The sequence below is a fragment of the Cupriavidus sp. FW305-3-2-15-C-LB2 genome, assembly GCF_058787575.1.
In genome coordinates this window covers 1,873-57,997 of sequence record NZ_JBYSZW010000032.1, presented here as the reverse complement: position 1 = coordinate 57,997, position 56,125 = coordinate 1,873, and the positions used below count along the sequence as shown (strand labels likewise).

52 protein-coding genes (1 of these 52 cut by a window edge) are annotated in these 56,125 nt (G+C 68.9%); 41 read left to right on the top strand and 11 right to left on the bottom strand.

Annotated features, from left to right (window positions below; translation table 11 throughout):
• Both AC3WRR_RS21970 and AC3WRR_RS21965 read left to right on the top strand, forming a co-directional pair.
• Positions 1-1,678 carry the 3' portion of a sensor histidine kinase gene (locus tag AC3WRR_RS21970; RefSeq protein ID WP_011616707.1) on the top strand. 269 nt of this gene lie to the left of the window's left edge, so the window shows 1,678 of its 1,947 coding nt (coding positions 270-1,947); its start codon lies beyond the left edge, outside the window; the stop codon is at positions 1,676-1,678.
• A gap of 175 nt (positions 1,679-1,853) precedes the next feature.
• On the top strand, positions 1,854-2,435 hold the full coding sequence (locus tag AC3WRR_RS21965; protein ID WP_010814013.1) for a cysteine hydrolase family protein: 582 nt from the start codon (positions 1,854-1,856) through the stop codon (positions 2,433-2,435).
• Positions 2,436-2,471: 36 nt separating this feature from the next.
• Here AC3WRR_RS21965 and AC3WRR_RS21960 read toward each other — a convergent pair whose 3' ends face one another.
• The 4 genes from AC3WRR_RS21960 to cysD form a co-directional block, all read right to left on the bottom strand.
• Positions 2,472-2,912, bottom strand: coding sequence for a nuclear transport factor 2 family protein (locus tag AC3WRR_RS21960; RefSeq protein ID WP_011616708.1), 441 nt, complete (start codon positions 2,910-2,912; stop codon positions 2,472-2,474).
• A gap of 78 nt (positions 2,913-2,990) precedes the next feature.
• Complete coding sequence (locus AC3WRR_RS21955; RefSeq protein ID WP_011616709.1) at positions 2,991-4,130, bottom strand: helix-turn-helix transcriptional regulator; 1,140 nt, start codon at positions 4,128-4,130, stop codon at positions 2,991-2,993.
• Positions 4,131-4,455: 325 nt separating this feature from the next.
• Entirely contained in the window at positions 4,456-6,390 is a 1,935-nt protein-coding gene (gene cysN / locus AC3WRR_RS21950; protein WP_492298150.1) for a sulfate adenylyltransferase subunit CysN, read from the bottom strand.
• Positions 6,390-7,286 carry a sulfate adenylyltransferase subunit CysD gene (gene cysD / locus AC3WRR_RS21945; RefSeq protein WP_010814009.1) on the bottom strand — a complete coding sequence of 299 codons (897 nt, stop codon included), beginning with the start codon at positions 7,284-7,286 and terminating at the stop codon, positions 6,390-6,392. Before cysD ends, cysN begins: the two co-directional genes overlap by 1 nt.
• Positions 7,287-7,498: 212 nt before the next feature.
• On the opposite strand from cysD, the gene AC3WRR_RS21940 reads away from it, so the two are divergent.
• From AC3WRR_RS21940 to AC3WRR_RS21925, 4 genes are read left to right on the top strand one after another with little or no spacing between them, the layout of a single operon-like run.
• Positions 7,499-8,617, top strand: coding sequence for a DUF1214 domain-containing protein (locus tag AC3WRR_RS21940; RefSeq protein WP_492298148.1), 1,119 nt, complete (start codon positions 7,499-7,501; stop codon positions 8,615-8,617).
• Positions 8,614-9,807: a sulfotransferase family protein gene (locus tag AC3WRR_RS21935; protein ID WP_492298146.1), complete on the top strand. Its 1,194-nt coding sequence runs from the start codon at positions 8,614-8,616 to the stop codon at positions 9,805-9,807. The genes AC3WRR_RS21940 and AC3WRR_RS21935 overlap by 4 nt, the downstream gene beginning before the upstream one ends.
• Before the next feature lie 33 nt (positions 9,808-9,840).
• A complete protein-coding gene (locus AC3WRR_RS21930) occupies positions 9,841-10,632 on the top strand; it encodes an SDR family oxidoreductase (RefSeq protein ID WP_439669741.1) in 792 nt (263 codons plus the stop codon).
• Between the two features lie 15 nt (positions 10,633-10,647).
• The gene (locus tag AC3WRR_RS21925; RefSeq protein ID WP_011616713.1) at positions 10,648-11,613 is read left to right on the top strand and encodes a hypothetical protein; all 966 of its coding nucleotides are present in this window, start codon (positions 10,648-10,650) and stop codon (positions 11,611-11,613) included.
• A 4-nt stretch (positions 11,614-11,617) separates the two neighbouring features.
• On the opposite strand, the gene AC3WRR_RS21920 is transcribed toward AC3WRR_RS21925, so the two are convergent.
• From AC3WRR_RS21920 to AC3WRR_RS21910, 3 genes are read right to left on the bottom strand one after another with little or no spacing between them, the layout of a single operon-like run.
• Positions 11,618-12,715 carry a 3,4-dihydroxy-2-butanone-4-phosphate synthase gene (locus tag AC3WRR_RS21920; RefSeq protein WP_492298143.1) on the bottom strand — a complete coding sequence of 366 codons (1,098 nt, stop codon included), beginning with the start codon at positions 12,713-12,715 and terminating at the stop codon, positions 11,618-11,620.
• A complete protein-coding gene (gene lipP1 / locus AC3WRR_RS21915) occupies positions 12,712-13,668 on the bottom strand; it encodes a LipP1 family hormone-sensitive lipase (RefSeq protein WP_492298141.1) in 957 nt (318 codons plus the stop codon). Before lipP1 ends, AC3WRR_RS21920 begins: the two co-directional genes overlap by 4 nt.
• 33 nt (positions 13,669-13,701) lie before the next feature.
• On the bottom strand, positions 13,702-14,511 hold the full coding sequence (locus AC3WRR_RS21910) for an SDR family NAD(P)-dependent oxidoreductase (RefSeq protein WP_492298165.1): 810 nt from the start codon (positions 14,509-14,511) through the stop codon (positions 13,702-13,704).
• Between the two features lie 402 nt (positions 14,512-14,913).
• On the opposite strand from AC3WRR_RS21910, the gene AC3WRR_RS21905 reads away from it, so the two are divergent.
• Entirely contained in the window at positions 14,914-16,098 is a 1,185-nt protein-coding gene (locus tag AC3WRR_RS21905) for a helix-turn-helix transcriptional regulator (protein WP_058697821.1), read from the top strand.
• Positions 16,099-16,113: 15 nt separating this feature from the next.
• Here the strand turns inward: AC3WRR_RS21905 and AC3WRR_RS21900 are convergent, their stop codons facing one another.
• Positions 16,114-16,458, bottom strand: a complete 345-nt coding sequence (locus tag AC3WRR_RS21900; protein WP_010814000.1) for a VOC family protein — start codon at positions 16,456-16,458, stop codon at positions 16,114-16,116.
• 211 nt (positions 16,459-16,669) lie between these two features.
• Between AC3WRR_RS21900 and AC3WRR_RS21895 the strand changes: the two genes are divergently transcribed.
• From AC3WRR_RS21895 to AC3WRR_RS21855, 9 genes are all read left to right on the top strand, one after another.
• Entirely contained in the window at positions 16,670-17,821 is a 1,152-nt protein-coding gene (locus AC3WRR_RS21895) for an LLM class flavin-dependent oxidoreductase (RefSeq protein WP_010813999.1), read from the top strand.
• Positions 17,822-18,014: 193 nt separating this feature from the next.
• Entirely contained in the window at positions 18,015-19,208 is a 1,194-nt protein-coding gene (locus AC3WRR_RS21890) for an acyl-CoA dehydrogenase family protein (RefSeq protein ID WP_010813998.1), read from the top strand.
• A gap of 25 nt (positions 19,209-19,233) precedes the next feature.
• Positions 19,234-20,988, top strand: a complete 1,755-nt coding sequence (locus AC3WRR_RS21885) for an FAD-dependent oxidoreductase (RefSeq protein ID WP_037025771.1) — start codon at positions 19,234-19,236, stop codon at positions 20,986-20,988.
• Positions 20,985-21,509: a flavin reductase family protein gene (locus AC3WRR_RS21880; protein WP_010813996.1), complete on the top strand. Its 525-nt coding sequence runs from the start codon at positions 20,985-20,987 to the stop codon at positions 21,507-21,509. Before AC3WRR_RS21885 ends, AC3WRR_RS21880 begins: the two co-directional genes overlap by 4 nt.
• 19 nt (positions 21,510-21,528) lie before the next feature.
• The gene (locus AC3WRR_RS21875; protein ID WP_492293950.1) at positions 21,529-23,235 is read left to right on the top strand and encodes an FAD-binding protein; all 1,707 of its coding nucleotides are present in this window, start codon (positions 21,529-21,531) and stop codon (positions 23,233-23,235) included.
• Positions 23,219-23,983: an SDR family oxidoreductase gene (locus tag AC3WRR_RS21870; protein ID WP_010813994.1), complete on the top strand. Its 765-nt coding sequence runs from the start codon at positions 23,219-23,221 to the stop codon at positions 23,981-23,983. Before AC3WRR_RS21875 ends, AC3WRR_RS21870 begins: the two co-directional genes overlap by 17 nt.
• A 28-nt stretch (positions 23,984-24,011) precedes the next feature.
• Complete coding sequence (locus AC3WRR_RS21865; protein WP_492298139.1) at positions 24,012-25,079, top strand: 2Fe-2S iron-sulfur cluster-binding protein; 1,068 nt, start codon at positions 24,012-24,014, stop codon at positions 25,077-25,079.
• A 1-nt stretch (position 25,080) separates the two neighbouring features.
• Entirely contained in the window at positions 25,081-26,721 is a 1,641-nt protein-coding gene (locus tag AC3WRR_RS21860) for a FadD3 family acyl-CoA ligase (protein ID WP_492298137.1), read from the top strand.
• Positions 26,721-27,185, top strand: coding sequence for a nuclear transport factor 2 family protein (locus AC3WRR_RS21855; protein ID WP_010813991.1), 465 nt, complete (start codon positions 26,721-26,723; stop codon positions 27,183-27,185). Before AC3WRR_RS21860 ends, AC3WRR_RS21855 begins: the two co-directional genes overlap by 1 nt.
• Before the next feature lie 96 nt (positions 27,186-27,281).
• On the opposite strand, the gene AC3WRR_RS21850 is transcribed toward AC3WRR_RS21855, so the two are convergent.
• A complete protein-coding gene (locus AC3WRR_RS21850; RefSeq protein ID WP_439669748.1) occupies positions 27,282-28,148 on the bottom strand; it encodes an SDR family NAD(P)-dependent oxidoreductase in 867 nt (288 codons plus the stop codon).
• Positions 28,149-28,353: 205 nt separating this feature from the next.
• Here AC3WRR_RS21850 and AC3WRR_RS21845 point away from each other — a divergent pair, with 205 nt between their 5' ends.
• Genes AC3WRR_RS21845 through AC3WRR_RS21835 form a run of 3 tightly spaced genes read left to right on the top strand, consistent with a single transcriptional unit; the run spans position 28,354 to position 30,411 of the window.
• Entirely contained in the window at positions 28,354-28,773 is a 420-nt protein-coding gene (locus tag AC3WRR_RS21845; protein WP_058697823.1) for a nuclear transport factor 2 family protein, read from the top strand.
• Complete coding sequence (locus AC3WRR_RS21840; RefSeq protein ID WP_011616725.1) at positions 28,770-29,627, top strand: SDR family NAD(P)-dependent oxidoreductase; 858 nt, start codon at positions 28,770-28,772, stop codon at positions 29,625-29,627. Before AC3WRR_RS21845 ends, AC3WRR_RS21840 begins: the two co-directional genes overlap by 4 nt.
• A gap of 25 nt (positions 29,628-29,652) precedes the next feature.
• On the top strand, positions 29,653-30,411 hold the full coding sequence (locus AC3WRR_RS21835; RefSeq protein ID WP_011616726.1) for an SDR family oxidoreductase: 759 nt from the start codon (positions 29,653-29,655) through the stop codon (positions 30,409-30,411).
• 45 nt (positions 30,412-30,456) lie between these two features.
• Here the strand turns inward: AC3WRR_RS21835 and AC3WRR_RS21830 are convergent, their stop codons facing one another.
• Both AC3WRR_RS21830 and AC3WRR_RS21825 read right to left on the bottom strand, forming a co-directional pair.
• A complete protein-coding gene (locus tag AC3WRR_RS21830) occupies positions 30,457-31,356 on the bottom strand; it encodes an NAD-dependent epimerase/dehydratase family protein (protein WP_011616727.1) in 900 nt (299 codons plus the stop codon).
• Between the two features lie 43 nt (positions 31,357-31,399).
• Entirely contained in the window at positions 31,400-32,230 is an 831-nt protein-coding gene (locus tag AC3WRR_RS21825; RefSeq protein WP_492298133.1) for an SDR family NAD(P)-dependent oxidoreductase, read from the bottom strand.
• 232 nt (positions 32,231-32,462) lie between these two features.
• On the opposite strand from AC3WRR_RS21825, the gene AC3WRR_RS21820 reads away from it, so the two are divergent.
• From AC3WRR_RS21820 to AC3WRR_RS21715, 22 genes are all read left to right on the top strand, one after another.
• Entirely contained in the window at positions 32,463-33,650 is a 1,188-nt protein-coding gene (locus AC3WRR_RS21820) for a helix-turn-helix transcriptional regulator (RefSeq protein WP_010813984.1), read from the top strand.
• A gap of 256 nt (positions 33,651-33,906) precedes the next feature.
• Complete coding sequence (locus tag AC3WRR_RS21815) at positions 33,907-34,623, top strand: EthD domain-containing protein (RefSeq protein WP_010813983.1); 717 nt, start codon at positions 33,907-33,909, stop codon at positions 34,621-34,623.
• 105 nt (positions 34,624-34,728) lie between these two features.
• On the top strand, positions 34,729-35,625 hold the full coding sequence (locus AC3WRR_RS21810; RefSeq protein WP_492298130.1) for a VOC family protein: 897 nt from the start codon (positions 34,729-34,731) through the stop codon (positions 35,623-35,625).
• A gap of 7 nt (positions 35,626-35,632) precedes the next feature.
• The gene (locus AC3WRR_RS21805; RefSeq protein ID WP_492298128.1) at positions 35,633-36,523 is read left to right on the top strand and encodes a CoA transferase subunit A; all 891 of its coding nucleotides are present in this window, start codon (positions 35,633-35,635) and stop codon (positions 36,521-36,523) included.
• A 23-nt stretch (positions 36,524-36,546) separates the two neighbouring features.
• The gene (locus AC3WRR_RS21800) at positions 36,547-37,347 is read left to right on the top strand and encodes a CoA-transferase subunit beta (protein WP_492298127.1); all 801 of its coding nucleotides are present in this window, start codon (positions 36,547-36,549) and stop codon (positions 37,345-37,347) included.
• A gap of 7 nt (positions 37,348-37,354) precedes the next feature.
• Complete coding sequence (locus AC3WRR_RS21795; RefSeq protein ID WP_010813979.1) at positions 37,355-38,242, top strand: enoyl-CoA hydratase; 888 nt, start codon at positions 37,355-37,357, stop codon at positions 38,240-38,242.
• A complete protein-coding gene (locus AC3WRR_RS21790; RefSeq protein WP_492293960.1) occupies positions 38,239-39,321 on the top strand; it encodes an NAD(P)H-dependent flavin oxidoreductase in 1,083 nt (360 codons plus the stop codon). Before AC3WRR_RS21795 ends, AC3WRR_RS21790 begins: the two co-directional genes overlap by 4 nt.
• A 19-nt stretch (positions 39,322-39,340) precedes the next feature.
• Positions 39,341-40,132 carry an enoyl-CoA hydratase family protein gene (locus tag AC3WRR_RS21785; protein ID WP_010813977.1) on the top strand — a complete coding sequence of 264 codons (792 nt, stop codon included), beginning with the start codon at positions 39,341-39,343 and terminating at the stop codon, positions 40,130-40,132.
• A complete protein-coding gene (locus AC3WRR_RS21780) occupies positions 40,122-41,288 on the top strand; it encodes an acyl-CoA dehydrogenase family protein (RefSeq protein ID WP_010813976.1) in 1,167 nt (388 codons plus the stop codon). The genes AC3WRR_RS21785 and AC3WRR_RS21780 overlap by 11 nt, the downstream gene beginning before the upstream one ends.
• Before the next feature lie 20 nt (positions 41,289-41,308).
• On the top strand, positions 41,309-42,376 hold the full coding sequence (locus AC3WRR_RS21775) for an acyl-CoA dehydrogenase family protein (RefSeq protein ID WP_492298125.1): 1,068 nt from the start codon (positions 41,309-41,311) through the stop codon (positions 42,374-42,376).
• A gap of 20 nt (positions 42,377-42,396) precedes the next feature.
• On the top strand, positions 42,397-43,548 hold the full coding sequence (locus AC3WRR_RS21770; RefSeq protein WP_011616736.1) for an acetyl-CoA C-acetyltransferase: 1,152 nt from the start codon (positions 42,397-42,399) through the stop codon (positions 43,546-43,548).
• A gap of 10 nt (positions 43,549-43,558) precedes the next feature.
• Positions 43,559-44,443, top strand: a complete 885-nt coding sequence (locus AC3WRR_RS21765; RefSeq protein WP_058697827.1) for an SDR family oxidoreductase — start codon at positions 43,559-43,561, stop codon at positions 44,441-44,443.
• A gap of 11 nt (positions 44,444-44,454) precedes the next feature.
• A complete protein-coding gene (locus tag AC3WRR_RS21760) occupies positions 44,455-45,618 on the top strand; it encodes an acyl-CoA dehydrogenase family protein (protein ID WP_492298123.1) in 1,164 nt (387 codons plus the stop codon).
• Complete coding sequence (locus AC3WRR_RS21755) at positions 45,615-46,817, top strand: acyl-CoA dehydrogenase family protein (RefSeq protein ID WP_010813971.1); 1,203 nt, start codon at positions 45,615-45,617, stop codon at positions 46,815-46,817. Before AC3WRR_RS21760 ends, AC3WRR_RS21755 begins: the two co-directional genes overlap by 4 nt.
• Positions 46,814-47,617, top strand: coding sequence for an SDR family oxidoreductase (locus tag AC3WRR_RS21750; protein WP_010813970.1), 804 nt, complete (start codon positions 46,814-46,816; stop codon positions 47,615-47,617). The genes AC3WRR_RS21755 and AC3WRR_RS21750 overlap by 4 nt, the downstream gene beginning before the upstream one ends.
• Positions 47,618-47,657: 40 nt before the next feature.
• Positions 47,658-48,113, top strand: a complete 456-nt coding sequence (locus AC3WRR_RS21745) for a MaoC family dehydratase (protein ID WP_454750736.1) — start codon at positions 47,658-47,660, stop codon at positions 48,111-48,113.
• 13 nt (positions 48,114-48,126) lie between these two features.
• Complete coding sequence (locus tag AC3WRR_RS21740) at positions 48,127-49,329, top strand: acetyl-CoA C-acyltransferase (protein ID WP_492298121.1); 1,203 nt, start codon at positions 48,127-48,129, stop codon at positions 49,327-49,329.
• A 70-nt stretch (positions 49,330-49,399) separates the two neighbouring features.
• Complete coding sequence (locus tag AC3WRR_RS21735; RefSeq protein WP_492298119.1) at positions 49,400-50,365, top strand: WD40/YVTN/BNR-like repeat-containing protein; 966 nt, start codon at positions 49,400-49,402, stop codon at positions 50,363-50,365.
• Between the two features lie 28 nt (positions 50,366-50,393).
• Positions 50,394-52,835: an efflux RND transporter permease subunit gene (locus AC3WRR_RS21730; protein WP_492298117.1), complete on the top strand. Its 2,442-nt coding sequence runs from the start codon at positions 50,394-50,396 to the stop codon at positions 52,833-52,835.
• A 71-nt stretch (positions 52,836-52,906) separates the two neighbouring features.
• The gene (locus AC3WRR_RS21725; RefSeq protein WP_492298163.1) at positions 52,907-54,100 is read left to right on the top strand and encodes an NADH:flavin oxidoreductase; all 1,194 of its coding nucleotides are present in this window, start codon (positions 52,907-52,909) and stop codon (positions 54,098-54,100) included.
• 75 nt (positions 54,101-54,175) lie between these two features.
• Positions 54,176-55,276, top strand: coding sequence for a 3-ketosteroid-9-alpha-monooxygenase, oxygenase component (locus AC3WRR_RS21720; protein ID WP_058697835.1), 1,101 nt, complete (start codon positions 54,176-54,178; stop codon positions 55,274-55,276).
• 26 nt (positions 55,277-55,302) lie between these two features.
• Complete coding sequence (locus AC3WRR_RS21715; RefSeq protein WP_439672494.1) at positions 55,303-56,094, top strand: SDR family oxidoreductase; 792 nt, start codon at positions 55,303-55,305, stop codon at positions 56,092-56,094.
• The last annotated feature ends 31 nt before the right edge of the window (positions 56,095-56,125 follow it).

Here is a 56,125-nt window from a genome sequence, read left to right as displayed (position 1 = left end):
TCTCAACGGCAGCTTGCTGATGCGTGACGCGAGCCTCGTCGAACCGCTCACGCGAGCCTGGAATACTCCCCGTTATCAGTTGATATCTCCGCCGTTGCTGCGGGAGGGCACCAACACGCTGCTGATTCGCGTCTCGGGGCTGTCGGCATACCAACCCGGCCTTGGACCAGTATCGGTCGCCGACCCGGACCGCCTGCGGGCCGCTTACGAACAGGCCTACCGGCTGCGTCATGACCTGCAGTTGGTCAGCCTTGCAATCACCGTCGCGCTAGGTTGCTTCTTCTTTTCGCTCTGGGTGATGCGCCGGCAAGAAGTGACCTACGGATGGTTCAGCCTGATGTCGCTGGCCTGGTGGTGGGTGGCGCTGAATCAGGTGGCGACGAGCACCTGGCCGTTTGCCAGTACCGATGCCTGGGGGCGCGCAAATATCATCGCGCTGCTCATCTACAGTGCTGCCTTCACGATGTCCATGGTGCGCTTCTGCGAACGGCGCCTGCCGCGCATCGAAGCGGTGCTCTGGACGCTGGTAGTGTTGGGCGCCGCCGTCATGCTCGGGGCGCCGCACGGTTACCTGACCGACGTGCGCAACACGCTGACGGTGGGACTGGCGTGCAATTTCTTCGCGACGTGCCTCGTATTTCTCTGCTTTGCCGGGCGCAGTGGTCGCACCGACCATCGCATCCTCTCGTTTTGCATTGCAATTTTCCTTGTCGCCGCGGTACACGACCTGCTGAGCTTTCTTGGCATCCTCAAGGACAACCTCTACTACGCGGCCCTCACTTCGCAGTTCCAGATGATCGCCATGGCGCTGGTGCTGGCCTGGCGCTTCGTCGCCAACCTGCGCCGCATTGAACGATTCAATGACGAACTGCACTGCAAGATCGACGCGGCCAAGGCGGAGCTCGCAGCCAACCTGGATCGCCAGCGCGAGTTCGAAGTCGCCAATGCGCGGCTCAGTGAACGGCTCAATCTCGCACACGACCTGCACGACGGGCTCGGCGGCACGCTCGTCAGCGGAATTGCGACACTGGAGCGCATCCCTCACGACATCCCGCCAGGCCAGGTCCTGTCGATCCTCAAGGAGCTGCGCGACGACCTGCGCATCATCATCGATACCACCTCCAGCCAGCAGTTTGGCGAGCACGCGCTGGCAGGTCAGATCGTGCCGCTGCGGCACCGTCTTACGCGGCTGTTCGAGAGCCACGACATCGAGTGCCGGTGGCAGCTCACTGGCCTCGATCAATGCTATCTGCCGACTTCGCAAATTCTTGATGTCATGAGGACCTTGCAAGAGGCGCTGACCAATGTGCTGAAGCACAGCAAGGCGAGTCGCGCGGACGTCGTCCTGCGCAATGATGCCCGGGGGCTGGAGCTGGTTGTCAGCGACAACGGAATGGGCTTCGAACCCGCCGCCATCGAACGGCATCCGGGCACCGGCATGCGCAGCATGCGCGCGCGTACCCGGCGTCTTGGCGGGACGCTCAGCGTGCGATCCACAGGGGAGGGGACAATGCTGACCGTGCGTATCCCAATCGCGGCCGACACCCTTGGATCACCACTTGACCTGCAGCCCGGCCGATCCAGTGATCGAGTTCCTGACCCTGGCATTACCCCCCGTGGCCCAAAGCCTGCCGGCTTCGCCATAGAGACTGATCCTCCGGTTCAGGGCCAAGGTTAGGCCGCCGGCGAGACGAACATAGTCAATGTTGAACGGGCTGCGGATGCATTCGAACCCTCGAAGCCGGGTGCAGGTCGTTCGCTGACGATCCCACGGCCAACTTCCGTAGACGACCCAGAACGGCCAACCGATTGGTCGTGGTAGAGTCGACCATCATTTCTTATCGTGTAGCCTTATGTCGCCACCCGTTGAGATTCCGGCAATTGTTCCCGCGCAAACCGCGCTGGTGGTCATGCATTATCAGACCGACATCCTGGCGCTATTTCCCTCGGTCGCGCCCACTCTGCTCTCCAACACGCGCAAGCTGTGTGACGCCGCGCGGGCCAGGGGCGTCAGCGTTTATTTTGCCAAGATCCACTTTGCTCCAGGCTATCCGGAAGTCAGTCCGTTGAACCGGAACGGGCAGGGAATCAAGCAGCTTGGTCTTTTCGTCGACGACCAGATCTCGCCGGAACTCGGCCAGCAGGCCACCGAGCCGCTGATCATCGCGCATCGCGCCAGCGTGTTCTTTGGTACTGACCTGCAGGTACGGCTTTCCGCGCAGGGTATCGATACCCTGCTCATGGTGGGCATTGCTTCGACCGGTGTGGTGCTGTCGTCGGTCGCCTATGCGAGCGATGCGGACTTCCGGCTATTCACGGTCAAGGATTGCTGCTACGACCCGGATCAGGTCGTGCACGACCATCTCTTTTCAACGGCGTTCGATTCGCGCACAACGGTGCTTTCGCTCGCTGATGCCTTGCGCTTGCTTGCCTAGCATTTCGACCTGCCAGGAGTGCCGCCGCGCCATCTCTCAGGCAGACGGGAAGAGCAGATGATCGGTCAGGTTGCCCTTCAGATCGAGCATCGAATAATTCCGGCGGCTGAAGCGCCAGCGTCCGTCGACCTTTTCGAAGGCGTCATGATAGCGACCGGCCGCAATCACCTGCAGCGCGATTCGGTCGGATGCCTGAAGGACCGTGTAGTACGATCTGACGGTAGCTGTCAGCTTGCCCGAAGCAATCTCAATGATCGGATTGCTGATGACATGCCGGGTTCTGGGCGTTCCATCCGCATGCAATTTCACATAGGCTTGCCAGAGCTTGAGCATGGCCTCGGAACCTCGCAGCACTGCATCTCCGGTGTCGATCTCTGCATGCTCGAACAGTGCGGCGACCCCAGGCAGATCGCCGGCGTCCATGCGCTCGGCATAGATGTAGAGGAGATTGGCAAGCTGCACGGCATCCTCGGTCATCGACTCGTCTCCGGTGGTTTGCGAGGATTAAAGCAGTCCGGCGCTACTCCGGCATCGTCCGCTTGGAGTACGAAGCCCTTACCCCATCCCCACCACACTGGACAGCAACATCTTCACCAGCAGCGCCTGCCGCGTCGCCCCGGTCTTGGCAAAGATGCCCCGCAGGTGCGCCCGTGCCGTGTTCTTCTTGATGCCGAGCCGCATCGCGGCTTCGTCCAGCGTCAGCCCGTCGACCATCAGCAAAGCCAGTTCGATCTCGGTCGGGGTCAGGTGGAACAGCTTGCGCAGGTTGGCGTGGGTGTTGCGCGGCGATCCCGCCGGGTCGCGGATGAACACCGCCACCGCGGGTCGGCGCGACTTGTCTTCGCTGCGATAGCTGAGCGGGATCGGCCGCACCAGCACGCTCAGGGGCGTGGGCGCGGCGGGCCGGCTCAGCGTGGTGACTTCGCTGCGCGGTGCGGCCAGCGCGTGGGCCTGGGCCGCGCCTTCCAGGATCTTGCGGAACCTGCGGTTTTCCACCGGGCAGTGCGCGTGCAGCGCGCCGTCTGACAGGTAGAGGCCGTCGCGCGCCTGCAGCAGGCGGCCGGCGACGTCGTTGGTCCGGATGGTCCTGCCGTGTTCGTCCAGGATCACCGTGCCGACCTGCAGCCGGTCGACGGCATCCGCGTACAGGGACCGTTCGGATGCAAGCACGTCGAGCGCGGCATGCAGGTCCACTGCGCGCTTCAGGTGCGGCAGCAGGCCGTGCAGCAGTGCCTTGTCGGCCTCGCCGAAGTCCTGTCCCGCGTGGACGCGGCTGATGAACAGCGCGCATTCCACGCCGTCGGGCGTGACCAGGTTGGCCGCCAGGATATAGCGCAGGCCCAGCGGTTGAAGGTATTGCGTGTAGAAGGGGTGTGCCAGCCAGCCGGCTTCGCCGAACAGTTCGTCGGCGCTGAAGAGCCGGTCCGGGTGCAGGTCCAGGAAGGGGCACAGCGCGTAGTACTGCTCGCTGTACGAGGGCTCGCCCGGCAGGTGCGGGCCGTAGTCGGAGGCATTGACGATCAGGCCCGGCCGGTCGGTGGCAGGGTGGCGCAGCACCAGCGTGACGAAGGCGGCGCCCAGGCGCTGGCGCACGCTTTCCAGGAAGCCGGCCCAGGGCATGGCTTCGGTCGGGCCCTGGTAGAGCTGGGCGAGCAGGGCGCTCAGCTCGGCGGCGGGCAGGGGGGCTGGCAGCATGATGGCGGTCCGTCGGGTCGTGGCAACAGTCAAAAGCGCGAATCTCGCCCCTGATTGCTGACAAAACCCGCATGCCGCGGGTTTGCTCCCCTCTCCCGCTTGCGGGAGAGGGGCCGGGGGAGAGGGCAGGCATTGGCAGTATCGACAGCCTGCACTTCGTCGACACACCGGCCCTCTCCCCAACCCTCTCCCGCAAGCGGGAGAGGGAGCACACAACTGGTCATTCAGACTCAATGGCACTTGGCAAGCTTGTCAGCACTCCGAGACGCAAATCCCGCCGTTCCCATCGTACCGACCCCGTCCGTCGCCTCATCGTCCGTTCGGCCTAGGGCTTCTCCCGCAGCCACGCCACGATCCGCTCCGCCGCCTGCTCCGCGGTGTCGGCGGTAGTGTCGATGCGGATCTCGGGCCGCTCGGGCGGCTGGTACGGCGAATCGATGCCGGTGAAGTTCTTCAGCTCGCCGCGCCGCGCCTTGCGGTACAGGCCCTTGGGGTCGCGTTGCTCGGCCACCGCCAGCGGCGTGTCAATGAAGACTTCGACGAAATCGCCGTCGCCGGCGAGCGCGCGGGCCATCTCGCGTTCCGAGCGGAACGGCGAGATAAAGGACACCAGCACGATCAGGCCCGCATCGAGCATCAGCCTTGCCACTTCCGCCACGCGCCGGATGTTCTCGACGCGGTCGGCCTCGGCGAAGCCCAGGTCCTTGTTCAGGCCGTGGCGCACGTTGTCGCCGTCGAGCAGGTAGGTGTGGTGGCCCAGCGCGTGCAGGCGCTTTTCCACCAGGTTGGCGATGGTGGACTTGCCCGCGCCGGAGAGCCCGGTGAACCAGACGATGCGCGGCGACTGGTGCTTGAGCGCGGCATGGGCGCGGCGGTCCACGTCGATGGCCTGCCAGTGCACGTTCTGCGCCCGGCGCAGCGCAAAGTGCAGCATGCCGGCGCCGACCGTGTTGTTGCTGAGACGGTCGATGATGATGAAGCCGCCCAGCTCGCGGTTGCGCGCGTAGGGATCGAAGGCCACCGGCTGGTCCAGGTGCAGGTTGCACACGCCGATCTCGTTCAGCTCCAGCGTGCGCGCGGCCAGGTGTTCGAGCGTGTTGACATTGACCTTGTACTTGGGCTGCGCCACGGTCACGCCCACGGTGCGCGTGCCGAGCTTGAGCAGGTAGGGGCGCCCGGGCAGCATGGCGTCCTCGTTCATCCACACCAGCGTGGCCTCGAACTGGTCGGCCACTGCCGGCGGGTCTTGCGGGCAGGCCAGCACGTCGCCGCGGCTGATGTCGATCTCGTCCTCCAGCGTCAGCGTCACCGCCTGGCCGCGCATGGCGTGCTCGCACGCGCCGGCGGCGCCGACGATGCCGGCCACGCGGCTCTCGCGGCCCGAGGGCAGCGCGCGCACGCGGTCGCCACGGCGGATCTCGCCGGCGCTGACGGTGCCGGCAAAGCCGCGGAAGTCCAGGTTGGGCCGGTTGACCCACTGCACCGGCAACCGGAACGGTTCGCCTTGCACGGGCGCGTTGTCGATCGGCACGTTCTCCAGGTGGGCCATCAGCGTCGGGCCGTGGTACCACGGGGTATTGGCGCTGGGCTCGGTGATGTTGTCGCCGCGCAGGGCCGACATCGGAATGCAGGTGATATCGGTCAGGCCGATCTGCCGGGCGAACTCCCGGTACTCGTTCTCGATGCGCGTATGGACCTCGCGCGAGTAGTCGACCATGTCCAGCTTGTTGACGGCCAGCACCACACGGCGAATGCCAAGCGTGGCCACCAGGTAGCTGTGGCGGCGCGTCTGGGTCTGCACGCCGCGGCGCGCATCCACCAGCAGGATGGCCAGGTCGGCGGTGGAGGCCCCGGTGACCATGTTGCGCGTGTACTGTTCGTGCCCGGGCGTGTCGGCGACGATGAACTTGCGCTTGTCGGTGGCGAAGAAGCGGTAGGCCACGTCGATGGTGATGCCTTGTTCGCGCTCCGCGGCCAGGCCGTCCACCAGCAGCGCGAAGTCGAGGTTCTCGCCCTGCGTGCCCATTTTCTTCGAGTCGGCCTCCAGCTGGGCGAGCTGGTCTTCGAACAGCATCTTGGATTCATACAGCAGCCGGCCGATCAGCGTGCTCTTGCCGTCGTCGACGCTGCCGCAGGTGATAAAGCGCAGCAGGCTCTTGTTTTGCTGGGCGCGCAGGTAGTGGGCGATCTCGCCCGAGGTGCCGGTGGCTTGCGCGGCGTCCTGCGCAAGCGCGGGCGCGGTGTCGATCAGGGTTTCCATCAGAAGTATCCCTCCTGCTTCTTTTTTTCCATCGATCCGGCCGAGTCGCTGTCGATCAGCCGTCCCTGGCGCTCCGAGGTGGTTGCCAGCAGCATTTCCTGGATGATGCCGCCGAGGGTGTCGGCCTCGCTCTCGATCGCGCCGGTGAGCGGGTAGCAGCCCAGCGTGCGGAAGCGCACCTTGCGCAGCTGCGGCGTTTCTCCGGGGCGCAGCGGCAGGCGCTCGTCGTCGACCATGATCAGCGTGCCGTCGCGTTCCACCACCGGGCGCTCCTTGGCGTAGTAGAGCGGCACGATGGGGATGTCGTTCAGGTAGATGTATTGCCAGATGTCCAGCTCGGTCCAGTTGGACAGCGGGAACACGCGCAGGCTTTCGCCCTTGCGCTTGCGGGTGTTGTACTGGCGCCAGAGCTCGGGGCGCTGCATCTTCGGGTCCCAGCGGTGCTGGGCGGTGCGTACCGAGAACACGCGCTCCTTGGCGCGGGACTTTTCCTCGTCGCGGCGCGCGCCGCCGAAGGCGGCGTCAAAGCCGTAGTGGTCCAGCGCCTGCTTCAGGCCCTGGGTCTTCCACACGTCGGTATGGACGGCGGAGCCGTGCTCGTGCGGGCTGATATTGCGCGCCAGCCCTTCAGGGTTGACATGCACGCGCAGGTCCAGGCCAAGCCGCGCGGCGGTCTGGTCGCGGAACGCGATCATCTCGCCGAACTTCCATGTGGTATCGACATGCAGCAGCGGGAACGGCGGCCGCGCGGGATGGAAGGCCTTCATGGCAAGGTGCAGCATCACGGCGCTGTCCTTGCCGATGGAATAGAGCATGACGGGGTTTTCGCATTCCGCCACCACCTCCCGCATGATGTGGATGCTCTCCGCCTCCAGTTGCTCCAGGTGGGTCAACATCGGGATCTCCTCTTGGTTTGCCGGCGCCGTGCAGGGATGTCGCGGCGGTCTGGCATGGGCACAAGGTAGCGAGCCGGGGCCCTTCGCCACTTCGTCCGGGCGGACTAAGAAATCGCGGGACGCGGCGCGCATTTCCTAGTCCACCCGGACGAGGCTGGGGCGGCCCCGCGCTCGGTATCGTTGCTTCGCTGACGAACCACGGGAGCAGGCAGATGGCGAACTCCGCCGAAGAACAATTGCTGAGCGGCCAGACCTGGGCCGAGTTTTGCGAGGTGCTCAAGCGCAGCGGGCAGCAGATCCTGCGCCCGGAGGCCCCCTCGGACGCGCTCACGCGCGCCGAGGGCTTCCGCTACCTGAGCCGCCTGCTGCGCATTGCGCTGGAGATGCATGTGGAATTTGCCGATCCGGCGTTTCCCGGCTTCTTCTCGCCGTCGCACGAAACCGCCAAGATCGGCGCGGACAATCCGGACAACCTGTACCGATACGCACGCCTGGACGGCAGTGCCGAGTACCGCATCCGCGGCCGGCGCGGCACGGTGGCGTACCTGAGTTTCGGCACGCAGAAGGGCGGCTATGAAACCGACGGGCGCATGGTCCAGACCGGCTTTCTCGACAGCAACAAGCTGGCAGTGGCGGCCGATGGCAGTTTCGAGATCGCCCTCAGCGCGCGCCAGCACGAAGGCAACTGGGTGCGCATGGAGCCGGGCACCAACGCGCTGGTGGTGCGGCAGACCTTTATGGACCGCAAGGCCGAGACCCCGGCCGAACTGCACATCGAGCGCCTCAATGGCAGCGACAAGCCGCCAGTGCTCGACGCTGAACGCCTGCATGGCGGCCTGCTGCGCGCCGCTGGCTTTGTCGAGGGGACCGCGCGCATCTTCGCCGACTGGGCCCAGGGCTATGGCGGCCATGTCAATACGCTGCCGCCCGCCGACCAGGCCGTATGCCAGGCGGCCGGCGGCGATCCCAACATCTTCTACTACCACTCCTGCTGGGCGCTGGCGGACGACGAGGCGCTGGTGGTCGAGGTGGACCGGGTGCCGGCCTGCGATTTCTGGAATTTCCAGATCAACAACTACTGGATGGAGTCGCTCGACTACCGCTACCACGACATCTGCCTGAACAAGCACAGTGCCCGGCTGGATGCCAACGGCGGCGTCACCGTCGTCCTCAGCGCGCGCGATCCGGGCCTGCCCAACTGGCTGGAAGCCGCGGGCCACCGCAACGGCACCATGTGCTGGCGCTGGGTGGGGGCGGCGCAGCCGGTGCATCCGCGCACGCGCGTGGTCAAGCTTGAATCGCTCAGGAATGAATGCAGGGAGAACGCATGAACACCATCGCATCCGACCACACCGCAGTGCTTGACGTGGAGCGACTGCTGGCACAGGCCAGCGCACAGGCCGGCGGACTGACTGACTTTGGCCCGGGCGATTACCGCGAGGCGCTGGCGGTGCTGTCCGACTCGCTTGCGCGCGAAGCCGGGCTGTCGCCGCAGGGCGCGCAGATGCTGCAAGGCAAGCTGCAGGCGCAACTGGTGAACCGGCTGGTGATCCAGGACTACTGCCGGCGCCATCCCGAAATCCTGGAAGAGCGCGTCGACGATCCGCTGGTGATCGTCGGCCTGCCGCGCACCGGCACCACGCTGCTGCAGCGCATGCTGGCCACGGACGCGCGCTTCCACTCGGCGGCGTGGTGGGAAACGCGCTACCCGGCGCCGCTGCCCGGCGAGGACGTGCGCGATGCCGGCCGGCGCATCGGGCTGGCGCGCGAGGAGGTGGCGCAGATGATCCGCTTTATCCCGGACATCCTCGCCATCCATCCGCTCGACGCGATGGCGGCCGATGAGGAATTCATGCTGATGGAGCATTCCTTCCTGTGCGCGATGGATTCCTACGCCAACGTGCCGTCCTATACCGACTGGCTGGCGCGCCAGGACCACACCCAGGTCTATGCCTACCTGAAGACCATGCTGCAGTTCCTGCAGTGGCAGAAGCGGCAGCGCGGCGAGCCGCCGGCGCAGCGGTGGGTGCTGAAGACGCCGCAGCACCTGCATACGCTGGAAATCCTGTTCCGGGTCTTCCCCGGCGCGCAGGTCGTGCTGACCCATCGCGACCCCGCCCAGACCATTCCGTCGATGGCCAGCATGGCGCATACGCTGTGGAAGCTGTACGCCGACGCGCCCGATGCCGCCACGGTGGGGCGGCAGTGGAGCGGGCAGATGCAGCGCGCCACCGCCCATGCCATGACGGTGCGCGACGGGCTGCCTGCCGATTGCTTCCTCGACGTGCGTTTCGAGGATACCGTGCGCGATCCCTTCGGCGTGGCGCAGGCGGTCTACCGCTTTGCCGGCATGCCGCTGACCGAGTCCGCGCGCGCCGGCATGTGGGTATGGATGGAGGGCAACCCGCGCAACCAGCGCGCGGCGCACGCCTATACGCTGGAGCAGTTCGGACTGAGCCAGGAACAACTGGAACGCGATTTCGCCGGCTACCGCGCACGGCACATCCTGAAGCAAAACTAAGACAGCGCACTGCGCATCACAGGAGACAACACCATGCTGTTGAAAGACAAGGTCGTCATCGTGTCGGGAATCGGTCCCGGGCTGGGCGTCAAGCTGGCCGTTGAGGCGGCGCGCGAAGGCGCCCGCGCCGTTGCCATCGCCGCGCGCACCGCGGCGAAGCTGGACGACGCCCAAGCCCGCATCGATGCACTAGGCGCCGACTGCGAAGTGCTCAAGGTGGTGACCGACATCACCGACCGGGCCCAGTCCCGGCACCTGGCCGGCGAGACCATGCGCCGCTTCGGCCGCATCGATGCGCTGGTCAACAGCGCCTTCCAGCATGGCAACTTCCCCGAGCCGGTGGAAGCGGCCGACCTGGATGTCTGGCGCCAGGTGTTCGACACTAACGTGTTCGGCACCATGACGCTGACGCAGGAAGTGGCGGCGCTGATGAAGCCGCAGGGCGGCGGCGCCATTGTCATGATCAACACCCAGGCCACGCGCAAGCCGATGCCCGGCGAATCCGGCTACGCGGCGTCCAAGGGCGCGCTGGCGGTGGCGGTCAAGTACCTGGCGCGCGAACTGGGCCCGCATGGCATCCGCGCCAACAGCATCTTCATGGGCTGGATGTGGGGCGAGCCGGTGCAGGGCTATGTGCGCCACGCCGCGGCCGAGCAGGGCGTGAGCGAGGACACCGTGATCGCGCCGGTGACCGCGCAGATTGCGCTGGGCCGCATGCCGACCGACGACGACTGCGCGCGCGCTGCGCTGTTTCTCGTGTCAGACTACGCCAGGGCCATCACCGGCGCTTCGCTCGATGCCAACGGCGGCGATTTCATGCCCTGAGTCCTGACCACACCAATGACACGCTACTTTGCCTTCAACGGCGACGCCGACGGCCTGTGCGCCCTGCAGCAGCTGCGCCTGGCGCAGCCCGGCGACGCCACGCTGGTCACCGGCGTCAAGCGCGATATCCGGCTGCTCGAGCGCATCGACGCCGGGCCCGGCGATACCGTGACCGCGCTGGACATCTCGCTGGAGCAGAACCGCGATGGCCTGATGCGGCTGCTCGGCGCCGGTGCGCGGGTGGACTACTTCGACCACCACCATGCCGGCGAACTGCCCGGGCATGCCGGCCTGTGCGCGCATATCGACGAGGGGCCGGAGGTCTGCACCAGCCTCCTGGTCGACCGCCACCTGGACGGCTGCCACCGGCGCTGGGCGATCACCGCCGCGTTCGGCGACAACCTGGGCAGCGTGGCGCGCGCGCTGGCGGCGCAGGCCGGGCTGGGCGAGCGCGAAACCGCGGTGCTGGAACAGCTGGGCACGTGCCTGAACTACAACGCCTATGGCGAGTGCGTGGCGGACCTGCATTTCGATCCCGCCGAGCTGGCGCGGCACATGCTGCCGTTTGCCGACCCGCTGGCGTTCGCCGCGCAATGCGGGGCCTATGCGGTGCTGTGCGACGGCTATGCGGACGACATGGCCCGCGCGCGCTGCCTGGCGCCCGCGCACGAAGTGCCCGGCGCCGCGCTGCTGGTGCTGCCTGACGCGCCGTGGGCCCGGCGCGCGATCGGCGTGCTGGCCAATGAACTGGTGCGCGGGCGGCCCGGCGACGCCATCGGCCTGCTCTCGCCGAAGTCCGGCGGCGGCTTTGCCGTCAGCGTGCGGGTGCCCGCCCACAGTCCCACCGGGGCGGCCGATTTCTGCCGCGGCTTCGAGACCGGCGGCGGCCGGCGCCTGGCAGGCGGCATCAACCACCTGCCGGACGCCGAAGTGGAGCGCTTCACGCGCTGCTTTGCAGATTGCTTCGGTCCCCGTTCCTGATAATTCAGCACGGCGGCACGAACTCGGTGACCTCCAGGTCGAAGCCGGTGACGGCGCGATACGGCACCGGGTGGCTGAGCAGGCGCAGCCTGTGCGCCCCCACATCGCGCAGGATCTGCGCCCCGACCCCCAGCGCGCGTTGCGCGAAGGCCGGCGCCGGCGTGGCGGCGGCCGGCGCTGCCAGCCGCTCCAGCCGCTGCTGCGGCGATTCGCGCTCATCCAGCAGCACCACCACCCCACAACCTTCGGCGCCGATGCGGGCGAGCGAGCGCTCCAGGTTCCAGGCGGGCAGGGCCGGCGCGCCGAAGCCGAGCACGTCGCGCTGCATTTCCACTGCCTGCACGCGCGTCAGCACCGGGCGCTGCGGGTCGGGCTGACCCAGCACCAGCGCCAGATGGAGCGCATCGACCGGCGCGTCATGGTAGGCGTGCACGGTGAAGCATCCATAGGGCGTAGCCAGTTCCGTCGAATGCGTGCGGCACAGTGCGCTTTCGGTCAGCAGCCGGTGGTGGATCAGCCCGCTGATCGAAACCGCCGGCAGGCCGTGGTGCCGCGCGAAGGCCAGCAGGGCGGGGCCGCGCAGCAGGTCGCCGTCGTCATCGAGCAGCATCGCGTAGGCGCCGGCGGCCACGCGCCCGGCCAGCGCCGGCAGGTCGGAGCAGGCCTCGGCAAAGCCCGCGCGGCGCAGCACGCCGTCGGGCTGGGCCACCACCGGGAAGATGTGGCCGGGCTGGACCAGGTCATGCGGCTGCGCGCGCGCTGCCGCCGCCACGCGCAGCGTGAGCGCGCGGTCGGCGGCGGAGATGCCGGTGCTGACGCCGCTGGCCGCTTCGATCGACACCGTGTAGCGCTCGCGCTGGCGGTGGTTCGCGGCCATCGGCGGCAGCTGCAGCAGCGCGCGGCGCGCCTCGGTGATTGCCATGCAGACCAGGCCGCGCGCCTCGGCGGCCATGAAGTTGACATCGGCCTCGCTGGCGCGCTCGGCGGCAACCAGGACGCAGCCGGTGGCCTCGTCGGTCTCGTCCTCGATCACCAGCACACGCTGGCCCGCGGCCAGTGCCGCGAGCACGTCGGCCATCGGCGGCAGTGTGGTGGCGCTCATGCTGCCTCCTGCCGGCTGGTACTGCCGAAGGCCTGGCGCAGCGATGCCGCGGCCGCATCCAGTGCATCGCTGGCGGCATCGATCATCCCCTGCATGCTGATAAAGCCGTGAAACTGGCCGGGCCAGCGGCGCACGGTGGCGCTGCCGCCCGCGCGCTGCAGGGCCTCGCCATAGGCCTCGCCCTGGTCGCGCAGCGGGTCGTATTCGGCGGTGATGATGGTGGCTGGCGGCAGGCCGTGCAGCTCGCGCTGGTGCAGCGGGCTGGCGCGCACATCGGTGGCGTCCGCCGGGTTGGCCAGGTACTGGGCGCGATACCAGTCCAGTTCCGCGGCACTGAGGAAGTAGTCCTGCGCGCATTCGCGGTAGCTGGCGCTGGCGGCCGTGGCGTCGCTGCAGTCCAGGTAGGGGTAGAGCAGCAGCTGGTGCCGCAGCGCGATGGCGCCGCCGCGCAGCTGCTGGCAGGCAACGGCGGCAAGGTTGCCGCCGGCGCTGTCGCCGGCCACGGCAAGGCGGGCCGGGTCGGCGCCCAGTTGCGCCGCATGCGCGGCGGCCCAGCGCACGGCCGCGACGGCGTCGTCGGCCGCGGCCGGGAAGCGTGCCTCCGGCGCGAGCCGGTAGTCGACCGACAGCACCAGCGCGCCGCTGCGGCGCGCCAGGCCGCGGCAGATGTTGTCGTGCGAATCGAGGCCGCAGAGGACAAAGCCGCCGCCATGGAAATAGACCACGAGCGGCAGTGCGGTGCCGTCGTCGGGCCGGTACAGGCGGGCCTTCAGCGGGCCTGCGGCGCCATCGATGGTGAGGTCTTGCTGCGCGGCGACGGTGTCGCCGGGCGCGAACGCGGGCATGGCAGCCAGCGCGGCACGGTAGTCGGCCGCGCGCAGCGCGGAAAAGTCGGGGCTGGGCATGGCGGCCATGGCTTCAAGCACGGCGCGGGCCTGGGGATCGAGCGGCATGGGGTCTCCTGGATTGCGGTGGGGAAATCGGTGTCAGAGCGCGAACGCCGGCGCGGTGCCGGCGGCAATGCCTTGCGCGCGCGCAAGCGCCGCATGCACGGCCTGCTCGTGCGGCAGGATCCAGAACTGGCCGGCCGAGACCCCGTCCAGGATGAAGCGCGCGACCGCGTCCGGCGTGATGCCGGCGGCAATGCCGCTGCGCAGCGCGCCGTTCATCTGGTCCACCTCCTGCGCGCCGCCGCCGTCGAGGCCGGCAGCGATGCCGGTGGCCACCGGACCGGGGCAGACCACGGACACGCCCAGCGGCAGGCCCGCGGCCTGCAGCTCCAGCGCGAGCCCTTCGGTGAGCGCCACCACCGCTTGCTTGGACAGCGTGTAGGGAGCCAGCCAGGGCCCCACGGCGAGGCCGGCCATCGAGGCCACGTTGACGATATGGCCGGCGCCTTGTGCCGCCATGCGCGGCACGAAGCAGCGCAGCGCGTGCAGCACGCTCCACAGGTTGACGCGCATCACGTGGTCGAACACTTCCGGCGGCAGCTCCCAGCAGCGGCCGGTGACGAGCACGCCGGCGTTGTTGACCAGCAGGTCGACGCGGCCCAGGCGCAGGAAGCTCTCTTCACATAGGTGCTCGATCTGCCGCGCGTCGCAGACATCGGTGGGCACGGCGATGACGTTCGCCCCCTGGCCGGCAAGCGCCTCGCGCACCGCTTCAAGCGCGCCGGCGTCGATATCGGCCAGCGCCAGCGCGTAGCCTTGCGCTGCCAGCGCCTGCGCGAGCGCGCGGCCGATGCCGTTGGCCGCTCCGGTGATCACTGCGGCCTGCTGCCGCGGGTTTGCCGCCATGGTCATGGTTCTCCGTGAAAAGAAGGCGGCGGGGATCGCCGCGCATGGCTGACTTGTAGCGGCAGCGCGGCGGCACGGCATCGTCTGTTTGGGTAGGACAGGGGGGCATCACACGGCGTGTAGGGGTTTGCCCTTGAACGGCCGGGATGGGTCTGTCCTTAGTCTGTTTGGAGTATGTGTTCGGCCCGCCGGCGCGTGAGGATTGGCCTGTCCCGCAGGACTAGTCCGGCCAGCGTGTGCAGCCGGTCTTGCCTAGGGCAAACCACGAAGGCGGGGGCAAGCCGCGACCCCTTTGCCGTCCCTATAATCAGGGCACAAAAAAGGGCCACAGAGCCCGTAGCAGGCCAGCGCCGACCCGGCACGCCCGAAGCGCTGCGCACGCCACAATGGAGACAGAGGAAAATGCTGATGGAGGTTAGCCAGAACCAGGCGGCCGTACACCTGTTCGCGCAGGCGACGGTGTCGCTGTCGGAGTTCAGCACATTGCTGGGCAATATCTACCAGGGCCCGATGGAGCAGGTGCCCTGGGGCAAGGCACTGGAACAGATCCGCCGCCAGCTCAATGCCAACTATTGCACCCTGATCCTGCGCTCGCCGGCCACGGACCGGCCCGGGCTGATGATCAATGCGTCCGAGCATGGCTCGACCTTGCCGGGCGAGACCTCCTACAACAACTACTACTACGCGCTCGACCCGTTCATCGGCCTGCCGTCGGACCGGGTGGTGACCATCGATGAGCATCTCGGGCCCGGCGCCTGGTGCCAGAGCGAGCTCTACCAGCAGTTCCTCAAGGACATCGGCATCCGCTACATCCTTGGCGCGGACCTGCGTACCGATGACGGCGTCGAATGCCGCTTCCGCGTGTGCCGCGAGCATGACGGACGCGACTTCTCCGCCGCGGACAAGGCGCTGTGCACCGCGCTGCTGCCGCACCTGAAGCGCGCGGTGGACCTGCACTCGCGCATCGACGTGGTTGAATCCGAGCGCACCGTCTATGCCAGCGCCATTGACCGCATGCTGGTCGGGATGGTGATCCTGGACGAGTCCGGCACCATCATCAAGACCAATGCCGCCGCCGATGAAATCCTGGGCGCCAAGGATGGCATCCGTGTCGCCAAAGGCAGCCTGGACGTGGAATACGGCCAGGAGAACCGCAAGTTCCAGCGCCTGCTGCGCCAGGCCATGATGGGCCATCTCGGCACCACGCCGGCGCTGATGGAAGCGATGTCGATCACGCGCCCGTCCGGCAGCGCCAGGCTGGGCGTGCTGATCCGCACCATCCCGCTCAGCGAGTGGTCCGAGGACAACCGCAAGCGCCCCGCCTGCGTGGTGTTCATCCGCGACCCCGAGCGGCGCTCGCAGGCCTCGCACGAGGTCGTGCGCCAGCTGTTCGACTTCACCCCGGCGGAGACGCAGCTGGCGCTGCAGCTGGCCAACGGGCTCACGCTCGATGAGGCTGCGGACGAGCTCGGCATCAGCAAGAACACGGCGCGCGCGCACCTGCGCGCGATCTTCTCCAAGACCGGCGTGACCCGGCAGGCCACGCTGGTGCGCATGCTGCTGAGCAGCGTGATTTCTCTCGGCTAAACCACGTAACGCACGTCAGGGCTTTGCGCTGAGCACCAGCGCAAAGCCTTCCGGCGTTTCCAGCACCGCGCGCGTCTCATGCGGCCCCTGCGCCGCGGGCAGCGTCACGCCGGCACCGGCACCCACCAGCCGCGCCATTGCCGCGGCGATATCGTCACCCTCATCCACCTTGAAGGCCAGCGCGGGCTGGTCCACCAGGCGTTCCTCGCCGGCCACCAGCGCCAGCGTCAGCGCGCCCGCGTCGAGCGCGCAATAGCGGTTTCCGTCGCGAAACTTCACCGGTAGTCCGAGTCCTTCCGTGAAGAACGGCAGCGCGGTGTCGATGTCCGCGACGGGGTAAAGCAGCAGCCTGGCTTGCATGATGTCCTGATCCTCCTGGTGAAAGCGGGCGTGATGCCCGCGGCCAATGATAGGGATGCTCCATGTCCTGTTCATAATCCAATCAGACGATGTTGCAACGCCTTGCGCCGACCACACTGCGATCACACAGGCCGTTTCGGGCCGGTGGCGCGGCAACGGGCGGCGCCCCGGCGGCGGTCCTGAACCATCAATGCCAGACAAGGGGACTGCAATGCGTTTTTCACTGATCTATGAAGCCCAGACCGTCGATGCCTCGCGTGCCGGCGACCACAAGGTGTTCGATGAAATCATGGAACAGGTGGTGCTGGCCGAGGACATGGGCTTTGACGTGGTCTGGGCGGTCGAGCACACCGCACTGACCAACTATGCGCACATGAGCGCGCCGGAAACCTTCCTGGCCTTCGTCGCCGGGCGCACGCAGCGCATCGGCATCGGCCACGGCGTGGTGTGCCTGCCGCCGGCGATGAACCATCCGGTCAAGGTGGCCGAGCGCATCGCCACGCTGGACATCCTGTCCGGAGGCCGCGTGCACTTCGGCGTGGGCAAGGGCGGCACCCAGCAGGAGGCCGGCACCTTCGGCTACGACCTGAACAGCCTGCACCCGATGATCGACGAATCGATGTACCTGATCCCGAAGATCATGACGCAGGACGAGATCGAGCACGACGGCGAGTTCATCAAGATCCCGCGCCGCCCGATCCACCCCAAGCCGCGCCAGGATCCGCACCCGCTGATGTACCTGGCCTGCACCAATGCCGACACGCTGCAGCGCGCCGGCGCGCGCGGCATGGGCGCGCTGGTGCTTGGCTTTGGCGGCCCCGAGGATGTCGCCAGGAAGAACGAGATCTACCGCGCCGCGTGGGAGACCCGCAAGCCGGAGGACCAGGTGGGCTTCCGCCCGCACCAGCACCTGGCCGCGCTGTGCCCGACCATCGTGCTGGAAGACGGCCTGGCCGCGCGCAAGATCGGCATCAAGGGCCAGCGTTATTTCATGGAGTCGCTGTCGTACTGGTATGCCGGCGGAGAGCGGCCCGACCCGTCCACCTGGGACGACGAGCATGTCACCGCCACGGACGCGCAGGGCAAGGCCGTCATCAACACCAAGTTCGCCTCAGAGAAGGTCTCGGTGGATTTCAGCGACCCGTCGATGATGATGCTCAACCCCAACCATGCCTACGGTACCGTCGAGGACTGCATCGGCTACGTGCAGCGCCTGATCGATTCCGGCGCCGACGAGATCCTGTTCATCTGCCAGATGGGCACGGTGCCGCAGTGGGCGCAGCTGGAAACCATCCGCAATATCGGCGAGCACGTGATCCCGCACTTCCGCAAGCAGGGACGGAAGCTGCGCGCGCTGGCTTGATCGGCGCTATGCAAGCCTGCGGGTTTGCTCCCCTCTCCCGCTTGCGGGAGAGGGGCCGGGGGAGAGGGCCAGAGCATCCACGAAGTCCCACTCACCAAATCGCGACATAGCTAGTCCCAACAGACGATGGCACCCGGCCCCACCGGTGCAAACATCAAGGCCAGCTACAAGACCAAGCAACAAGGAGACCGCGGTGCATCACGACAACAATCCCAAGGAACTGGCGGCACGGCTGATCGCGCGTGCCGAGCAGATGATTCCGGTGCTGGCCGAGCGCGCCGCGCAGGCCGAGGCCGAAGCGCGCATTCCCGCCGAGACCATTGCCGACATGCAGGCCGCGGGCTTCTTCAAGGTGCTGCAGCCCCGCCGCCACGGCGGCTACGAACTCGATCCGCAGACCTTCTTCCGCATCCAGATGGCGCTGGCCAAGGGCTGCATGTCCACCGCCTGGGTCTATGGCGTGGTCGGCGTGCACAACTGGCAGCTGGCACTGTTCGACGAGCGCGCGCAGCAGGAAGTGTGGGGCAGCAACCCTGCCACGCTGATCGCCTCGACCTATATGCCGGTGGGCAAGGTCACGCCGGTCGAAGGCGGCTATCGCTTCTCCGGCCACTGGAAGTTCTCCAGCGGCAGCGAACTGTGCGACTGGATCTTCCTGGGCGGGCTGGTGCCGCCGGCCGAGCCGGGCGGCGCCTATGACTACCGCACCTTCCTGCTGCCGCGCTCCGACTACAAGATCGTGCGCAACTGGGATGTGCTGGGCCTGCGCGCGACCGGCAGCCACGATATCGTGGTCGAGGACGTGTTCGTGCCCGAGTACCGCACCCACCGCGCCGTCGATGGCGCCATGGGCACCAGCCCGGGGCTGGCGGTCAATGACGTTCCGCTGTACCGGCTGCCGTTCGCGCAGATCTTCGTGCGCGCGGTGTGCACCGCCTGCATCGGCGCGCTGGAAGGCACGCTCGATGACTTTGTCGCCTATGCCGACGGCCGCGTCAGCAGCAACGGTGGCGGAAAGACCGCGGAAGACGGCGGCGCGCAGATGGCTTGCGCCAACGCGCAGGTCGCCATCGACGAGATGCGGACCATCCTTGAGCGCAATTTCGACGAGCTGCTGGCCGTTGCGCGTGAAGGCGGCCAGGTGCAGACCCCGCGCCGCCTGCATTTCCGCTACCAGTCCGCGCAAGTGGCCGAGCGCTGCGCGCAGCTGGCCAACGGCCTGCTGCGCTATGCCGGCGGCAACGGCATCTACCGCAGCAACCCGATGGTGCGCCGCTTCCTCGACCTGCATGCGGCCCGCGCCCACTACGCCAACAACCTGGACCGCTTCGGCCAGAACCTGGGCGGCGTGATGATGGGCCGCGCCAACACTGACTTCTTCATCTGAGCCGCGCGCCGCACGGAGATCCAATATGAGCCAGAGCAGAGCGCGCATGCAGCCCAGCGAGTTCGACGTGGTGGTGGTCGGCTCGGGCGCCGGCGGCATGCTGGCCGCCTGCCGCGCCGCGGACCGCGGACTGTCGGTGGTGGTGCTGGAAAAGAGCAGCCAGTACGGCGGCACCTCGGCGGTGTCCGGCGGCGGCATCTGGATTCCGCTCAACCACCATATCGCGCCGGCGGGCGGGCGCGACGACTACGCCACGGCGCTGGAATACATCCTGGCGTGCGCCGGCGAGCACGGCGATCCACAGCGCGTGCGCGCCTATCTTGAGCAGGCGCCCCGCATGCTCCAGTACCTGGAGCAGCAGGCCGGCGTGCGTTACTACACGCTGCCGCGCTACGCGGACTACTTCCAGAAGGTTCCGGGCGCGATGCCGGGCTACCGCGCGCTCGACCCGATGCCGTTCGACGGCGCGCAGCTGCGCGAGGAATTCGCACGGCTGCGGCCGCCGTCGCCGGGCACGCTGGTGGGCGGGCGCGTGGCCGTGACCTCGGCCGAGGCGCATGCGCTGCTGTGCCGCGCGCCCGGCTGGCTGGGCCTGGCGGTGCGCCAGTTTGCCCGCTACTGGCTGGACCTGGGCTGGCGCCGCAAGACCCGGCGCGACCGCCGGCTCACGCTCGGCAACAGCCTGGTCGGCGGCCTGCGGCGGGCCATGATGGACCGCGCGATTCCGCTGTGGCTCGACACCGCGCTGCAGGACCTGATCGTCGAGGATGGCACCGTGCGCGGCGTGCGCGCGGTGCAGGACGGGCGCGTGGTGGAGATCCGCGCGCTGCGCGGCGTGATCCTGGCCGCCGGCGGCTTCGAGCGCAACCAGGCCATGCGCGAACAGTACCTGCCGCAGCCGACCCAGGCCGCCTGGAGCGCGACCCCGCCCAACAACACCGGTGACGGCATCCGCGCCGCCCAGGCCGCCGGCGCCGGCGTGGCGCTGATGTCCCACGTCTGGGGCGCACCCACCGTGCATGTGCAGGGCGAGGAAAAGCAGCGCGCGCTCTTTATCGAGCGCGCCATGCCCGGCTGCCTGGTGGTGAACGGGCAGGGTCGGCGCTTCGTCAACGAGGCTGCGCCGTATTCCGAGTTCGTTCCCGCCATGTACCGCGACCACGAGAAAACCGGCAGCAGCGTGCCGGCGTGGATGGTGTTCGACGCCGCCTTCCGCCACAAATATCCGTGCGGGCCGATCCTGCCCGGCTCGGTCATGCCGGACCGCGGCATTCCGGCAAGCCTGTCCGGCATCCTGGTGCGCGCCGACTCGCTGGCGCAGCTGGCGCAGCGGATCGGTGTCGATGCCGGCGGCCTGGCCGACAGCGTGGCGCGCATGAACCACTATGCTGCCACCGGCGTGGACGAGGAGTTCGGCAAGGGCGACAACCTGTTCGATACCTACTACAGTGACCCGGCAGTGCGGCCCAACCCGTGCCTGGCGCCGATCGGCAAGGCGCCGTTCTACGCTGTGCGCATCGATGCCGGCGACATCGGCACCAAGGGCGGCCTGGTGACGGACGCCAGCGCGCGCGTGCTGCGCGACGACGGCAGCGCCATTGCCGGGCTGTTCGCCATCGGCAATACCAGTGCCTCGATGATGGGCACCAGCTATCCCGGCGCGGGCTCGACACTGGGCCCGGCCATGACCTTCGGCTTTATCGCTGCCGACGTGCTCTCTCAGAACGCGCGCCAGCCTGCCGCCGCGCCCCATGCTCAAACCGTACAGGAGGCCCTATGAGCGCCAACCCCGAACCCAGCACCGCGCTGCGCGAAGACATGCTGATGGCGATGCGCCGCATGGCGCGCTCGGTGGCGGTGATCAGCTGCCGCCATGGCGAGCGCCGCTATTCGATGTCCGTGACCGCGGTCGATTCGCTGTCCGCGGACCCGCCTTCGCTGCTGATCTGCATCAACCGCAATTCTTCGATCTACCCGCCGCTGGATGCCGGCGCGGACTTCTGCATCAACCTGCTGGCAGCCGACCACCGCGATATCGCAGTGGATTGCAGCGGCCGGCTCAAGGGCGAGGAACGCTTCACCAGTGGCGAGTGGGAGGACGATCTGCTCGGCGTGCCGTGCCTGCGCGATGCCCAGGCGAACCTGGTGTGCCAGCAGGATGGCCGCTTCGACTACGGCACGCACGCGGTCTTCATCGGACGCCTGCGCGAGGTAAAGCTGGCTGGCGAGGTGTCGCCGCTGGTCTATGTCGATGGTGCCTACACCACGTCCGCGCCGCTTGGCGCACTGTGTTCGGCCTAAGCCGGGAGCGCAAGCCAGCATGTACCCTCCGACCGATTCCGCCACGCCGGTCCACGCGCCGCTGCGCCTCGACGATCCGGACGCACACCCGTGGCAGGCCGCCTGCGATGCCGTGGTGGTGGGCTTCGGCGCCGCCGGGGCCTGCGCCGCGCTGGAGGCCGCGCATGGCCGCGCGCGCGTGATCGTTGCGGAACGCTTCGAAGGCGGGGGCGCCAGCGCCAAGAGCGGCGGGGTGGTCTACGCCGGCGGCGGCACGCCGTACCAGTCCGCCGCGGGCTACGCCGATACACCGCAGGCGATGGCGGACTACCTGCGCCAGGAGACGGGCGGGGTCGTCAGCGATGCCACGCTGCAGGCGTTCTGTCAGCGCAGCCGCGAGATGATCGGCTGGCTTGAAGGCCTGGGCGTGGGCTTTGCCGCCACCGTGCCGCCGCGCAAGACCTCGTATCCGGCGCAGCCCTACTACCTCTACTACTCCGGCAACGAAGCGGTCGCCGCCTACGCGCAGCATGCCGCGCCCGCGCCGCGCGGTCACCGCGTGAAAGGCCCCGGCATGTCCGGCCGCACGCTGTACGCCGTCCTGCGCGCCGCCGTGCAGGCCCGGCCGGAGGTGACGGTGATGCGCCAGACCGCGGCAAGGCGGCTGATTCTCGACCAGGACGGCGCGGTCGTCGGCATCGAGCTGTGGCAGCTGCCGCCGGGCCGCCACCAGAAACGCCACGCCCGCCTGGCGCGCCTGGCCGAGCGCCTGCACAACGCAGCGCCTGCGCTGGCCGACCTGCTGCGCGAGCGCGTGCTGCAACTGGAACTGCGCCATGCGCGCCCGGTCGCGGTGCGCACCGGCGCGGTGGTGCTGGCCACCGGCGGCTTTATCTTCAACCGCGCCATGGTGGCGCGCCACGCCGGCAAATACCTGCAGAACTGGCGCCTTGGCGCGACCGGCTGCGACGGCAGCGGCATCCGCCTTGGTGAGTCGGCGGGCGCGGCCACGCGGCACCTGGAGCGGGTCTCGGCATGGCGCTTCATCAATCCGCCGTTCGACTGGGCGCGCGGCTGCGTGGTCGATGCGCAGGGCGCGCGCATCGGCAACGAGGAAACCTACGGCGCCACCCTTGGCCACGCCATCTGCGAACGGCATGGCGGGCGGGCCTGGCTGGTCCTGAACCGCGAACTGGCGCGCGCCGCGCTGCGTGAATGCCTGGGCGGCCGGCTGTGGGCCTTCCAGGCCTTGCCCGCGGCGCTGCTGATGCTGGCGGGGGCGCGGCGTGCCTCCAGCCTCGAAGCGCTTGCCGGCAAGCTGGGCATGCCCGGCGCGGCGCTGCGGGCCACCGTCGATGCCTATAACGCCGCGGCCCGCGGCGAGATCCCCGATCCGGCCGGCAAATCGGCGCCGATGTGCGCGTCGCTCGAAACCGGGCCGTGGCTTGCCATCGACATCTCGGCCAACAGCCGCGTCTTTCCGTGCCCTGCCATCACGCTGGGCGGATTGTCGGTGGAAGAGTCCAGCGGCCGTGTACTGGCCGCCGCTGGCGGGGCGCCCATTCCAGGGCTCTACGCCGTGGGCCGCACTGCCGCTGGCATCGCATCCAACCATTACGTAAGCGGCCTGTCGCTTGCCGACTGCATCTGGTCGGGGCGCAACGCGGGCCGCCATCTGACACGACAGCCTGCCGGCGACCGGCAGGCACACACCAACGAGGAGCCCACCCATGAGCCAACGTACTGAAGGAAAGATCGCCATCGTCACCGGGGCCGCCAGCGGCGTCGGCAAGGAAGACGCGCTGCTGCTGGCGCGCGAGGGCGCGCGCGTGGTGCTGACCGACCTCAACGAGGAGGCGGGCCATGCGCTGGCGCGCGAGATCGGCGAGACCGCGCTGTTCGTGCCGCATGACATCGCCAGCGAAGCCGGCTGGCAGCAGGTGATGGCGCGCACCGAAAAGCAATTCGGCGCCCCCAGCGTGCTGGTCAACAATGCCGCCATCCTGTTGCTGGGTTCGGTCGAGGACGCCACGCTGGAGCAATGGCAGCGCGTGATGCGCATCAATGCCGACGGCTACTTCCTCGGCTGCAAGTACGGCGTGGCCGCGATGAAGGCGGGCGGCGGCAGCATCGTCAATATGTCGTCGGTGGCGGCGCTGGGCGGCATGGGCGCGTTCTGCGCCTACAGCGCGAGCAAGGGCGCGGTGGCTGCGCTCACGCGCGCGGTGGCGGGGCACTGCAAGCAGAGCGGCTACCGGATCCGCTGCAACTCGATCCACCCGGACGGCATCCTTACGCCGATGACCGCGGCCTTCCTGCCGGGCGGTGCCACGGCCCTGCCGGAGGAGGTGGGTGGCGCCGAGCCGATGCAGCGCATGTGCCATCCGCGCGACGTGGCCAACCTGGTGCTGTTCCTGGCCTCCGACGAATCGCGCTTTATCAACGGTGCGGAACTGCGTATCGACAACGCGCAGACCATCATGGGCGTGGCCTGACCCCGCCCTCAAGCAATAGAAGGACATCATGGCGCCAGTGCAATTCCACCGGCTGCAGATCGCCGAAGTCGTCACGGAAACTGACCAGGCGCATTCGCTGGTATTCGCGCTGCCGGACGGCCTGCGCGATGCGTTTGCCTACCGTCCCGGGCAGTTCCTGACCCTGCGCGTGCCCGTGGACGGCGTGCCGCTGCAGCGCTGCTATTCGCTGTCGAGCACGCCTGAGGTGGACAACGCCCTGCGCGTGACGATCAAGCGCGTGCAGAGCGGGCGCGTGTCCAACTGGATCTGCGACCACCTGGGCGCGGGCGATACGGTCGAGGTGATGCCGCCCGCCGGGGTGTTCACCCCGCCCGCGCTGCATGGCGATTTCCTGCTGCTGGCCGGCGGCAGCGGCATCACCCCGGTGCTGTCGATCGCCAAGGCGGCGCTGTGCCACGGGCGCGGCGCGGTCACGCTGGTCTATGCCAACCGCGACGAGCGCTCCATCATCTTCCGCGAGGCGCTTGCGGAACTGGCGCGCAACCACCCCGGCCGGCTGCGCGTGATCCACTGGTTGGACAGCGTGCAGGGGCCGCCCACGCAGCGCCAGATCGAGGAACTGGTGCGGCCGTGGAGCATGGCGCAATGCTTTGTCTGCGGGCCCGGCCCGTTCATGGACGGCGCCCAGGCCGCGCTTCAGGCCCTGGGGGTGCCGCGCGGGCAACTGCACGTCGAGCGCTTCGTGTCCTTGCCCGATGTGCCGGCGGCCAAGGCACCGGCAAGCGGGGCCGCCAGCGCGGGGGACACCGCCACGGCATCGCCCGCGCCCGCGATGCGCGGCGCCGCACTGACCGTGCAGCTCGACGGCGAGATCCACCACGTCGGCGTGGCGCCGGACGAAACCGTGCTCGACGCGTTGCAGCGCGCCGGCGTGGCCGCGCCCAATTCCTGCCGCGCCGGGCTGTGCGGCGCCTGCATGTGCCAGGTGACGCAGGGCGACGTGACGCTCGGCGAGAACCATGTGCTCGACCGCGCCGACCTGGAGGCGGGCTGGACCCTGGCTTGCCAGGCCCGCCCGTCCAGCGCCGAAATCCACCTGAAGTTCCCGGATTGACATGACCCCATCTGACATCATCGACGCCATTGCGGCACCGGCCGGCCTCGACCTCGACCTCGCCGCCGCCAACGACGACATTGCCGCGACCATTCCCGAGCTGGTGCGGCGCGCGGCCAGGCGCCACGGCGAGCGCATCGCCATCCAGGAAGACGGGCTGCGCCTCACCTACGCCGCGCTCGACGCCAGCCGGATACAGGCGGCCCGGGCGCTGATGGCGCTGGGCGTGCAGCCCGGCGACCGGGTTGCCGTCTGGGCGCCGAACTTCTCCGAATGGATCATCGCGGCGCTGGCCACGCACAGCATAGGCGCGGCGCTGGTGCCGCTCAACACGCGCATGAAGGGGGCCGAGGCCGGCGCCGTGCTGGCCGACAGCGGCGCGCGCCTGCTGTTCTGCGTCGACGCTTTCCTCGGCGAAAGCTATCCGCAAATGCTGGCGCCACACCGCCCCGCCACGCTGGAGCGGCTGGTGATCCTGCGCCCCGGGCAGGGCCGGACGCCCGGCCCCGACGAGCTGGCCTGGGAAGCCTTCCTCGCGCTGGCGCCACAGGCGGACATGGCGGCGTTCGCCAAGCGCGAGGACGGGGTGCGCGGCGACACGCTGATGGACATCATGTTCACCTCGGGCACCACCGGGCGTCCCAAGGGCGTGATGACCGCCCACGCGCAGAACCTGCGTGCCGTCGACGGCTGGGCCGCCATCACCGGGGTGCGGCCGGGCGACCGCTACCTGATCGTCAATCCGTTCTTCCATACCTTTGGCTACAAGGCCGGATGGCTCGCCGCGCTGTCGCGCGGGGCCACGGTGCTGCCCCACCTGGTGTTCGACGCCGAGGCCGTGATGACGCGCGTGGAGAACGAACGCATCACGGTGCTGCCCGGGCCGCCGACGCTCTACCAGACCCTGCTTAACGCGCCGCGCCTGCGTGAGTTCGACCTGTCGTCGCTGCGTGTCGCGGTGACCGGTGCCTCGGCGATCGCGCCCGCGCTGATCCAGCGCATGCGCGACGAACTGGGCTTCGACACCATCATCACCGGCTACGGCCTGACCGAGTCGTGCGGCTTTGCCACGCTGACCCGCGCCGGCGACGACGCCGAAACCGTCGCCGCCACCTCCGGCCGCGCCATGCCGGGCATCGAGATCCGCTGCATCGATGGGCAGGGGCAGCCGGCCGCCACCGGCGAGGCGGGCGAGGTGCTGGTGCGGGGCTACAACGTGATGCAGGGCTACTTCGGCCTGCCCGAAGCCACCGCCGAAGCCATCGACAGCGAAGGCTGGCTGCATACCGGCGATGTCGGCGCGCTCGATGCGCGCGGCTACCTGCGCATCACCGACCGCATCAAGGACATGTTTATCGTGGGCGGCTTCAACTGCTATCCGGCGGAGGTGGAGAAGCTGCTGGTGGCGCATCCGGCCGTGGCCCAGGTGGCGGTAGTGGGCATCCCGCACGAGCGGCTCGGTGAAGTGGGGCGTGCCTACGTGGTGCTGCGCCACGGCGCGCGCGTGGACGCCGAAACCCTGATCGCCTGGGCGCGCCGGCACATGGCCAACTACAAGGTGCCGCGCGAGGTGCTGTTCGTGACGTCGCTGCCGGTCAGCGCGGCAGGCAAGGTGTTGAAGTACCAGTTGCGTGAAGCCTGATGAACAAGGAACCGATCATGACCGACATTGCAGCCATTGCCGACCGCGTCGCGCGGCTGGAAGCCGCGGAGGCGATCCGCGCGCTCAAGCTGCGCTACCTGCGCGCTTGCGATGACAAGGACCCTGACGCGATGCGCGCCTGTTTCGTGCCGGACAACGCGCATATCCACTATGACCGGATCGGCAGCTTTGCCGGGCGCGAGGCACTGGTGCAGTGCTTTGCGGAACTGGCGTGCCGGCCGACGCTGCGGGAGATGCATTTTGCGGGGCAGGGGGATATCCGTGTGCTGGATGACAATCTGGCGCAGGGCAGCTGGGATCTGGCCTACCTGGCGCTGGATGATGCCAGTGGTTCGCGTACCTTTCTAACGGGACGTTATGCGGATGAGTATGTGCGGATCGATGGTGCGTGGCTGATTCGCTCGACGATGTTCACGACGGGGTTGGTGTCGCAGGGAGGGTAGGAGGCCGCGCTTGTTTGCACCCCTTTCCCGCTTGCGGGAGAGGGGTGCGCATGCGAGAGGTGGTGGCAATTTCCAACGCTCGCGCGCGCCCAATTCCTATTCCACAATCGCCGGATGCACCGGCGGGGGCCCGCCCAGTGCCTGCCGGTACGACGGCGGCTGCACCCCCTCCGCATCGACGATGCCATAGGCCAGCGCCGCTTCGGCGCTAATCAACACCCGGCCGGACTTTTCCATCAGCGCAGGGTCGCGGTACAGCGCATCGATAATCCTCCCCGTGAACTCCGGCGTCTCCGCCACCGGCGCGAAGCCCGCGTACTTGTCCGGATGCTTTTCCCATACCCGCAGTGTGCGCGCAGTGCGCAGCGGCCCCATCCACAGCGACACCGCCGCGACGCCGTAGGGCCGCAGGTCGACCGCCATGTCGTGCGCGAACTTGTCGATGCCCGCCTTCTGCGCGCCGTAGGCCGGACCGTGCATATAGCAGTTGGCACCGAATGACGAGGTGAACACGATCAGCCCGCGGCCCTGCGCGGCCATCATGGGCGCGGCATGCCAGCTGGCGACGTAGCCTGAGCGCAGGCCCACGTCGAGGATGCCGGCCATCTCCAGTGGCTTCTGCCAGAACGGCCCCGGCATGATGAGCTCGTCGTGCAGGAAGGTCGCATTGTTGACCAGGATGTCGATCCGACCGGATTCCTCTCGCACCCGCGCGAACAGACGCGCCACCTGCGCATCGTCGCGATGATCGCACGCGAGCGCGATGCCGCGCCCGCCCAGCGCATCGATCTCGCGTGCGGTGGCGTGGATGGTGCCGGGCAGCGGCGCGCTGCCTTCCTGCTCGGTGCGTCCGGTCACGTACACCGTAGCGCCTGCCGCACCGAGCGCCAGCGCGATGCCCTTGCCGGCACCGCGGGAGCCGCCCGTGACGACGGCGACGATGGCCTGTTCCGCCTGCTTCATGTGTGTCTCCTTCATTGATGTCATCGAAGCTTGGAACGGGCACGGCATCGCGACATCCTTCGTTCGGACTAAGCGATACCCGGTCCGGATACTCCACGCGGACGATGGCCCCCGGCGCGGCAAGGCCGACGATAGTCCCCATCCCAACGACTGCCCGCGCGGCGTATCGCGGCGCTGGCGGTCACAACAAGGAGTGAGACTGGCCATGTCTGAACTGGAGTGCAAGGAAGCCATCCATGCCCTGACCTGCCGCTATGCGCAGGCGGTGGACCGGCGCGATTTCCCGAAACTGGCAGCGCTGTTCACGGCGGACGCATGGCTGAGCGGGCCGGGCTTCCGCATGGACGGAGCGCAGGCGATTGCTGACGGCATGGCATCGCTCGGCCAGTACAGCGCCACGCAGCATCACGTGCACCAGCAACTGGTCGAAGTCGATGGCGATACCGCGACCGGCGAGACCTATTGCGTGGCCAACCACCTGTACGAACAGGACGGCGTGCCGCGCAAGCTGGACTGGGGCATCCGGTACCAGGACCGCTTCGTGCGGCGCGACGGCCAGTGGCGCATTGCCGCGCGCGAGCTGGTGGTGGACTGGACGCAGGACCTGCCGCTGCGAGGGGCATGATGACGACGACCCGTGTACTGGAAGGCAAGACAGCCCTAGTCACCGGCGGCGCCGGCGGCATCGGTGCGGCCAGCGCGCTGGCGCTGCTGCGCGACGGCGCGACGGTGGTCCTCATGGGGCGGCGGGGCGAAGCGCTGGAAGCGGCACGGCGCAGCCTGTGCGCGCAGGTGGCCGGCGCCACCGTGGCAATCAGCGTCGGCGACGCGTGCCGCGAGGATGACGTGCAGGCCGCGCTGCAGCAAGCCTGGGAGCTGCAGCGGCGCCTCGATATCGTGGTCGCGACCGTTGGTGGGGGCGGCTTCCGTCCGCTGCTGATGCATGACGCGGCCTCGCTGATGGCGGAGCTGGAGCTGAACATCGCCAGCGCATTCCTGGCGGTGCGCCACGCGTCGCCGCTGATGGCACCGCATGGCGGCACCATCGTCTGTATCTCGTCGAACGCGGCGCGCATGACCTGCCGGTGGCTGTCGGCGTACTGCGCCGCCAAGGCGGGGCTGGAAGCGTTCGTGCGCGCCGCGGCCGAGGAGCTGGCGGGATGCGGCATCCGCGTCAATGCGGTGCGGCCGGGGCTAACCCGCTCCGGCGCGACCGGGCCGATGTTCGACAACCCGGCCATCCTCGACAAGTTCGTCGCGCAGATGCCGCTGGGCCGCGCCGGCGAACCGGACGACATTGCCAGTGCGGTGCGCTACCTGGCGGGGCCGGAATCGGGCTGGGTGACCGGCCAGAGCATCGCCGTGGACGGTGGCAGCGAGCTGCGCGGCAATCCCATCCTCGATGAAACCGTGGCTGCGGTGTATGGCGAAGCCGCGCTGCAGGCCGTGCTGGCCGGCAGGATTCCCGAAGCCGGCTGAAGCCGGCAACTCAAGGAGAGAAACGATGCATCAAGTCAGGGACAAGGTTGCGCTGGTCACCGGCGCGGCCAGCGGGGTAGGGCGCGCCGACGCGCTGATGCTGGCGGCCGAAGGCGCGCGCGTGGTCATCAGCGATGTCAACCAGGAGGCCGGGCAGGCACTGGCCCGCGAGATCGGGGATGCGGCCATGTTCGTGCGCCACGACATTGCCAGCGAGGAGGACTGGCGCAAAGCCATGGCCGCCACGCAGGACCGCTTCGGCCGGCTCGACGTGCTGGTCAACAATGCGGCCATCTGTCCGCTCGGGTCAATCGAGGAAACCTCGCTCGACAGCTGGCGGCAGGTCATGCGCGTCAATGCCGACGGCTATTTCCTGGGCTGCAGGTTCGGTGTGCAGGCAATGAAGGGCAACCCCGCCGGGGGCTCCATCGTGGTGATGTCGTCGGTGGCGGCGCTGGGCGGGCTGCCCATGATGTGCGCATACAGCGGCGCCAAGGGCGCCGTTACCGCGCTGACGCGCAGCGTGGCCGTGCACTGCAAGCAGAACGGCTACCGGATCCGCTGCAACTCGATCCATCCCGATGGCGTCTGGACGCCGATGACGCAGGCGCTGGTGCCGGACCTGGATCCGGCCACGCTTGGTATCGGTACGGACCCGATGGCACGCATGTGCCTGCCGGAGGATGTGGCCAACCTGGTCCTGTTCCTGGCTTCGGACGCGTCGCGCTTTATCAATGGCGCGGAATTGCGCATCGATAACGCGCAGTTGATCTCGGGGCTGTAAGGCCCGCTGCGGCGGCCCGCGCAAGCAGGCTGCCGCAGCGCCGGGCTAACTGTACTGCGTCACGATCTCGCCGACCGTGCGCAGGATGTCGCGGCGGCGATAGCCGAGCAGGGCGGCCTCGGCCGCGTCCGGCTCATAGTAGAGGGTGTTGCCCCGGCCGAAGCAGATGGCCGAGTCCGGCAGCAACGGATGCTCCTGGTCGATGACAGGCGGCACCGGGCGGCCCGCGTCGCGGAAGAAGGCACCGAAATAGTCCTGGAACGACAGGTTCTCGTCCCCTACCAGGTAAGCCTTGCCGTTTTCACCGCGCAACAGCGCGCCTTCGATCGCTTCCGAGAGCGAAGTGGCCGAGATGAAGTTGACGCCGCCGGGTGGCGCGAAATCCGGCATCGGCGCAAAGTTGCCGCGCGCGTAGTCGGTATAGGCCTTGAACATCGGCACCATCAGGCCCGGCACCGTGCCCACGACGAACGGCGCGTTCACGCTGCTCACGCGGAAGGCATCGGTGGCCAGCGCGCGAACGCCTTCGTCGGCCAGCTTGCGCGAGCGGATATAGGCGTTGTCCTCGGCCAGCTGCGGCTGTGCCTGCGGGTAGAAGCTGCCGACGTAGACGGCGACCCGGATCCCGGCAGCGCGCGCCGCGCGCAGGAAACGCGGCACGCCCTCGATGTTGGCGCGCTCCCAGTGCGCGGCTTCGTCGCCGCCGGGCGGCACGTGGCGCACATCGTTGCCGGCGGCGAAGACCAGCGCGTCGAAGGCGCCGAGCTGCGCGGCCGGCACGTCGTTGGCGATGTAGTCGCAGCGCAGGAAGTCCAGCCCGCCCAGCGTCGTGCCGGGCGCGGGGCGGTTGCGCCCCGCGATGGTGACGTCGTGCCCGCGGCTGCGCAGGTGCAGGGCCGCGTGGCCCCCGATCATGCCGGTGCCGCCGACGATCAGTATCTTCATGCTTGTCTCCTTGGTGGGGTGGTGTGGCCGCGGTGCGCGGCCATCAGAGGTTCATGCCGTTGCCGCCGATGACCGGCATGTTGGTCCACGTGCCCTTGGGGTCGCGATACCAGCCGGCCGCGGCCAGCGCGCCGCCATTGACATGCAGCGCCGTGCCGGTAATCCAGGCCGCGCGCTCGCTGGCCAGGAACAGGATGCCGTCGGCAATGTCGCGCGGCGTGCCGAAGCGGCCCAGCGGAATCCAGCGCGGGATATGGTGCTGGTGTTCCGCAGCGACCATCTGCGACACCGGAACCTGCGGCGTTTCGGTGGTCTCGGGGGCGATCAGGTTGACGCGGATCCCCGCCGGCGCCAGCTCCAGCGCCAGGCTCTGCGTGAAGCCGGTGATGGCGGCCTTGAAGGCGCCGTAGACGCTGCAGTAGGGAATGCCGCGGAAGGCCTCGATCGACGACACCGTGACGATGCTGCCGGCGCCACTGCGCCGCAGCAGCGGCAGCATGGCGCGCGTGACGGTGAAGACGTGGCCCAGGTTGGCGGCGTAGAGGCTGGCGATCTCGTCGTCGGCATAGTGCTCGAACGGCTTGGCGATGCGCAGGAAATCGCCGACGTTGTTGACCAGCACGTCCAGCACCCCGAAACGCTGTTCGACCTGCGCAGCCAGTTCGCGCACGGTGCCGGCATCGGTGGCATCGCCCTGTACCACCAGCACTTCCGTGCCGGGCTTGTTCAACAACTCCCGGGCTTGCCCGGCGCGCTGTGCGTCGATCTCGATCAGCGCCACGCGCGCACCCTGTTCCAGGAAGGCTTGCGCGGTGGCGAGCCCGATGCCGGCGCCGCCGCCGGTGACCAGCACGGTCTTGTCGGTGAAATCCATCTGAGTCGTTCTCCTTCGGTTGCCCTGTGGTGTGCGGCCATTTGATCGGCGGCAGGCGGGACCGGCATCGTCCGATTGCAGGTCAGGGAAAACACTTAGATGGTGCAAACCAGGGCGAACAAGGGCGCCGCGCGCCGGACATCGGCAGGCAGCCTCCCTATAATCTGCGCTGCCCAGGTGCCGCAGAGCACCGGCCAGTCCATGCATGGGGCGAGGAAACAGGAGACAGACAATGTTGATGGCGACCGTTGAGGCGCAAGGGGTGGCGTCGCCCTGGTTTGCGCAGTCCGGACTGAGCCTGCCGCAATTCAGCGCGCTGCTGGCGGCGGTCTACGAAGGGCCGATGGAACCCGTGCCCTGGGGCCGCGCGCTGGAAATGCTGCGCAAGCAACTTGGTGCCAGCTATGTGAGCTTCATCCTGCGCTCGCCCGCGAGCGACCGCAGTGGCATCGCGGTGCACGCGTCGCAGGACGGCACTTCGCTGGAGGCCGAGGCGTCGTACAACACCTACTACTACGCCATCGATCCCTTTATCAACCTGCCCACGGACCGGGCCGTGACGGTCGACGAAGCGATGGGCGCCGGCAACTGGTGCCGCAGCGAGATCTACCGGCAGTTCCTGCAGCCGCTTGGGGTGCGCTACCTGCTGGGCGCCGACATCCGCACCGAAGACGGGGTCGAGTGCCGGCTGCGCGTCTGCCGCCAGCACGACGCGCAGGACTTCTCCGAGGTGGACAAGGCGGCGTGCGCCACCATCCTGCCGCACCTGAGGCGCGCGGTCCGGCTGCATTCCAGGCTGGATGTGGTCGAATCGGAGCGCAGCCTCTATGCGGGCGCGATCGACCGCATGCTGGTGGGCATGGTCATCCTCGACGCAGCCGGTGCAATCCTGAAGAAGAATGCGGAAGCCGACGAGATCCTGGCGGAGAACGACGGCATCCGCCTCAACGGCGCCAACTTCGAGATCGCCTACGCACAGGAAAGCCGCAAGTTCCAGTACCTGCTGCGCCGCGCCCAGATGGGGCATCACGGCAGCGCGCCGGCGCTGGCCGAAGCCATGTCGATCACCCGCCCCTCGGGGCGCGGCAAGCTGGGCGTGCTGATCCGCACCATTCCGCTCAGCGAATGGTCCGAAGACCACCGCCATCGCCCGGCCTGCGCGGTCTTTATCCGCGATCCCGAGCGCAAGTCGCGCGCCTCGCACGAGGTGGTGCGCAAGCTGTTCGACCTCACGCCCGCCGAGACCGCGCTGGCGCTGGTGCTTGCCGACGGCATGACGCTCGACGAAGCCGCCGAGGCGCTGGGCACCAGCAAGAACACGGCGCGCGCCCACCTGCGCGCGATCTTCTCCAAGACCGGGGTCACGCGGCAGGCCACGCTGGTGCGCATGCTGCTGAGCAGTGTGGTGACGCTCGGCTGAGCGCCAGGGCGTCATCCACGCACGCGTGTTCCAGGGCACGCGTAACTCCCTCGTGGCCCGACGATCGGTTCTCCTAGTCCGAATGGAGGATGAGTCCCGCCATGCGCGCCCCTAGCATGCATCCGACAAGCGGGCGCGGCACACGGATGGCACCTCAGACGGACGCAGCGACGCGTGCTGTCCGCGCTTGGTCCTGTTCCGCGCACGCATCAACCTGTCCGGCCCCGGCCGGCACCTGTACCAGGGAGCGTGGAGCATGGAAAAAGTCATCTATATCGTCTGGCGCGATTCTCAGACCGAGCCGGGGGAGTTCGCGCGCCGGCTGCGCACGACGCTTGCGGACAAGCTATTGGCGCTGGGCGCGCGCGGACTGCAGGTGAACGTGGCCGATGACGCGGTGTTGCCGGCCGCGGGCCTGCGCCAGGCGAATACCCGCCCGCAGATGGACGGGCTGGTCTCGGTCTGGATGGACAGCGCCATCGACCGCCTGCGGCAGCCGTTCGACCAGGCGATCGCGGCCGCCGTGGGCCGCATGGCCGGCTACCTCGTGACCGAGTCCCAGCCCATTCGCAATACACGTTTCCCGGCCGCGCCCGGCGAACGCACGCCCGGCTTCGCGCAGCTTGCCTTCCTTACCCGGCCGCCCCGGCTTACGCCGCAGGCCTGGCTGGACATCTGGCACAACCACCACACGCCGGTGGCGGTCGAGACCCAGGACAACTTCCTCTACGTGCAGAACGTGGTGGTGCGGCCGCTCACCTACGCCGCGCCGCACTACGACGCCATTGTCGAAGAGGGCTTCCCCGATGCGGCGATGACCGACCCGCAGGCGTTCTTCGACGCGGCCGGCGACGAAGACAAGTTCCAGCGCAACCTGCAGGCCATGATGGAAAGCTGCCAGCGCTTCATCGACTTCGACAAGATCGACGTGATCCCCACCAGCCAGTACCTCGTGCGCCCGGCAGCGGCGTGACGCCCGCGCCGGACCGGCTAGTCCCACTGGACGATGTGCCGGGCTGCAGCGCACGGAAGAATGGTCCCATCAGCCAGCAGTGGCAACGAACCTGAGGAGACCGGCATGTTGGATATCCGTGCGCTTGGCTACATCGTGGTCGAGTCCACCGACCTGGGGCAATGGCGGCACTATGCCGAACAGGTGCTGGGCATGACCTGTTCCGGCGCCCCCGGCGGTGCGCTGTACCTGAAGATGGACGAGCGCGACTACCGCTACCTGGTGGTGCCGGGTGCGCGCGACCGCTACCTGGCATCGGGCTGGGAGCTGGCCGACGAACCGGCCTACCGCCATGCGCTCGACACGCTGCGCCAGGCGAACGTTGAGGTCGTGCACGCCAGCGCCGCGGAACTGGCACAGCGCCGCGTGCAGGCCATGGCCTGGTTTGCCGATCCCTCTGGCAACCGCCATGAGATTTCCTGGGGCATGCGCTCGGACTTCCTGCGCTTTATCTCGCCGGTGGGCGTGCCGCGCTTCATCACGGACCCGATGGGGGCGGGCCATGCGGTCCTGCCCGCGCCGGCCTTCGACGAGACCTATGCCTTCCTGTGCGAGGTGATGGGTTTCGGCCTGTCCGACATCTTCCGCGTGCGCTTTACCAACGACCCTGCCGAACCGGAAAAGCGCATCCACTTCCTGCATTGCGGCAACGCCCGCCACCACAGCCTGGCGATCTTCGAGATGCCATCGGAAGCCGGCTGCATCCACGTGATGGCCGAGGTTCCGGACATGGCCGAGGTGGGCCGCGCGCTGGACCGCGCGCAGCAGCACGGCGTGAAGCTCTCGGCCACGCTGGGCCAGCACTGCAATGACCGCATGACTTCCTTCTACATGAAGACCCCCGGCGGCTTCGACCTCGAGTTCGGCCACGGCGGCCTGGAGGTGGACTGGAGCCACCACGCCGCCTACGAGGCCACGCGCGTCAGCCTGTGGGGACACGACTTCAGCATCGGATACCGCTAAACACACCATGACCAAGACAATCGACAAGACCATGAGCGCGGCCGACGTGGTCGGCCAGCTCGCCGACGGCATGACCATCGGCATCGGTGGGTGGGGCCCGCGCCGCAAGCCGATGGCGCTGGTGCGCGAGATCCTGCGCTCGCCGCTGAAGGACCTGACCGTGGTCGCCTACGGCGGCCCCGAGGTGGGCATGCTGTGCGCGGCCGGCAAGGTGCGCCGGCTGGTGTTCGGCTTCGTCTCGCTCGACGTGATTCCGCTCGAGCCCTACTTCCGCCAGGCGCGCGAGCGCGGCGTGCTGGAAGTGACGGAGCTTGACGAAGGCATGCTGCAGCTGGGCCTGCGCGCCGCGGCCGCGCGCCTGCCGTTCCTGCCGACGCGCGCCGCGCTGGGCACCGACGTGCTGGACATGAACCCCCAGCTGAGGACGGTGCGTTCGCCCTATGCCGATGGCGAAGTGCTGGTGGCGATGCCGGCGATCGAGCTCGATGCCGCGCTGCTGCACGTGAACGACAGCGATGTGCTCGGCAACACCCGCATCGACGGGCCCGATCCGTTCTTCGATGAATGGTTCGCACGCGCCGCGCACCGCTGCTATGTGAGCTGCGAAGCGCTGCACCCGCGCCTGGAGGATGAAGACCTGGCGCGCGCGCGCAACAACGCCTTCGAGCGCTCGCTGGTAAGCGGCGTGGTGCACGTGCCCGGCGGCGCCCATCCCACTTCCTGCGCGCCGGCCTACGGCTGGGACCTGCCCGCGCTGAAGGCGTACTGCGCCGGCGCCGAGGCCGAGGACGGCTTCCGCACCTGGCGCGACGAGGTGGTGGGCGCGAGCGAAGCGGCCTACCTGGAGCGCATCGGCGGCCTTGGCCACGTGCACGACCTGCCGCTGCCGGTACTTTGAACCCGCCAACCCAAGGAGCGACCGTGAGCGCCACTTATGAATTCACCCGCGCCGAGCTGATGATTGCCGCCGCCGCCCGCGAATGGCGCGACGACGGCGAGGTGCTGGCCACCGGCATCGGCACCGGCCCGCGCATCGCCGCCGGCCTGGCGCGGCTTGCGCACAACCCGGGCCTGCTGCTGACCGACGGCGAGGCCTACCTGGTGGAAACGCCGGTGCCGCTGGGCCCGCGCGAGCCCGGCTACAAGGTGCGCGCCAGCGGCTGGATGGGCTACTCGCGCGTGTTCGACTGCCTGTGGGGCGGGCGGCGCCACGCGCTGGTGATGCCGACACAGATCGACCGCTTCGGCCAGGCCAATATTTCCTGCCTGGGCGGCACCCATGCGCAGCCCAGGACCCAGCTGCTGGGCGCGCGCGGCTTTCCCGGCAACAGCATCCACCACGCCAATTCCTTCTTCGTGCCGGCCCACAGCACGCGCGCGTTTGTCGCCGGTGAAGTCGACATGGTCTGCAGCGCCGGCTACAACCCGGCCCGCCAGCTGGAGGGCATGCGCAGCTTCGTTGACCTGCGCGTGATTGTCACCGACCTGTGCGTGATGGATTTCGGGGGGGCTGACCATGCCATCCGCGTGCGCTCGCTGCACCCGGGGGCGAGCTTCGACCAGGTACAGGCGGCCACGGGCTTTGCGCTGGCGAACACGCCCGGCGAGGCCCTGCCGGAGACGGCGCCGCCGACACCGGAAGAGCTGCGGCTGATCGCCCAGCTTGATCCGCACAACCTGCGCGCGGCCATCGTGCGCGGCAATCCTTCCGGACGCGTGTGAGGCCGACATGACAACGCCAGCTACCGAAGCCATCAGCCTTGGCCCCAATGCCGAGGTGCTCTACCAGGTCGCGGACGGCATTGCCACCGTGACCATGAACCGGCCGCAGTTCCACAACGCGCAGAACTCAAAGATGACCTACGCGCTGGACGAAGCCTACCGGCGCGCCGCCGCGGACGACGCGGTCAAGGTGATCGTGCTGCGCGGCGCTGGCAAGCATTTCTCGGCCGGGCACGACATCGGCACGCCGGGACGCGACATCAACGAGTCGTTCGAGCGTGCCTCGCTCTGGTATGACCACGTCAACAAGCCGGGCGGCGAGTTTCTTTATGCCCGCGAGCAGGAGGTCTACCTGGGCATGTGCCGGCGCTGGCGCGAGCTGCCCAAGCCGACCATCGCCATGGTGCATGGCGCCTGCATCGCCGGCGGGTTGATGCTGGCATGGGTATGCGACCTGATCGTGGCGTCGGACGATGCCTTCTTTGCCGATCCGGTGGTGCGCATGGGCATTCCCGGCGTCGAGTACTTCGCGCATCCCTACGAGCTGCATCCGCGCATCGCCAAGGAGTTCCTGTTCCTGGGCGAGCGCATGGGCGCCGAACGCGCCGAGCGCATGGGCATGGTCAACCGCGTGGTGCCGCGCGACGCGCTGGAAGACACCGTCTACGGCATGGCCGCCAAGGTCGCGCAGATGCCGCGGCTGGGCCTGACGCTGACCAAGCAGGCGGTCAACCATGTGGAAGACCTGCAGGGCAAGCGCACCGCGATGGATGCGGTGTTTGCCTGGCACCACTTCGCCCATGCGCACAACGAGCTGGTCAGCGGCGACAAGCTCGGCGGCTATGACGCGCGCGCCATGGCCGCTTCGCAACGCACCGGCGAGGACAAGGCATGAGCCCCGCGAGCCTGCACACCGTGCTGTGCGACCTGCTGGGCTGCCGCTACCCCATCGTGCAGACGGCGATGGGCTGGGTGGCGGATGCGAAGCTGGTCGCGGCCAGCGGCAATGCCGGGGCCTTCGGCTTCCTGGCCGGCGCCACCATTGCGCCCGGCGAGGTCGAGCGCGAGATCCTGCGCGTGAAGGCGCTCAGCGACCGGCCCTTCGGTATCAACTTCCACATGTTCCAGCCCAACGCGGATGAAGTGATCGAGATGGCGATCCGCCACCGGCTGCGCGCCGTCAGCTACGGGCGTGGCCCGGACGCGAAGATGATCGGCAAGCTCAAGGCGGCCGGCGTGGTCTGCATGCCGACCGTGGGCGCGGCCAAGCATGCGGCCAAGGCCGTGGAACTGGGTGCGGACGTGGTCACCGTGCAGGGCGGCGAGGGCGGCGGCCATACCGGCGGCACGCCGACCACGCTGCTGCTGCCGCAGGTGCTGGACAGCGTGAGCGTGCCGGTGGTGGCCGCCGGCGGCTTCTTCGACGGCCGCGGACTGGCCGCGGCACTGGCCTACGGCGCGGCCGGCGTGGCCATGGGCACGCGCTTCCTGATGTCGGCCGAATCGCCGGTGCCGGCGCCAACGCTGGAGCGCTACGTCAAGGTGCGCGACCCGGCCAGCATCCGCGTATCGCTGGCCATTGACGGCCTGCCGCAGCGAATGATCGACAACGACCTGCTGCTGGCGCTGGAGAAGGCCGGTCCGCTGCGGCGCACCTGGCTGGCGCTGGCGGCCGCGCGCAAGTGGCAGGCGCGTACCGGCATGCGCAGCGCGCAGATGCTGGCCACCGCCTGGCGCGCGATGCGCGAGCAGGACTACAGCGCCGCCCAGACCCTGATGGCCGCCAACGCGCCGGTGCTGATCCAGCGCGCGATGGTCGAGGGATGCCCCGATGAAGGCGTGCTGCCCAGCGGCCAGGCCGCCGCGGCGATCCGGGCCATCGAATCCTGCGAGCAGATCGTGGCCGGCATGGCCGCGCTGGCACAGGCGCGCCTGGCGGCGCTGGCTGGCGCCGGACTGGCTGCAGCGGCCTGACCCACAGACAGAGGAAACCATGCAAACGAACAAAAAGACCGGGCCGTTCCGCATCGACACCGCCGACGGCATCGCCGAACTGGTGATCGACCATGCGCCAGTCAATGCGCTCGACTGCGCCGGCTGGCATGCGCTGGCCGCCGCGATCGACCAGCTGGGCACCGATCCCGCCGTGCGCGTGATCGTGCTGCGCGGCGAAGGCCGCGGCTTCTGCGCCGGCGTCGACATCAAGGAGCTGGCCGCGCACCCGCAGCGCATCGTCGATGTCAACGCCGGTAACTACGCCACCTTCCGCGCCGTGCACCGCAATCCCAAGCCGGTCATCGTGGCCGTGCACGGCTTCGTGCTGGGCGGCGGCATCGGCATCTGCGGCGCGGCCGACATCATCGTGGCCGCAGATTGTGCGCGCTTTGGCGTGCCGGAGATCGACCGCGGCGCCATGGGCGGCGGCGCCCACCTGCAGCGCATGTTCGGCGTGCAGAAGGTCAGGGCGATGTACTTCACCGGCGAGATGATCGATGCCGCCGAGGCGTACCGGCTGGGCGCGGTCGAGCGCGTGGTGCCGCGCGCAGAGTTGCGCGAGGCCGCCATGACGCTGGCCCGCCAGATCGCCGCCAAGAGCCCGGCCATGCTGCAGCTGGCCAAGGAGGCGCTCAACGGCGTGGAAGACGGCAACTTGGAGGACAAATACCGCTGGGAACAGGGCTTCACGCTGCAGGCCTACATGAGCGCCGATTCCGGCGAGGCGCGCGCCGCCTTTGTCGAAGGCCGCGAAGCCCGCTTTGCGCAGGGAGAGCGCGATGCAGCTTGAATACACCGACGCCCAGCGCGCCTTCCGCGCCGAGGTGCGCGACTGGATGGCCGCGCACGTGCCGCGCACGCCGCTGGCGAGCTTCGATACCGAAGCGGGCTTCGCCCAGCACCGCGCGTGGGAGGCCACGCTCAACCAGGGCCGCTGGAGCATGGTCACGTGGCCGGCCGAGCTGGGCGGGCGCGGCTGCGACCTGATCGAGTGGCTGATCTTCGAGGAGGAGTACTGGCGTGCCGGCGCGCCGATGCGCGTCAACCAGAACGGCATCTTCCTGCTCGGGCCCACGCTGATGGAATTCGGCACCGAGGCGCAGAAGGCGCGCTTCCTGCCGCGCATGGCCTCGGGCGAGCATGTCTGGGCGCAGGGCTGGTCCGAGCCGAGCGCAGGCTCGGACATGGCCGCGATCCGCTGCAGCGCGATCCGGCAGGGCGATGACTATGTGATCAACGGCCAGAAGATCTGGTCGACGCGGGCGGTGTGGGCGGACTGGCTGTTCGGCCTGTTCCGCACCGACCCGGCCTCGACCCGACACCATGGCCTGACCTTCATCCTGATGCCGCTGGACACGCCCGGCATCACCGTGCGCCCGATCCGCCAGCTCAACGGCCAGACCGGCTTTGCCGAGATCTTCTTCGACGACGTGCGCGTGCCGGTGGAAAACCGCCTGGCCGCAGAAGGCGCCGGCTGGCAGGTGGCCATGGCCACCGCCGGCTTCGAACGCGGCCTGATGCTGCGCTCGCCGGCGCGCTTCCAGGAAACCGCGCGCGCGCTGGTCAGGCTGTACCAGGCCAACCGCGAGGCGGCGGACCGCGACCCGTCGCTGCGCGAGGCGGTGCTGCGCGCCTGGATGGACGCCGAGGCCTACACGCTCTCCACCTACGCCACCGCGAGCCGCCTGGTACGCGGCGGCCATATCGGCGCGGAGTCGAGCACGAACAAGGTGTTCTGGTCCGAGCTGGACATCCATATGCACGATACCGCGCTGGCCATCCTGGGGCAGTCCGCAGAGGTCGCGCCCGACGGCCAGCCGCCGGGTTCGCTCGGCCACTGGCTGGATGGCTTCCTGTTCTCGCAGGCCGGGCCGATCTATGCCGGCACCAACGAGATCCAGCGCAATATCGTCGCCGAGCGCCTGCTCGGCATGCCGCGCGCATGACGGCACCCGGGGAAAACACCATGGATTTCGCATTGACCGAAGAGCAGGAGCAGTTTGCCGAGGCGATCCGGCGCTTCCTGATGACCGAGATGACGCCCGAACTGACGCGCGAGCTGTGGGCCACCGAGTCTGGCCGCTCCGACGCGCTGTGGCGCCAGCTTGCCAACCAGGGCCTGACCGCGGTGATGGTGCCGCAGGAGCAGGGCGGACTGGGGCTGGGCGAGGTCGAATGGGCGCCGCTGGCGCAGGCCTGCGGCTACTTTGCGCTGCCCGAGCCTTTGCTGGACACTGCGCTGGTCGCGGCCGGGCTGCTGCGCGATGCGCTCGCGGCGGCGCCGAACGCCTCGGCGCACGAACGCTGCGCCACGCTGCTGGAGCGCATCGCCGCCGGCGATGCCCGCGTGGCGGTGGCGCATCCGCAAGAGCGGCTGGTGGCCGACGCCCATGTCGCCGACGCGATCCTGTGCGCGCACGAAGGTGCCGTGCACCTGCTGCGGCCCGACCAGGCCGTGCTGACGGCGCGCACCGGGCTCGATCCTTCGCGCCGCCTGTTCGAGCTGGCGTGGACGCCGGCCGCGGAGTCCGAACTGATCCCGTCCGGTAGTGGCCTGTGGAGCAGCGCGCTGAACCGCGGCGCGCTTGGCGTGGCCGCGCAGCAGCTGGGCCTGACCCAGCGCATGCTGGACCTGGCGATCGACTACAGCGCGCAGCGCAAGCAGTTCGGCAAGGCCATCGGCGCCTACCAGGCGGTCAAGCACCTGCTGGCCGACGTGGCGATCCAGCTCGAGTTCGCCCGGCCGGTGCTGCTGCGCGCCGCGGCCGCGCTGGCGCACGGCCTGCCCGATGCAGGCCTGCATGTCTCGCACGCCCGCGTGGCCGCCGCGCGCTGCGCGTGGAGCGCGGCGCGCCAGGCGATCCAGGTGCATGGCGCAATGGGCTACACCTGGGAGCTGGACCTGCAGATCTTCACCAAGCGGGCCTGGGCCCTGGCGGGAAGCTGGGGCGACTGTGCCTTCCACAAGGCGCGCATGGGCGCGCACATCCTTGACGGCGCGCATGAGATCGGCGCCGGCGCCACCTTCGCCTGAATCCAAAGAGAACCAAGACCATGAAAGACGCCTATATCGTTGATGCCCTGCGCACGCCCACCGGGCGCCGCAAGGGCGGACTGTCGCACATGCACGGCGCCGACCTGGGCGGCTTCGTGCTGGCCGAGCTGGTGCGCCGCAACGGCATTCCCGCGGAGGACTATGACGACGTGGTGTTCGGCTGCGTCGACACCATCGGCCCGCTGGCCGGCAATATCGCCCGCAGCGCGTGGCTGGCAGCCGGCCTGCCGCTGACGGTGCCGGGCGTGACCGTGGACCGCCAGTGCGGCTCGTCGCAGCAGGCCGTGCACTTTGCCGCGCAGGCAGTGATGAGCGGCACGCAGGACGTGGTGATCGCCGGCGGCGTGCAGACCATGACCCAGATCCCGATCTCGTCGGCCATGCTGGCCGGGCAGGCACTGGGCTTTGCCGACCCGTTCTCGGGCAGCAAGGGCTGGCAGACGCGCTTTGGCGATGCGCCGGTGTCGCAGTTCCATGCCGCGCAGCGCATTGCCGATCACTGGAAGCTGTCGCGCGAGGCCATGGAAGCCTACGCGCTGGCAAGCCATCAGCGCGCCGCCGCGGCCATCGAAGGCGGCCGCTTTGCGCGCGAGATCGTGCCGTGCGCAGGCGTGAAGCATGACGAGACCCCGCGCCCCGATACCACGCTGGCCAGGATGGCTGCGCTGGAACCGCTGATGCCCGGCAGTTCGCTGACTGCGGCTGTGTCCAGCCAGACCGCCGATGCCGCCGCCGCGCTGCTGATCGTCTCGGAAGACGCGCTCAAGCGCTACCAGCTCAAGCCGCGTGCGCGCATCGCGCATATGAGCGTGCTGGGCGACGACCCGCTGTGGATGCTGACCGCGCCGATCCCTGCAACCAGACGCGCACTGGAGCGCAGCGGCCTGCGCCTGGCTGACATCGACGTGGTCGAGATCAATGAAGCGTTCGCCTCGGTGGCGATGGCATGGCTGGCCGAAACCGGCTACGCGGCCGAGCGCACCAACCCCAACGGCGGCGCCATCGCACTGGGCCACCCGCTGGGCGCCACCGGCGCGCGCCTGATGACCACGCTGCTGCATGAGCTGGAACGCACCCGCGGGCGCTACGGCCTGCAGACCATGTGCGAAGGCGGTGGCCTGGCCAACGTCACCATCATCGAACGCCTGTAAGGAGACCGCCATGGGAATCTGCGACGCACGCACCGTCATCATCACCGGCGCCGGCGGCGGGCTGGGCCGTGCCTATGCGCTGGCCTTCGCCGCCGAGGGCGCCAACGTGGTCGTCAACGACATCCGGCGCGAGGCGGCCGAGGCCGTCTGCGCGGAGATCCGTGCGGCCGGCGCGAAGGCAAACGCGGCGCTGGCCAGCGCTGACGACATCACGCAGCTGGCCACCGCGCAGCGCATCGTCGATGCCGCGGTCGAGGCCTTCGGCGAGGTCCACGTGCTGGTCAACAACGCCGGCATCTGCCGCGACCGCATGTTTGTCAGCCTGACCGAAGCGGACTGGGACGACGTCATGCGCGTGCACCTGCGCGGCCACTTCTGCCTGGCCAACCTGCTCGCCAAACGGTGGCGCGATGCCGCCAAGGCCGGCCGCGCCGTCGACGCGCGCATTATCAACACCAGCTCCGGCGCGGGCCTGCAGGGTTCTGTCGGGCAGTCCAACTACGCCGCCGCCAAGGCCGGCATTGCCGCGCTCACGCTGGTGCAGGCCGCCGAGCTCGGCCGCTATGGCATCACCGCCAATGCGCTGGCGCCGGCGGCGCGCACCGGCATGACCGAAGACGTGTTCGCCGACATGATGCGGGCGCCGGCCGACGGCTTCGACTACTACGACCCGGCCAACGTCGCGCCGCTGGTGGTGTGGCTGGGCAGCGCCGCCTCCGCGCAGGTCAACGGGCGCATGTTCGAGGCGGCCGGCGGCATGGTTTCCGTGGCCGACGGCTGGCGTACCGGACCCAGGACCGACAAGGGATCGCGCTGGCAGCCGGCCGAACTGGGCGCAGCCGTGGCGGAACTGCTGGCGCAGGCGCAGCCGCCCCAGCCGGTCTACGGCAGCTGAGCGCGACGGCCATGGACTTCTCCCTTAGCCTCGAACAGCAGATGGTACGCGACAGCGCGCGCGACTACCTCGCCGCGCACAGCGATTCGGCGGCGGTGCGGCGCGTGACCGAGGCGGGTGCCGCGCACGACGAAGCGCTGTGGCACGCGGTCGCGGGCGAACTCGGCTGGTGCGGCATCGCACTGCCCGAAGCCGTGGGCGGCGCCGGCCTGGGGGCGCCCGGGCTGGTGCTGCTGCAGGAACAACTGGGCCAGCGCCTGGCCTGCGTGCCGTTCTGGTCCGCCGTGTGCGTGGCCGCGCCCTGGCTTCAGGCCAGCCTGGGCCCGCGCGGCAGCGCGCATTGGCTGGAACGGCTGGCGTGTGGCGAGCTGCGTGCCGCCGCGGTGTTGCCGGACGATGGCGGCTGGCAGTACGACGGCGTCGCCATTGGCGCGCAGGCGGGCGCGGATGGCTTCGTGCTGCGCGGCTGCGCCGCCCAGGTGGCCGATGCCGCCGGCGCCGACTGGCTGCTGGTGCCGGCCCGGCTCGAAGACGGCGTGCCTGCGCTGTTCCTGCTGGAGCCAGCAGCACTGGCACAGGATGCGCGAATCATGCTGGCGCCGCTCGATACGCTGGACCGCACGCGGCCGCAGGCCGCGCTGCGGCTGGACGGGCTGCCCGTGCCCGCCAGCGCCTGCCTGGCGCGCGCGGACGCGGCGGCGTTTGGCCTGGCCCAGGCCTGGTGGCACGGCAAGCTGATGCTGGCGGCGGAGCAGCTTGGCGCGGCCCAGCAATGCCTGGACCTGACCGTAGCTTATGCCTCGGAACGGATCCAGTTCGGGCGCGCCATCGCCTCGTTCCAGGCGGTCAAGCACCGCTGCGCGCAGATGATGGTGCTGGTCGAGGCGGCGCGCTCGGCGGTGTATGGCGCGGCGCAGGCGTGGGAAACGGGCGAGGTGGCCGATGGTACCGGCATCCGCCTCGACATCGCCGCCGCATCCGTGGCAGCCGACGATGCCCTGCGCTTCTGCGCGCAGGAGGCCATCCAGTTGCATGGCGGTGTCGGCTTCACCTGGGAATACGACCCCCAGCTCTATTTCAAGCGCGCGCAGGCCGCCAGCCACTGGCTGGGCGGTGCCGGCGCGGCGCTGGCGTATCTCGCAGCAAATGGCCCGCACGCGTGGAGGACAGCATGACAGCGAATCAAGAGGCGGCATTCCGCGCCGAAGTCGCGCAGTGGATGGCCGCCAACCTGGCCGGCGAGTTCGCCTGCCTGAAGCACCGCGGCGGCCCCGGCGACGAAGAGGCCTATCCCGAACTGCGCAAGGCGTGGGAGCGCCGGCTGGCCGAAGGCGGCTGGACCGGCCTGGGCTGGCCGCGCGCGCATGGCGGGCGCGAGCTGCCGGTCATGCAGCAGGTGATCTTCCATGAGGAATACGCGCGGGCAGGGGGGCCGGGCCGCATGGGCCATATCGGCGAGGGGCTGATCGGCCCGACCCTGGTCGCCTTCGGCACCGACGACCAGAAGGCGCGCTTGCTGCCCGGCATCCTGAACGGCACCACGTTCTGGTGCCAGGGGTATTCGGAGCCTGGCGCGGGCTCGGACCTGGCCAATGTGCGCACGCGGGCGGAGCGCGATGCGGCCACCGGCGACTGGCTGGTGAGCGGCCAGAAGGTGTGGACCTCGCTCGCGCACGATTCGGACTGGATCTTCGTGCTGGCGCGCTGCGAGCCCGGCTCGCGCGGCAGCAAGGGCCTGGTCTTCCTGATGCTGCCGCTGGACCAGCCCGGCATCGAGATCCGGCCGATTCGCCAGATGGGCGGCGGCGCCGAATTCAACGAGGTGTTCTTCGACGGCGCACGTGCCGCCGCCGCCGATGTGCTGGGCGCGCCCGGCGATGGCTGGCGCATCGCCATGGCGCTGCTGGGCTTCGAGCGCGGCATCTCCACGCTGGGCCAGCAGATGCAGTTCACGCATGAACTGGAATGGGTGGCGCAGGCCGCGCGCGACAACGGCAGCAGCCGCGACGCGCTGGTGCGCCAGCGCATCGCGCGCGCCTGGGCCGGCCTGCGCGTGATGCGCGCCAATGCGCTGCGCATGCTGGCGGGCGCGGCGCAGGCGGGCCAGGACGGCGGCACCGCGCTGCAGCGCGACGCGCTGATCTACAAGTACTACTGGTCCAACTGGCACCGAGACCTGGGCCAGCTGGCGCTGGACGTGCTGGGTCCGCTGGCCAATGTGCTGGACGCCGGCGACACGCGCCGCACGCGGCTGCAGCAGATGGCGCTGTTCTCGCGCGCCGACACCATCTACGCCGGCACCAACGAAATCCAGCTCAACATCATCGCCGAACGCGGCCTCGGCATGCCGCGCGAAGCACGAGGACAGTCATGACCCTGAACACCGAAATCCCCAGCGCCCCGGCCTATGTGCCTGGCCATCAGTTGCTCGCCGGCAAGAGTGTGCTCATCACCGCCGCGGCGGGCGCCGGCATCGGCTTTGCCGCCGCGCGCCGCTGCGCCGAGGAGGGCTGCCGCGCGCTGATGATCTCCGACGTCCATGAGAAGCGGCTGGCAGACGCGGTCGAGCGCTTGCGCGCGGAAACCGGCCTGCAGGCGATCCATGGCCAGCTTTGCGATGTATCGGATGAAGCGCAGGTGCGCGCACTTGTGGCCGCCGCCGAAGAAGCCTTGGGCGGAACCGACGTGCTGATCAACAACGCCGGCCTGGGCGGCTCGCGCCGCCTAGTTGATATGGACGATGCCGAGTGGTCGCGCGTGATCGATATTTCCCTCACGGGCACCTTCCGCATGACGCGAGCGATGTTGCCGCACATGCAGGCGCGCCGGCGCGGCGCCATCGTCAACAACGCCTCGGTGCTGGGCTGGCGTGCGCAGAAGGAGCAGTCGCACTACGCCGCGGCCAAGGCCGGGGTGATGGCGCTGACGCGCTGCAGCGCGATGGAAGCCGCCGAATTTGGCGTGCGCATCAATGCGGTGGCGCCCAGCATCGCGCTGCATGACTTCCTGAAGAAGTCGGCGCCGGCCGACCTGCTGCGCCAGCTCAGCGAGCGCGAAGCGTTCGGGCGCGCGGCCGAGGTGTGGGAGGTGGCCAATGTGATGGTATTCCTGGCCAGCGACTATGCCTCGTACATGACGGGCGAGGTGCTGCCGGTGAGCAGCCAGCGGGCTTGAAGGGAAACAGTTGGGACCGGGAACAACGCAGGAACCAGACATGCCAAGAATCTTCCGTTCTGCCGAAGACATCCACGCCGCCGTCGGCCAGCGCCTCGGCGAGAGCGCCTGGACCCAGATCACCCAGGAACAGGTCAACCAGTTCGCCAATGCCACCGGCGACCACCAGTGGCTGCACGTGGACCCGGAGCGCGCCGCGCAGGGCCCATACGGCGCCTGCATCGCGCACGGCTACCTGACGCTGGCGCTGGTCAACCAGTTCCTGCCGGAGCTGGTCACGGTCGAAGGCATGAAGTGGGGCGTCAACTACGGCTGCGACAAGGTGCGCTTCCCGGCGCCGGTGCGCGTGGGCGCGCGCGTGCGCGGGGCGGGGGAACTGGTGCGGGCCGAGACCTTGCAGGGCGGCGTGCAGTCGGTGGTGCGCATGACCGTGGAAATCGAAGGCGGAGACAAGCCGGCCTGCGTGGCCGAGACCATCAGCCGCTATTACTTCTGAACAGGAATCCAGAATGAAAGAAGCAGTCATTGTCGCCGTCGCGCGCACACCGATCGGCAAGGCCTTCCGCGGTGCCTTCAACGACACCGAGGCCCCGGTGCTGGGCGGCCACGTGGTGCGCGCGGTGGTGGAGCGCGCCGGCGTGGATCCGTCCGAGGTGGAAGATGTGCTGATCGGCGCGGCCGCGCAGCAGGGCACCCAGGGCTACAACCTGGGCCGCCTGTGCGCGGTGGCGGCCGGCCTGCCGGCCAGCGTGCCCGGCATGACCATGGACCGTATGTGCGGCTCGGGCCTGATGACGATCGCTGCGGGCGCCCGCGCGATCCAGTGCGGCGAGGCCGACATCATCGTCGCCGGCGGCGCGGAATCTATCTCGCTGACGCAGACCAGGCACAAGAACAGCTACCGCGCCCAGTCCGAAGCGGTGCTGGCGCGGCAGCCGGCAGCCTATATGGCAATGATCGAGACCGCCGAGGTGGTGGCGCGCCGCTATGGCATCAGCCGCGCCGAGCAGGACGCCTACGCCTGGCGCAGCCAGCAGCGCACCGCCGAGGCGCAGCGGCGCGGTGCCTTCGATGACGAGATCGTGCCGCTGGAAACGCGCCGCGCGCTGTTCGACAAGGCCGGCACGCTGACCGGCCACGAGACCGTTCGGCTTGCGCACGACGAGTGCAACCGGCCCGATACCACGGCCAGTAGCCTGGAGGCGCTGAAGCCGGTCTGGAGCGGCGGCCAGGCGGTGGCCGCCGGCGAGCACATCACTGCCGGCAATGCCTCGCAGTTGTCGGACGGCGCCGCCGCGGTGCTGATGATGAGCGCCGACGAGGCCCGCCGGCGCGGCCTGCGCCCGCTGGGCCGCTACCGCGGCATGGCGGTGGCGGGCTGCGCGCCGGACGAGATGGGGATCGGCCCGGTATTCGCCGTACCCAGGCTGCTCGCGCGCCATGGCATGACGGTGGCCGACGTGGGCCTGTGGGAGCTGAACGAGGCCTTTGCCTGCCAGGTGCTGTACTGCCAGCAGAAGCTGGGCATCCCGGATGCGCGCCTGAATGTCAACGGCGGCGCGATCTCGATCGGCCATCCGTTCGGCATGTCGGGTGCGCGCATGACCGCGCATGCATTGATTGAAGGCCGGCGCCGCGGCGTGCAGCAGGCAGTGGTGACCATGTGCATCGGTGGCGGCATGGGTGCCGCCGCGCTGTTCGACGTTCTGTAATCACAAGCAGCCCCTGCAGGGACGGCCCGCAACGAGGCCGCCTGCCATTACTCCAACCGGAGGAGACATCATGAAACGACTGATCGGCGTCGCCATGTCGCTGGCCGTGCTGGCCACCGCGGTATGGGCCTTCGCGCCGCGCCCGCTGCCGCCGTTCGCGGCCACGACGCTGCGCCCGGACGGCCTGCAGGTCAACGGCATCGCGCGCGCCGGCGAGCGCCTGGTGGCAGTGGGCGAGCGCGGCCAGATCCTGTTCAGCGACGACCAGGGCGGCAACTGGCGCACGGCCGTGGTGGATCATCCGCAAGGCGCCGCGCTGACCCAGGTGGCCTTTGCCGACAGCCGCCACGGCATGGCGGTCGGGCACAGCGGCTGGATCTTGCGCACGGAAGATGGCGGTGCGCACTGGCAGCAGGTGGCGTTCGACGCGAGCTCATCCGATCCGCTGCTCGGCGCCTGGGCCCAGGCGGGCGGCCCGTGGTTCGCGGTCGGCAGCTTTGGCCGCTTCCTGGTCTCGCACGACCAGGGCAGGCACTGGGAGCCGGCCGCAGACAAGGCCATGCAGGACCGCCACCTCAACGGCATTGCCGGCGACGGGCAGGGGCGCCTGATGCTGGTCGGCGAAACCGGCCTGGTGCTGCGCTCGCCCGACGGCGGCAGCCGCTGGGAGGTGGTGAAGTCCCCCTACGAGGGATCGCTGTACGGCGTGCAGCCGCTGCGCGATGGCGCCTGGCTGGCCTTCGGCATGCGCGGCAACGCCTTGCGCAGCGAGGACTTCGGCGCCACCTGGCAGGCCGCGGACACTGGCCTCAAGACCTCGTTCTTCGGCGGCGTCGAGCTGCCCGATGGGCGCATCGTGCTGGCCGGGCAGGGTGGCACGATGGTGATGTCCGCCGACGGCGGGCGCCACTTCACCGCCCTGCCCGCCGGCAGCCCGCAGACCCTGGCCGCGCTGGCCCCTGCCGGCAAGGACAAGCTGGCGCTGGGCGGCAATGGCGGCCTTGCCGGCGCCACGCTCGCCGCCAACCCCCGCTGACCCTGGCTTACCGAATGCGAGAACGATCATGACCCGCCCCCATTCCTCCGGCCGCCTGGGCCGCCTTGTCGATGCCTGCGCCAGCCTGCTGATGCACCGGCGCCGCCTGCTGCTGGTGCTGTGCCTGGCCGTGACCGTGGCGCTGGGCGCCTCGGCCACGCGGCTGCGGCTCGATCCCGGCTTCAACAAGATGATCCCGCTGCAGCACCCGTTCATGCAGGTGTTCACCAAGTACGCGAGCACCTTTTCCGGTGCCAATACGGTGCTGCTGAGCCTGCGCTGGAAGGGCGACGGCGATATCTACAACGCGGCCTTCATGGACAAGCTGCGCCGCGCCACCGATGACGTGTTCTTCATCCCCGGCGTGGACCGCTCGCGCGTGTTCTCGCTGTTCACGCCCAATGTGCGCTACACCGAGGTGACGGAGGCGGGCTTTCGCGGCGACGTGGTGGTGCCGGGGCGCTTCTCCGGCACGCCGGCCGAGCTCGACAAGGTGCGCCGCAACGTGGCGCGCTCCGGCCAGATCGGCCGCCTGGTCAGCAACGACCTGAGGTCCGCGCTGATCCGCGCGGAATTGCGCGAGACCGATCCGGCCACCGGCAAGACCATCGACTACGGTTCGGTCGCGCGCCAGCTGGAGAAGATCCGCGGGGAATTCAGCGGCACCGACGTCGAGGTCAATATCGTCGGCTTTGCCAAGCTGGTGGGCGATGTGGAAGAGGGCATCGCCGGCGTGATGGGCTTCTTCGCGCTGGCCTTCGCCGTGACCGCGCTGCTGCTGTGGCTGTACACGCGCTCGCTGCGTATCACGCTGCTGTCGCTGGTGGTGGCGCTGCTGCCCGTGGCCTGGCTGCTGGGCCTGCTGCCGCTGCTGGGCTACGGCATCGATCCGATGTCGATCCTGGTGCCGTTCCTGATCTTTTCGATCGGGGTCTCGCACGCGGTGCAGATGACCAATGCCTGGAAGCAAGAGGTGGTGCAGGGACATGGTGCGCTGGACAGCGCCAGCGCGGCCTTCCGCAAGCTGTTCATCCCCGGCACGGTCGCGCTGCTGACCAACGCGCTCGGGTTCATGGTCATCATGCGCATCGAGATCGACATCGTGCGCGAGCTTGGCATCACCGCCTGCCTGGGCGTGCTGCTGATGATCGTGACCAACAAGGTGTTCCTGCCGATCCTGCTGTCGTACACGCGGCTGGAGCCGTCGGCGCTGGCATCGGCGCAGGCCCGGCGCGCGCACGGAACCGGCGGGCTGTGGCAGAAGTTCGGCGCGCTGGCGCGTCCGGGCCCGGCGCTGGGCGTGTTCGTTGCCGCGCTCGCGTTGCTGGCGGCCGGCGCCATCGATTCGCGCGGCCTCAAGATTGGCGATGTCGGCAGCGGCGCACCGGAACTGCGCGCGGATTCGCGCTACAACCGCGACAGCGCCAGCATCGTGAGCCAGTACAACATCGGCTCGGATGCGCTGACCGTGGTGGTGGAACCCACCGGCTTCGACGACGGCTGCCTGCACTACCCGGTGATGAGTGCGGTGGAACGCTTCGAGATGCATATGCGCGGCGTGTCCGGCGTGCAGTCGGTGGTGAGCGTGTCGTCGCTGGCCAAGGTGGTGATCGGCGCCTACAACGAGGGCAACCCGCGCTGGGAGGCGCTGCCGCGCAGCAGCGAGGGCCTGAGCCAGGGCGCCAAGGCCTTCGACCCGGACAACGGCATGAATACCTCGAACTGCCAGGCCATCCAGGTGCTGATCTACACCGCCAACCATGAGGGCGCCACCATCGCCCACATCATCCGCGAGATCCGCCGCTTCACCGCCGCCGACAAGACCCCCAACGTGGCGTTCCGCCTGGGCGGGGGCAATATCGGCGTGATGGCGGCCACCAATGAGGCCGTGGAAGAAGCTGAAGTGACCATGCTGCTGTCGATCTTCGGTGCGATCACGCTGCTATGCCTGCTGACGTTCCGCTCGTGGCGCGCGGTGCTGTGCATCATCGTGCCGCTGACGCTGGTGTCGGTGCTGTGCAATGCGCTGATGGCGCGGCTTGGCATCGGGCTGAAGGTGTCGACGCTGCCGGTCATCACGCTGGGCGTGGGCGTCGGCGTGGACTACGGCATCTACCTGTATGAGCGCATCCAGCACCAGATCCGCGAGGAAGGGCAGGCCCTGCCGCAGGCCTTTGCCGAGGCCATGCGCCAGCGCGGTTCGGCGGCGCTGTTCACGGCGCTGACGATGTGCATCGGGGTGGGCACCTGGGCCTTTGCCGCGCTCAAGTTCCAGGCCGACATGGGTATCCTGCTGGCCTTCATGTTCCTGGTGAACCTGTTCGGCGCGGTGTCGCTGCTGCCGGCGCTGGCTGCGTGGCTGGGGGTGGAGGAAGAAGAGCGTGCGCGCGTGGCCGCCGGTGGTGCCGGTGGCGCCGCGCGCGGCGAGACGGTGCCGCCGGCGCACGCCCTGAAATCCGACGCGGTGTAAGGCCGATGACCCGGAGAGACAGCATGCACGATCACCAGGCTTACGCGGCGGCGGCATTCACACCGGTCCGCATCGGCCCGCTCACGCTGCGCAATCGCATTATCAAGGCCGGCGCCAACGAGGGCATGACGCCGCAGGGCCTGCCGACCGAGGCGCTGGTCAGGCACCACCGCGAGCTTGCCGCGGGCGGCGTGGGCATGACCACGGTGGCGTATGCGGCGGTGGCCGACGACGGCCTGACTTTTTCGCACCAGCTCAGCATGCGCCCGGAGCAGGTTGCGCACCTGCGCGTGCTGACCGATGCCGTGCATCGCGAAGGCGCGGCGGCCTGCCTGCAGATCACCCATGCGGGCTCGTTCACCACCATGCGCCATGGCGGCAGCGGCGCGCCGGGCAGTGCTTCATCCGGACTCAATGCCTTTGGCATGCTGCATGGCGTGTATTTCCAGCGTGCCATGCGCGAGGCGGACATGGCGCGCGTTGCCGGCCAGTTTGCCGCCGCGGCGCGGCTGGCGCGCGAAGCCGGCTTCGACGCGGTGGAAATCCACATGGGGCACGGCTACCTGCTCAACCAGTTCCTGTCGCCGCTGAGCAACCGTCGGCGCGATGCGTTCGGCGGCAGCGTGGAGAACCGCACCCGCTTTCCGGCCGCGGTACTGCGCCAGGTGAAGGACGCGGTCGGCGCCGAGCTGGCGGTCTGCTGCAAGCTGAGCGTCAGCGACGGCGTGCCGGGCGGCAACGAACCCGCGGATTCCGCCGTGACCGCGCGCCTGCTGGAGGCGGAAGGCGCCGACCTGCTGACCCTTAGCGGCGGGCGTAACGTGGAGAGTCCTTGGGCGCTGTTCGGCAGCCCCATGCCCACGGCGCAGATGAAGGCCGCCGCACCGACCGCGGTGGCGCGCTTCGGCATCACCATGCTGGAGAAGCGCACGCCGCGCGCGCTGGCCTTTCGCGAGCTGTACTTCCTGGAGGCGTCGCGCGTGGTGCGGCGGGCGGTGCGCATGCCGCTGGCCTATATCGGCGGCGTCAAGTCGATCGGCAATGTCGCGCAGCTGATGGAAGAGGGCTTCGACTGCATCGCGCTGGCGCGCGCGCTGATCCACGATCCCGCACTGGTCGCCAACTGGCGCAGCGGCGCGGTGGCGCATTCGGCCTGTGACAGCTGCAATGGCTGCGTGGCGCGGATCTACGATCCGGCCGGTGTCAGTTGCGTGCATGGCCCGGGCAATGACCCGGCGCTGACGAAGATTGCCGCGCTGCAGTAGTCCGATGGGACGATGAGCCGCCGGCCAGACGCTCTTATCTTGAAGGTCCCACGGGAATTCAAGGAGACAGACGCCATGACCGCTGACGGCAACCAGACTGGCTACAAGACCGGCTACAAGATCGAATCACGCCCGCTCGAGGCCCGCTACGCGCGCGGCTGGCATTGCCTCGGCCTGGCCGATGGCTACCGCGACGGCGTGCCGCACACGCTGAATATCTTCGGCCGGCGTCTGGCGGCGTTTGCCGACTCGACCGGCGCGATTCGCGTGATCGACGGCTACTGTCCGCACATGGGCGCAGACCTGAGCACCGGCACCGTGCAGGGCGACAACCTGGTCTGCCCGTTCCACGGCTGGCAGTGGGGCGGCGACGGCGGCTGCAAGTCCATTCCCTACTGCAAGCGGGTGCCGCCCAAGGCCCGCGTCGGCGCCTGGGAGACCTGCGAGCAGAACCACCTGCTCTTCATCTGGCACGATCCCGAAGGCCGCCCGGCACCCCCCGAGGTGGCGATTCCGCGCATCGATGCCTGCTTCTCTTCGGATTGGTCGGACTGGGCCATCGACGAGATGCTGATCCGCACCAATTGCCGCGAGCTGGTCGACAATATCTCCGACATGGCGCATTTCGGCACGGTCCATGGCGCGCCGGTGGACTATTTTGCCAACCTGTTCGAAGACCACAAGGCCACGCAGCTGATGATCGGGCGCAGTGCCCGGCTCTCGGGCGATGCGCAGCTGACGGCGCTGTCCACGTACTTCGGGCCTGCATACCACATCACCGAGATGATCGGACAGATGGGCGACCAGCAGATCCACTCGATCCTGCTCAACTGCCATGTGCCGATCGACCTCAACAGCTTCGCGCTGCGCTACGGCGTGCTGGTGAAGAAGATCCCGGGGCTGTCCGAGGAACAGAACCGTGCCATGGCGCAAGCCTATGTGGAGCAGGCCAAACAGGCCTTCTACGAGGACGTGGCGATCTGGGACAGCAAGATCCGCATCGACAACCCGTTGCTGTGCGAAGGCGACGGGCCCCTCTACCAGATGCGTGACTGGTACCAGCAGTTCTACACCGACTTGGAGCAGGTGCGGCCGTCCAGCGTGGCACGGCGCATCTTTGAGCTGAACCCGGGCAATATCGAGCCGCCGGCGCTGCGGCATGTGTTCGAGGCCTGATGGCAACCTCCACGGAACCTCGCACCATGAAAACCGTCGTCATTACCGGAGCCGCGTCCGGTATGGGCGCGGCCGTGCGCCAGCGCATGCTCGCCGACGGCTGCCGGGTCATCGGCATCGACCTGCGCGATGCCGACATCGTTGCCGACCTGTCCAGCCCGCAGGGCCGCGCTGCCGCGATCGACGCCGTACTGTCGCGGTCAGGCGGCCGCATCGACCAGCTGGTCTGCTGCGCCGGCCTGGGCCCGCATGTCGAACCCGCAACGCTGGTGGCATCGGTCAACTACTTCGGCTTGGTAGCACTGCTGGATGGCCTGTTCGAGGCGCTGCGCCAGGGCTCGGATCCGTGCGCCGTGGTGGTGTCGTCCAACTCGGCCACGCTCCAGTCCTGGGAGGGCAGCCCGCTGCGTGATGCCTACCTTGCCGGCGATGAGCCAGGCGTGTGCACGATGGTGGCGGCCGCTGCGGCGGCGGAAGCCACCCGGGACCAGGCTGGCTATATCGCCTATGCCAGTTCCAAGCATGCGGTGGCGGCGGCCGCGCGGCAACGTGCGGCCGCGTGGGGACAGGCCGGCGTGCGCCTCAACGTGGTCGCGCCGGGGGCGGTGGAAACGCCGCTGCTGCAGGCCGGGCTGAAGGATCCGCGCTATGGCGATGCCATTCGCGATTTCCTGCCGCCGCTTGGGCGCCGCGCCCAGCCTGAAGAGGTGGCCGCGCTGATCGCGTTCCTGTGCGGGCCGCACGCTGCCTACATCCATGGCAACGTGGTGTTCATCGACGGCGGCCTGGATGCCGCGCAGCGACCGCTGAACTTCTGATCTCCTGGCCAATGGGGCATCCGCCGCGAGC

Coding starts and splice junctions, on each gene's coding strand:
- AC3WRR_RS21920 (WP_492298143.1), bottom strand. CDS start 12,715: ATGAGCGCCACCACACTGCCGCCGATGGCCGACGTGCTCGCGGCACTG.
- AC3WRR_RS21865 (WP_492298139.1), top strand. CDS start 24,012: ATGGCGCCAGTGCAATTCCACCGGCTGCAGATCGCCGAAGTCGTCACG.
- AC3WRR_RS21880 (WP_010813996.1), top strand. CDS start 20,985: ATGAGCGCCAACCCCGAACCCAGCACCGCGCTGCGCGAAGACATGCTG.
- AC3WRR_RS21805 (WP_492298128.1), top strand. CDS start 35,633: ATGACCAAGACAATCGACAAGACCATGAGCGCGGCCGACGTGGTCGGC.
- AC3WRR_RS21765 (WP_058697827.1), top strand. CDS start 43,559: ATGGGAATCTGCGACGCACGCACCGTCATCATCACCGGCGCCGGCGGC.
- AC3WRR_RS21925 (WP_011616713.1), top strand. CDS start 10,648: ATGACACGCTACTTTGCCTTCAACGGCGACGCCGACGGCCTGTGCGCC.
- AC3WRR_RS21835 (WP_011616726.1), top strand. CDS start 29,653: ATGCATCAAGTCAGGGACAAGGTTGCGCTGGTCACCGGCGCGGCCAGC.
- cysN (WP_492298150.1), bottom strand. CDS start 6,390: ATGGAAACCCTGATCGACACCGCGCCCGCGCTTGCGCAGGACGCCGCG.
- AC3WRR_RS21815 (WP_010813983.1), top strand. CDS start 33,907: ATGGAAAAAGTCATCTATATCGTCTGGCGCGATTCTCAGACCGAGCCG.
- AC3WRR_RS21895 (WP_010813999.1), top strand. CDS start 16,670: ATGCGTTTTTCACTGATCTATGAAGCCCAGACCGTCGATGCCTCGCGT.
- AC3WRR_RS21960 (WP_011616708.1), bottom strand. CDS start 2,912: ATGACCGAGGATGCCGTGCAGCTTGCCAATCTCCTCTACATCTATGCC.
- AC3WRR_RS21720 (WP_058697835.1), top strand. CDS start 54,176: ATGACCGCTGACGGCAACCAGACTGGCTACAAGACCGGCTACAAGATC.
- AC3WRR_RS21825 (WP_492298133.1), bottom strand. CDS start 32,230: ATGGATTTCACCGACAAGACCGTGCTGGTCACCGGCGGCGGCGCCGGC.
- AC3WRR_RS21905 (WP_058697821.1), top strand. CDS start 14,914: ATGCTGATGGAGGTTAGCCAGAACCAGGCGGCCGTACACCTGTTCGCG.
- AC3WRR_RS21730 (WP_492298117.1), top strand. CDS start 50,394: ATGACCCGCCCCCATTCCTCCGGCCGCCTGGGCCGCCTTGTCGATGCC.
- AC3WRR_RS21830 (WP_011616727.1), bottom strand. CDS start 31,356: ATGAAGATACTGATCGTCGGCGGCACCGGCATGATCGGGGGCCACGCG.
- AC3WRR_RS21755 (WP_010813971.1), top strand. CDS start 45,615: ATGACAGCGAATCAAGAGGCGGCATTCCGCGCCGAAGTCGCGCAGTGG.
- AC3WRR_RS21870 (WP_010813994.1), top strand. CDS start 23,219: ATGAGCCAACGTACTGAAGGAAAGATCGCCATCGTCACCGGGGCCGCC.
- AC3WRR_RS21745 (WP_454750736.1), top strand. CDS start 47,658: ATGCCAAGAATCTTCCGTTCTGCCGAAGACATCCACGCCGCCGTCGGC.
- AC3WRR_RS21930 (WP_439669741.1), top strand. CDS start 9,841: ATGCTGTTGAAAGACAAGGTCGTCATCGTGTCGGGAATCGGTCCCGGG.
- AC3WRR_RS21860 (WP_492298137.1), top strand. CDS start 25,081: ATGACCCCATCTGACATCATCGACGCCATTGCGGCACCGGCCGGCCTC.
- AC3WRR_RS21855 (WP_010813991.1), top strand. CDS start 26,721: ATGAACAAGGAACCGATCATGACCGACATTGCAGCCATTGCCGACCGC.
- AC3WRR_RS21750 (WP_010813970.1), top strand. CDS start 46,814: ATGACCCTGAACACCGAAATCCCCAGCGCCCCGGCCTATGTGCCTGGC.
- AC3WRR_RS21965 (WP_010814013.1), top strand. CDS start 1,854: ATGTCGCCACCCGTTGAGATTCCGGCAATTGTTCCCGCGCAAACCGCG.
- AC3WRR_RS21845 (WP_058697823.1), top strand. CDS start 28,354: ATGTCTGAACTGGAGTGCAAGGAAGCCATCCATGCCCTGACCTGCCGC.
- AC3WRR_RS21780 (WP_010813976.1), top strand. CDS start 40,122: ATGCAGCTTGAATACACCGACGCCCAGCGCGCCTTCCGCGCCGAGGTG.
- AC3WRR_RS21840 (WP_011616725.1), top strand. CDS start 28,770: ATGATGACGACGACCCGTGTACTGGAAGGCAAGACAGCCCTAGTCACC.
- AC3WRR_RS21940 (WP_492298148.1), top strand. CDS start 7,499: ATGGCGAACTCCGCCGAAGAACAATTGCTGAGCGGCCAGACCTGGGCC.
- AC3WRR_RS21775 (WP_492298125.1), top strand. CDS start 41,309: ATGGATTTCGCATTGACCGAAGAGCAGGAGCAGTTTGCCGAGGCGATC.
- AC3WRR_RS21900 (WP_010814000.1), bottom strand. CDS start 16,458: ATGCAAGCCAGGCTGCTGCTTTACCCCGTCGCGGACATCGACACCGCG.
- AC3WRR_RS21770 (WP_011616736.1), top strand. CDS start 42,397: ATGAAAGACGCCTATATCGTTGATGCCCTGCGCACGCCCACCGGGCGC.
- AC3WRR_RS21740 (WP_492298121.1), top strand. CDS start 48,127: ATGAAAGAAGCAGTCATTGTCGCCGTCGCGCGCACACCGATCGGCAAG.
- AC3WRR_RS21875 (WP_492293950.1), top strand. CDS start 21,529: ATGTACCCTCCGACCGATTCCGCCACGCCGGTCCACGCGCCGCTGCGC.
- AC3WRR_RS21820 (WP_010813984.1), top strand. CDS start 32,463: ATGTTGATGGCGACCGTTGAGGCGCAAGGGGTGGCGTCGCCCTGGTTT.
- AC3WRR_RS21790 (WP_492293960.1), top strand. CDS start 38,239: ATGAGCCCCGCGAGCCTGCACACCGTGCTGTGCGACCTGCTGGGCTGC.
- AC3WRR_RS21715 (WP_439672494.1), top strand. CDS start 55,303: ATGAAAACCGTCGTCATTACCGGAGCCGCGTCCGGTATGGGCGCGGCC.
- AC3WRR_RS21735 (WP_492298119.1), top strand. CDS start 49,400: ATGAAACGACTGATCGGCGTCGCCATGTCGCTGGCCGTGCTGGCCACC.
- cysD (WP_010814009.1), bottom strand. CDS start 7,286: ATGTTGACCCACCTGGAGCAACTGGAGGCGGAGAGCATCCACATCATG.
- AC3WRR_RS21910 (WP_492298165.1), bottom strand. CDS start 14,511: ATGGCGGCAAACCCGCGGCAGCAGGCCGCAGTGATCACCGGAGCGGCC.
- AC3WRR_RS21785 (WP_010813977.1), top strand. CDS start 39,341: ATGCAAACGAACAAAAAGACCGGGCCGTTCCGCATCGACACCGCCGAC.
- AC3WRR_RS21955 (WP_011616709.1), bottom strand. CDS start 4,130: ATGCTGCCAGCCCCCCTGCCCGCCGCCGAGCTGAGCGCCCTGCTCGCC.
- AC3WRR_RS21850 (WP_439669748.1), bottom strand. CDS start 28,148: ATGAAGCAGGCGGAACAGGCCATCGTCGCCGTCGTCACGGGCGGCTCC.
- lipP1 (WP_492298141.1), bottom strand. CDS start 13,668: ATGCCGCTCGATCCCCAGGCCCGCGCCGTGCTTGAAGCCATGGCCGCC.
- AC3WRR_RS21810 (WP_492298130.1), top strand. CDS start 34,729: ATGTTGGATATCCGTGCGCTTGGCTACATCGTGGTCGAGTCCACCGAC.
- AC3WRR_RS21885 (WP_037025771.1), top strand. CDS start 19,234: ATGAGCCAGAGCAGAGCGCGCATGCAGCCCAGCGAGTTCGACGTGGTG.
- AC3WRR_RS21935 (WP_492298146.1), top strand. CDS start 8,614: ATGAACACCATCGCATCCGACCACACCGCAGTGCTTGACGTGGAGCGA.
- AC3WRR_RS21795 (WP_010813979.1), top strand. CDS start 37,355: ATGACAACGCCAGCTACCGAAGCCATCAGCCTTGGCCCCAATGCCGAG.
- AC3WRR_RS21760 (WP_492298123.1), top strand. CDS start 44,455: ATGGACTTCTCCCTTAGCCTCGAACAGCAGATGGTACGCGACAGCGCG.